This is a genomic window from Methylophilus sp. YYY-1, assembly GCF_029132825.1.
In the GTDB taxonomy this organism is placed as follows: domain Bacteria; phylum Pseudomonadota; class Gammaproteobacteria; order Burkholderiales; family Methylophilaceae; genus Methylophilus; species Methylophilus glucosoxydans.
This window is the reverse complement of record NZ_WOVG01000004.1, coordinates 1-57671: the sequence shown is the minus strand read 5'-3', so window position 1 is coordinate 57671 and position 57671 is coordinate 1. Positions and strand designations below refer to the sequence as shown.

The 57671-nt window shown below is 51.2% G+C and carries 50 protein-coding genes and 1 riboswitch (1 of these 51 running past the window's edge); of the genes, 31 read left to right on the top strand and 19 right to left on the bottom strand.

What is annotated here, in order from left to right; translation table 11 throughout:
* Positions 1-1012, top strand: the 3' portion of a protein-coding gene (mutY, locus tag GOC95_RS11835) for an A/G-specific adenine glycosylase (RefSeq protein WP_275357315.1). It extends 32 nt beyond the left edge of the window; the window shows 1012 of its 1044 coding nt (coding positions 33-1044); its start codon lies off the left edge, out of view; its stop codon occupies positions 1010-1012.
* 16 nt (positions 1013-1028) lie between these two features.
* On the opposite strand, the gene GOC95_RS11830 is transcribed toward mutY, so the two are convergent.
* Positions 1029-1511: a hypothetical protein gene (locus GOC95_RS11830; RefSeq protein ID WP_194749578.1), complete on the bottom strand. Its 483-nt coding sequence runs from the start codon at positions 1509-1511 to the stop codon at positions 1029-1031.
* 378 nt (positions 1512-1889) lie between these two features.
* Between GOC95_RS11830 and GOC95_RS11825 the strand changes: the two genes are divergently transcribed.
* The gene (locus tag GOC95_RS11825; RefSeq protein WP_275357313.1) at positions 1890-3146 is read left to right on the top strand and encodes a porin; all 1257 of its coding nucleotides are present in this window, start codon (positions 1890-1892) and stop codon (positions 3144-3146) included.
* A gap of 97 nt (positions 3147-3243) precedes the next feature.
* Positions 3244-3915: a DUF6445 family protein gene (locus GOC95_RS11820; RefSeq protein WP_275357311.1), complete on the top strand. Its 672-nt coding sequence runs from the start codon at positions 3244-3246 to the stop codon at positions 3913-3915.
* On the opposite strand, the gene ntrC is transcribed toward GOC95_RS11820, so the two are convergent.
* The 4 genes from ntrC to glnA all read right to left on the bottom strand — a co-directional run bounded on the left by ntrC (position 3912) and on the right by glnA (position 8560).
* Positions 3912-5303 carry a nitrogen regulation protein NR(I) gene (ntrC, locus tag GOC95_RS11815; RefSeq protein ID WP_194749576.1) on the bottom strand — a complete coding sequence of 464 codons (1392 nt, stop codon included), beginning with the start codon at positions 5301-5303 and terminating at the stop codon, positions 3912-3914. The genes GOC95_RS11820 and ntrC overlap by 4 nt on opposite strands.
* 16 nt (positions 5304-5319) lie before the next feature.
* Positions 5320-6423, bottom strand: a complete 1104-nt coding sequence (glnL, locus tag GOC95_RS11810) for a nitrogen regulation protein NR(II) (RefSeq protein WP_194749575.1) — start codon at positions 6421-6423, stop codon at positions 5320-5322.
* 109 nt (positions 6424-6532) lie between these two features.
* Complete coding sequence (locus GOC95_RS11805) at positions 6533-7024, bottom strand: DUF4124 domain-containing protein (protein WP_275357303.1); 492 nt, start codon at positions 7022-7024, stop codon at positions 6533-6535.
* 126 nt (positions 7025-7150) lie between these two features.
* Entirely contained in the window at positions 7151-8560 is a 1410-nt protein-coding gene (gene glnA, locus GOC95_RS11800) for a type I glutamate--ammonia ligase (RefSeq protein ID WP_194749573.1), read from the bottom strand.
* 366 nt (positions 8561-8926) lie between these two features.
* On the opposite strand from glnA, the gene GOC95_RS11795 reads away from it, so the two are divergent.
* From GOC95_RS11795 to mtgA, 3 genes are read left to right on the top strand one after another with little or no spacing between them, the layout of a single operon-like run.
* On the top strand, positions 8927-9376 hold the full coding sequence (locus tag GOC95_RS11795) for a rhodanese-like domain-containing protein (RefSeq protein ID WP_275357300.1): 450 nt from the start codon (positions 8927-8929) through the stop codon (positions 9374-9376).
* An 11-nt stretch (positions 9377-9387) separates the two neighbouring features.
* Positions 9388-10206 carry a shikimate dehydrogenase gene (aroE, locus tag GOC95_RS11790; protein ID WP_275357299.1) on the top strand — a complete coding sequence of 273 codons (819 nt, stop codon included), beginning with the start codon at positions 9388-9390 and terminating at the stop codon, positions 10204-10206.
* 13 nt (positions 10207-10219) lie between these two features.
* Positions 10220-10906 carry a monofunctional biosynthetic peptidoglycan transglycosylase gene (mtgA, locus tag GOC95_RS11785; RefSeq protein WP_275357297.1) on the top strand — a complete coding sequence of 229 codons (687 nt, stop codon included), beginning with the start codon at positions 10220-10222 and terminating at the stop codon, positions 10904-10906.
* Positions 10907-11203: 297 nt separating this feature from the next.
* Here the strand turns inward: mtgA and uvrA are convergent, their stop codons facing one another.
* The gene (uvrA, locus tag GOC95_RS11780) at positions 11204-14044 is read right to left on the bottom strand and encodes an excinuclease ABC subunit UvrA (protein WP_275357295.1); all 2841 of its coding nucleotides are present in this window, start codon (positions 14042-14044) and stop codon (positions 11204-11206) included.
* Positions 14045-14122: 78 nt separating this feature from the next.
* On the opposite strand from uvrA, the gene GOC95_RS11775 reads away from it, so the two are divergent.
* Positions 14123-15520 (top strand): MFS transporter, encoded by a 1398-nt coding sequence (locus tag GOC95_RS11775; protein ID WP_275357293.1) that lies wholly within the window; start codon positions 14123-14125, stop codon positions 15518-15520.
* Between the two features lie 4 nt (positions 15521-15524).
* Entirely contained in the window at positions 15525-16055 is a 531-nt protein-coding gene (gene ssb / locus GOC95_RS11770) for a single-stranded DNA-binding protein (RefSeq protein ID WP_275357292.1), read from the top strand.
* 111 nt (positions 16056-16166) lie between these two features.
* Here ssb and GOC95_RS11765 read toward each other — a convergent pair whose 3' ends face one another.
* The 7 genes from GOC95_RS11765 to GOC95_RS11735 form a co-directional block, all read right to left on the bottom strand.
* On the bottom strand, positions 16167-17105 hold the full coding sequence (locus tag GOC95_RS11765; RefSeq protein WP_275357290.1) for a helix-turn-helix domain-containing protein: 939 nt from the start codon (positions 17103-17105) through the stop codon (positions 16167-16169).
* A gap of 359 nt (positions 17106-17464) precedes the next feature.
* Positions 17465-18682 carry a GTP-binding protein gene (locus GOC95_RS11760; protein ID WP_275357288.1) on the bottom strand — a complete coding sequence of 406 codons (1218 nt, stop codon included), beginning with the start codon at positions 18680-18682 and terminating at the stop codon, positions 17465-17467.
* 49 nt (positions 18683-18731) lie between these two features.
* Positions 18732-19367, bottom strand: a complete 636-nt coding sequence (gene nthB / locus GOC95_RS11755; protein WP_275357286.1) for a nitrile hydratase subunit beta — start codon at positions 19365-19367, stop codon at positions 18732-18734.
* A gap of 20 nt (positions 19368-19387) precedes the next feature.
* On the bottom strand, positions 19388-19999 hold the full coding sequence (gene nthA, locus GOC95_RS11750; protein WP_275357284.1) for a nitrile hydratase subunit alpha: 612 nt from the start codon (positions 19997-19999) through the stop codon (positions 19388-19390).
* A gap of 53 nt (positions 20000-20052) precedes the next feature.
* On the bottom strand, positions 20053-21567 hold the full coding sequence (locus tag GOC95_RS11745; protein ID WP_275357282.1) for an amidase: 1515 nt from the start codon (positions 21565-21567) through the stop codon (positions 20053-20055).
* 55 nt (positions 21568-21622) lie between these two features.
* Complete coding sequence (locus tag GOC95_RS11740) at positions 21623-22489, bottom strand: transporter (protein WP_275357281.1); 867 nt, start codon at positions 22487-22489, stop codon at positions 21623-21625.
* 44 nt (positions 22490-22533) lie between these two features.
* The gene (locus tag GOC95_RS11735; protein WP_275357279.1) at positions 22534-23586 is read right to left on the bottom strand and encodes a phenylacetaldoxime dehydratase family protein; all 1053 of its coding nucleotides are present in this window, start codon (positions 23584-23586) and stop codon (positions 22534-22536) included.
* A gap of 751 nt (positions 23587-24337) precedes the next feature.
* Between GOC95_RS11735 and GOC95_RS11730 the strand changes: the two genes are divergently transcribed.
* The 5 genes from GOC95_RS11730 (at position 24338) to GOC95_RS11710 (ending at position 30930) form a co-directional block, all read left to right on the top strand.
* Positions 24338-24796, top strand: a complete 459-nt coding sequence (locus tag GOC95_RS11730; RefSeq protein WP_275357277.1) for a (2Fe-2S)-binding protein — start codon at positions 24338-24340, stop codon at positions 24794-24796.
* Between the two features lie 2 nt (positions 24797-24798).
* Positions 24799-27015 (top strand): xanthine dehydrogenase family protein molybdopterin-binding subunit, encoded by a 2217-nt coding sequence (locus GOC95_RS11725; RefSeq protein ID WP_275357276.1) that lies wholly within the window; start codon positions 24799-24801, stop codon positions 27013-27015.
* 9 nt (positions 27016-27024) lie between these two features.
* Positions 27025-28305 carry a cytochrome c gene (locus tag GOC95_RS11720; protein WP_275357274.1) on the top strand — a complete coding sequence of 427 codons (1281 nt, stop codon included), beginning with the start codon at positions 27025-27027 and terminating at the stop codon, positions 28303-28305.
* A gap of 178 nt (positions 28306-28483) precedes the next feature.
* A riboswitch (cyclic di-GMP riboswitch) is annotated at positions 28484-28568 on the top strand.
* Positions 28569-28791: 223 nt separating this feature from the next.
* Entirely contained in the window at positions 28792-30201 is a 1410-nt protein-coding gene (locus tag GOC95_RS11715; RefSeq protein WP_275357273.1) for an EAL domain-containing protein, read from the top strand.
* Between the two features lie 114 nt (positions 30202-30315).
* Complete coding sequence (locus GOC95_RS11710; RefSeq protein WP_275357271.1) at positions 30316-30930, top strand: hypothetical protein; 615 nt, start codon at positions 30316-30318, stop codon at positions 30928-30930.
* A gap of 1 nt (position 30931) precedes the next feature.
* On the opposite strand, the gene ribA is transcribed toward GOC95_RS11710, so the two are convergent.
* Both ribA and GOC95_RS11700 read right to left on the bottom strand, forming a co-directional pair.
* A complete protein-coding gene (gene ribA, locus GOC95_RS11705) occupies positions 30932-31540 on the bottom strand; it encodes a GTP cyclohydrolase II (RefSeq protein ID WP_275357614.1) in 609 nt (202 codons plus the stop codon).
* Positions 31541-31565: 25 nt separating this feature from the next.
* Positions 31566-32606: a sigma-54 dependent transcriptional regulator gene (locus GOC95_RS11700; RefSeq protein ID WP_228518946.1), complete on the bottom strand. Its 1041-nt coding sequence runs from the start codon at positions 32604-32606 to the stop codon at positions 31566-31568.
* Positions 32607-33171: 565 nt separating this feature from the next.
* Here GOC95_RS11700 and ssuD point away from each other — a divergent pair.
* The 7 genes from ssuD (at position 33172) to GOC95_RS11665 (ending at position 41539) form a co-directional block, all read left to right on the top strand.
* A complete protein-coding gene (gene ssuD, locus GOC95_RS11695; protein ID WP_275357270.1) occupies positions 33172-34305 on the top strand; it encodes an FMNH2-dependent alkanesulfonate monooxygenase in 1134 nt (377 codons plus the stop codon).
* Positions 34306-34313: 8 nt separating this feature from the next.
* Positions 34314-35534: an acyl-CoA dehydrogenase family protein gene (locus GOC95_RS11690; RefSeq protein ID WP_275357268.1), complete on the top strand. Its 1221-nt coding sequence runs from the start codon at positions 34314-34316 to the stop codon at positions 35532-35534.
* Between the two features lie 158 nt (positions 35535-35692).
* The gene (locus GOC95_RS11685) at positions 35693-36553 is read left to right on the top strand and encodes an amidohydrolase family protein (protein ID WP_275357267.1); all 861 of its coding nucleotides are present in this window, start codon (positions 35693-35695) and stop codon (positions 36551-36553) included.
* A gap of 15 nt (positions 36554-36568) precedes the next feature.
* Positions 36569-37273, top strand: coding sequence for a 3,4-dihydroxy-2-butanone-4-phosphate synthase (gene ribB / locus GOC95_RS11680; RefSeq protein ID WP_275357265.1), 705 nt, complete (start codon positions 36569-36571; stop codon positions 37271-37273).
* Positions 37274-37460: 187 nt separating this feature from the next.
* On the top strand, positions 37461-37985 hold the full coding sequence (locus GOC95_RS11675; protein WP_275357263.1) for a sigma-70 family RNA polymerase sigma factor: 525 nt from the start codon (positions 37461-37463) through the stop codon (positions 37983-37985).
* Positions 37982-38980, top strand: coding sequence for a FecR domain-containing protein (locus tag GOC95_RS11670; RefSeq protein WP_275357262.1), 999 nt, complete (start codon positions 37982-37984; stop codon positions 38978-38980). The genes GOC95_RS11675 and GOC95_RS11670 overlap by 4 nt, the downstream gene beginning before the upstream one ends.
* A gap of 132 nt (positions 38981-39112) precedes the next feature.
* Positions 39113-41539, top strand: a complete 2427-nt coding sequence (locus tag GOC95_RS11665; RefSeq protein ID WP_275357260.1) for a TonB-dependent siderophore receptor — start codon at positions 39113-39115, stop codon at positions 41537-41539.
* Positions 41540-41673: 134 nt separating this feature from the next.
* Here the strand turns inward: GOC95_RS11665 and GOC95_RS11660 are convergent, their stop codons facing one another.
* Positions 41674-42906 carry an SfnB family sulfur acquisition oxidoreductase gene (locus GOC95_RS11660; RefSeq protein WP_275357258.1) on the bottom strand — a complete coding sequence of 411 codons (1233 nt, stop codon included), beginning with the start codon at positions 42904-42906 and terminating at the stop codon, positions 41674-41676.
* 429 nt (positions 42907-43335) lie between these two features.
* Here GOC95_RS11660 and msuE point away from each other — a divergent pair, with 429 nt between their 5' ends.
* The 10 genes from msuE to GOC95_RS11610 all read left to right on the top strand — a co-directional run bounded on the left by msuE (position 43336) and on the right by GOC95_RS11610 (position 53870).
* Positions 43336-43911 (top strand): FMN reductase, encoded by a 576-nt coding sequence (gene msuE / locus GOC95_RS11655; RefSeq protein WP_275357256.1) that lies wholly within the window; start codon positions 43336-43338, stop codon positions 43909-43911.
* A gap of 13 nt (positions 43912-43924) precedes the next feature.
* The gene (gene sfnG / locus GOC95_RS11650) at positions 43925-45049 is read left to right on the top strand and encodes a dimethylsulfone monooxygenase SfnG (protein ID WP_275357254.1); all 1125 of its coding nucleotides are present in this window, start codon (positions 43925-43927) and stop codon (positions 45047-45049) included.
* 31 nt (positions 45050-45080) lie between these two features.
* Complete coding sequence (locus GOC95_RS11645) at positions 45081-46391, top strand: ABC transporter substrate-binding protein (protein WP_275357252.1); 1311 nt, start codon at positions 45081-45083, stop codon at positions 46389-46391.
* Between the two features lie 57 nt (positions 46392-46448).
* The gene (gene sfnG / locus GOC95_RS11640) at positions 46449-47543 is read left to right on the top strand and encodes a dimethylsulfone monooxygenase SfnG (protein WP_275357250.1); all 1095 of its coding nucleotides are present in this window, start codon (positions 46449-46451) and stop codon (positions 47541-47543) included.
* A 23-nt stretch (positions 47544-47566) separates the two neighbouring features.
* Positions 47567-48721 (top strand): AMP-binding protein, encoded by a 1155-nt coding sequence (locus GOC95_RS11635; protein WP_275357248.1) that lies wholly within the window; start codon positions 47567-47569, stop codon positions 48719-48721.
* Entirely contained in the window at positions 48718-49506 is a 789-nt protein-coding gene (locus GOC95_RS11630; RefSeq protein ID WP_275357246.1) for an ABC transporter ATP-binding protein, read from the top strand. The genes GOC95_RS11635 and GOC95_RS11630 overlap by 4 nt, the downstream gene beginning before the upstream one ends.
* A gap of 22 nt (positions 49507-49528) precedes the next feature.
* Positions 49529-50410: a branched-chain amino acid ABC transporter permease gene (locus tag GOC95_RS11625; protein WP_275357244.1), complete on the top strand. Its 882-nt coding sequence runs from the start codon at positions 49529-49531 to the stop codon at positions 50408-50410.
* A gap of 25 nt (positions 50411-50435) precedes the next feature.
* Positions 50436-51503, top strand: coding sequence for a branched-chain amino acid ABC transporter permease (locus tag GOC95_RS11620; protein ID WP_275357242.1), 1068 nt, complete (start codon positions 50436-50438; stop codon positions 51501-51503).
* A gap of 117 nt (positions 51504-51620) precedes the next feature.
* On the top strand, positions 51621-52967 hold the full coding sequence (locus GOC95_RS11615; RefSeq protein WP_194749537.1) for an ABC transporter substrate-binding protein: 1347 nt from the start codon (positions 51621-51623) through the stop codon (positions 52965-52967).
* 114 nt (positions 52968-53081) lie between these two features.
* The gene (locus GOC95_RS11610; protein WP_275357241.1) at positions 53082-53870 is read left to right on the top strand and encodes an ABC transporter ATP-binding protein; all 789 of its coding nucleotides are present in this window, start codon (positions 53082-53084) and stop codon (positions 53868-53870) included.
* Positions 53871-53928: 58 nt separating this feature from the next.
* Here the strand turns inward: GOC95_RS11610 and GOC95_RS11605 are convergent, their stop codons facing one another.
* From GOC95_RS11605 to GOC95_RS11595, 3 genes are all read right to left on the bottom strand, one after another.
* Positions 53929-55032, bottom strand: coding sequence for a porin (locus GOC95_RS11605; RefSeq protein ID WP_194749535.1), 1104 nt, complete (start codon positions 55030-55032; stop codon positions 53929-53931).
* Positions 55033-55385: 353 nt separating this feature from the next.
* Positions 55386-55748, bottom strand: coding sequence for a hypothetical protein (locus GOC95_RS11600; RefSeq protein ID WP_275357237.1), 363 nt, complete (start codon positions 55746-55748; stop codon positions 55386-55388).
* A 74-nt stretch (positions 55749-55822) separates the two neighbouring features.
* Positions 55823-56779: an L-threonylcarbamoyladenylate synthase gene (locus GOC95_RS11595; RefSeq protein ID WP_275357235.1), complete on the bottom strand. Its 957-nt coding sequence runs from the start codon at positions 56777-56779 to the stop codon at positions 55823-55825.
* Positions 56780-56888: 109 nt separating this feature from the next.
* On the opposite strand from GOC95_RS11595, the gene GOC95_RS11590 reads away from it, so the two are divergent.
* Positions 56889-57212 carry a cupin domain-containing protein gene (locus GOC95_RS11590; protein WP_194749532.1) on the top strand — a complete coding sequence of 108 codons (324 nt, stop codon included), beginning with the start codon at positions 56889-56891 and terminating at the stop codon, positions 57210-57212.
* The last annotated feature ends 459 nt before the right edge of the window (positions 57213-57671 follow it).

Genomic DNA, 57671 nt, shown 5'->3' with positions numbered 1-57671 from the left:
GCAGCAGGCGCATGGCCGCCATGATTTGCCATGGCAGCAGACGCGTGACCCTTACGCTATTTGGGTCTCAGAAATCATGTTGCAGCAAACGCAGGTGTCGGCGGTCATTGCTTATTATGATCGCTTCATGCAGCGCTTTCCTACCATTGCCAGCCTAGCCGAAGCCGAACAAGATGAAGTCATGCGCTATTGGAGCGGGCTTGGCTACTATTCACGCGCGCGCAACCTGCATCAGGCCGCCCAAACAATTATGCGTGAGCATTGTGGTATTTTTCCAACAAATTTTGAGACCATTCAAACTTTAAAAGGCATAGGGCGCTCTACCGCCGCAGCGATCAGCGTGTTTGCATTTAACCAGCGGCAAACGATTCTTGATGGTAATGTGAAACGTGTATTGGCAAGGCTGTATGCTATTGAGGGTTGGCCAGGGTTACCAGAAGTAGAGAAGAAATTGTGGCAAATCGCCGAAAGTGTGTTGCCTAGCCAAGGCTTGCCCGCCTATGTGCAAGGGTTGATGGACTTTGGTGCGACCTTGTGTACGCGTAGCAAACCAAATTGTCATCGTTGCCCGATGCAGGCGAGTTGTCTGGCGTATCAGCAACAAATGGTCTATGTGCTGCCTGCCCCCAAGCCTCGTAAAGCCTTGCCAGAAAAACAGACCACGGTATTGATGATTTTAGATGCCGGGGAGATTTTGCTGGAGCGACGGCCGAACCATGGTATATGGGGCGGTTTGTGGAGTTTGCCTGAGTTGTCCCCCAGTGCGCTTGCCGTCCCCCATGTAAAAACTACCTTCGACATGGATGTGGAGCCACTGGAAACATTGCCCGTGCTCTGGCATACCTTTACACATTTCAAGCTTGAAATAACGCCACAGCCACTGCTATTGCAGGGGAAACGCCCGCCACCAGCGCCCAATCAGCAATGGCTCGCTTTGGCGGATGCTGTCGCCGCAGCCTTGCCAACGCCAATACGCACGCTGATCAAAGGACTTCAACAAGTACGTTTTTAAACGGTACGCCTGCAGCCTAGAGATTGGCTAGACGGAAAACATGGCTGGCCAATTCCCGCTGATTGTTTTTGAGATGTTGTAACAAGGCGTGCCCTCTGTCAGGCTTAACCAACGCTTTTTGGTAAATCAGCGGCAATTCAAAAATCGCGATTTCACGCTCTACGATATTCAATGTTTGATGCTTGGAGCTTTCAAGCACATCAAGCAGTTTTTCATACACGTCATCTTGCACACGCGTATAAGGAAACAAAATCCAGAAGTCTGTCCCTTCCCTGCCTACCAGGTCAGATCTTCTAAAAGAGTTTTGCAGATCATGGGTTAACGATGAGAGTTGACGCAAGGCCTCAGGCGCGCCGTAGGCCTCACCCAAACTATTGTCATCGCCATAAGCAATTTTAACCAGGGCAATATTGAAATCCTCAGAATGCCTGATCAGCACTTGGCATATCCAGTCCAAGGTCTCTACAAAGCGACTACATAACTGAATGTCCGAAATCATTCTCTCCCCCTGCGGATGCGCTTCACTTAAATAGAGGCGCACGTGTAAATTTAAATAAGCTGCAAATTGTTCCTATGCTAGCAGAAAGATATATTGATGTTGATGGGAAATCAGCTAAAAAACGGTAGCAATTCAAAAAAACATCCTAGTCCGGCAGGTGTTAGATTGTTGCAAATCTGCAACAACGTTAACTAGGACTAAGCAATTTGACGTATTCACTTGCGCCACCTAGGCCGCTTTTGCAAAAATTGCTCTGACCTTGCAGGAAATGCTTTAAGTGATTCCGCAGGAGTTATTACGAAGAGCTATTTATACAGCTCTTTTCTTGAAAGCAATATCCTTACACAAGTTGTGAAAACAACATTTTTGGAGATTCGTATGAATACAAAATTGAACGTTGCAGTTGCAGCAGCTCTGTTCGCTGCCGCTACTGGCGCACAAGCTGGCATCACTATCCCAGCTGGTGACTGGACTCTGGACATCGGTGGCGTTGTTAACGCTTACTACACAAATACTCGTGTATCTGGTGAGAAAACTGCTGGTTACGGTGCTTTTGCTGCTGGCCGTGGTTCACAAGATTCATTGAACGGTGGCGGTGATTTCAACCGTACCCAATCAAATATCACTACTGGTCTGTTACCAAACTACCTGAGCGTTTCTGGTAAAACACGTCAAAACGATCTGGACGTTGCTTTCACTATTAGCTTAAACCCAGGTGCTTCTACAACTTCTGCTGGTAAACAATCTTCCCAACAAGAAAACCGTCAAGCATTCTTGACATTCGGTGATGCTTCTTGGGGTTCTGTCAAGCTGGGTAAAGATCTGGGCATTTTCGCTTCAGACGCTATCTTGAACGATATGACATTGTTGGGCGTTGGCGGTGGTGCAGGCGGTTTGGCTGGCAACACAACAACTTTGGGCCGTATCGGCACAGGTTACACTTATGCTGACTGGAAATCTCAAGTTGCTTACACTTCACCAAACTGGAATGGTTTCCAATTCACAGCTGGTGTTACACAGGCATTTGATGCTGTCACTGTTAATGGCTTGAGTGGCGCTACTTCTAAAAACCGTGGTGGTAGCCAACCTGCTTTTGAAGGTAAAGCTTCTTACGAGTGGACTGGTGACGTAGCTGGTAAAGTTTGGGTATCTGCAATCAGCCAAAAAGTTGAAGAGCTGACAAGTGGTGGTGTAAATGTTGGTGGCGATCGCGTAAGCGCTTTTGACATCGGTACAACAGTCAAAGTGGCTGACTTCGGCTTGACAGGTTACTACTATGACGGTCGTGGTCTGGGTCAAACTGTTCAATTGAATGGTGGCTTTGATGCAACTGGTAAGCGTCGTGACTCTAAAGGTGGTTACGTACAAGGTACATACACTGTTCCAGGTGTTGGTACTAAATTGGGCGTAAGCTGGGGTCAGAGCAAACTGGAAGCTAATTCCGGTGACTCTCTGAACGGTGTTGCTGCACAAGCTGGCAAAGACCTGAAAGACTCCATGTGGACTGTTGGTGCTTACCATCCTCTGACCAAGCATTTGAACTTGGTTGCTGAATACAGCGATGTTAAATCTGAGCTGGGTTCACTGGAAGGCAAAGCTAAGACAGTTTCCTTCGGCGGCATCCTGTTCTTCTAATTTAATTGCAGTTTAACTGCTTAAATTTAAAGTCAGAAAAAACGGCAACTTCGGTTGCCGTTTTTTTATTGAGTATATTGTTTGAAAGTTTTGCGAAATGAAGCTTTATCCTGTGACTGTGATTGCTGATTTCTATGAAAATCCTGATGACATCAGAAAATATGCTCTGGCACAGAAATATACCTACTGTCATGAGTTAAAAGAGATTGACTATGTCTTCCCTGGTAGTCGTACCAAAGACTTGCGTGAGTTGAGTCAGTCGCTATACGAGAAGATTTGTAAAAAGTTAATCAGCGTATTTCATCTGCCTGAGCATGATGTAATGCGTTGGCAGATCAATACAAGCTTTCAAATTGTTGAGGGTGAATATGGTCACGGGCTGATCCATCAGGATCAAAATACCATATTTGCAGGTGTGCTTTATTTAACACCCGATGCTCCATTAGATTCAGGGACTTCATTATTCAGAAAGAATGCTAGTTATGATGAGGATCTCTACTGGAAGCTGATTAAAGAGAATGATGAGCGTTTTAAGCGTAAAGAGCCGATTGATTTCACTTATCACAATATGTTTGACGAAGTTGTTCGAGTCAATAACGTCTATAACTCATTGATTCTGTTTGAGGGGGATATCCATCATTGTGCTAATCAATTCTTTGGCAAAACAAAACAAGACTCGCGACTGGCACAGGTGTTTTTTATTACCAAGATTGATGCTAACAAAGAAAGCTCTTTCCCGCTTTTGCGAGTGAAGAATCAAGCTCTTTAATCATCAATCCCCAACTCTTGTATCTTGCGGGTAAGTGTATTTCTCCCCATGCCCAACTGATTGGCAGCTTCAATCCGGCGGCCATCGGTGTGGGCCAGGGCACGGGTGATCAGGATACGCTCAAACTCTTTGGTTTTGGCGTCAAGGATATTGGTTTCTCCGCGGTTGAGCGCGTCGGTGACTTCTTGTGCCAGCGCTTCTTGCCAGGAGCCTCCGCTACTGTGTTTGCCAGTATCTTCTTTAAGCTCTGGGGGTAAGTCATTGACATCCACGTTTTGACCTGGCGCCATCACGGTGAGCCAGTGGCAGACGTTTTCGAGCTGGCGAACGTTACCGCTCCAGTTGACCGACATCAGGTATTTGATGGCTGCCTGTGACAGTTGCTTGGGCTCAACCCCCAGTTGCTGAGCACTGTGGGCGAGAAAATGCTTGGTCAGTAAGGGGATATCTTCTCTACGTTCACGCAAGGGCGGCAAGCGCAGACGAATGACGTTCAGGCGGTGAAACAAGTCTTCACGGAACAGACCTTGTTTTACGCGCTCTTCAAGGTCCTGGTGAGTGGCGGCAATCACGCGTACATTGACTTTGATTGGTTGGTGTCCGCCTACGCGGTAAAACTGGCCGTCGGACAAGACACGCAATAATCTTGTTTGCAAGTCGGCAGGCATGTCTCCGATTTCATCCAGAAACAAAGTGCCGTTATCTGCTTGTTCAAAGCGGCCACGTCTGGCTGCAGCGGCCCCAGTAAAAGCGCCGCGTTCATGACCAAACAATTCAGATTCTAATAAGTCTTTGGGAATCGCTGCGGTATTAATGGCGATAAATGGCTTGTCAGCCCGTGGACTGTGTCTATGCAGGGCGCTCGCGACCAGTTCTTTACCGCTGCCGGATTCGCCGTTAATGAGCACGGTGGAGTGCGAGCGGCTCAGGCGGCCAATGGCACGGAAAACCTCTTGCATGGCGGGGGCCTGGCCGATGATTTCTGGCGAGGGGCCGGTGTCTTCTACGGCCTCGACAGATTGACGCATGCTTTCTTCAACGGCACGTTTGATGATTTCGATGGCCTGGTCTACATCAAACGGTTTGGCCAGATACTCAAACGCGCCACCCTGAAAGGCGGCGACAGCACTTTCGAGGTCTGAGTAGGCGGTCATGATAATGACGGGAATCTCGGGAAAGCGCTGCTTTACCTCGGATAAAAAGTCCAGGCCCGAGCCATTCGGCATGCGGATGTCACTGACAATGACTTGGGGTTGTTCACGATTTAAAGCGTTGAGGGCTTCTGCCGGGGATGAAAATGTTTTGAAATCAAAGTCCGTGCGGGCAAGTGCTTTTTCAAACACCCAGCGGATGGATTTGTCGTCGTCTAGGATCCAGATTGGCTTCATAGCTGTTTCTCGTGAATTATTGTACTGATGATTTTAATTGCGTACTTTCAATAGGTAGCAATATATGGAAGATGGTTTTACCCGGCTGTGAATCACAGTCGATCATGCCATGGTGTTGGGTGATAAAGGTTTGCGCCAGCGCAAGGCCCAAGCCTGTGCCGCCTTCGCGACCGGATACCAGCGGGTAGAAAATGCGTTCTTTGATGCCGGCAGGGATGCCTGGGCCGTTATCAATAATCTCTAAATGAATCCCGACACGGTAACGTTTTCTGGCTAGCGTAATTTGGCGCTCCGCACGCGTGCGGAAAGTAATACTCGCACCTTCGGTCTGATGCTGTTGCATCGCTTGTGCCGCATTACGCGCAATATTGAGCACGGCTTGTATCAGTTTCTCGCGATCGCCAATGAGCTCCGGCAAGCTGGTATCGTAGTCGCGGATCACGCGGATATGGTTAGGCGATTCTGCCAGTAACAGACTGCGTACGCGCTCCAGCACTTCATGAATGTTGGTGGGCTCATATTTTGGCACGCGGTGTGGTGCCAGCAGTCTGTCCATGAGGCTATGTAGTCTGTCAGCCTCTTTGATAATCACTTGGGTATATTCTTTTAGGCTGGGTTGTGGCAACTCAAACTCAAGCAATTGTGCCGCACCACGCAAGCCGCCTAGCGGGTTGCGGATTTCATGCGCCAGATTCCTGAGTAATTCAGAGTTGGCTTGCTGCTGTATCAACATGCGCTCTTCACGCGCAATACGCAATTGCTGATCCATTTGCACAAACTCCAGAATCAGCATGTCTTCCGGCGTTTGGTTGAACGCGGCTGAAATAGGGGTGGCTGTGCAGGTCACGGCCGTTGTATGGCCGCGTTGGGTGGTCAGTGCAAACTCATGCTCACGATATGGGCTCTGTGTTTCTATGGCGTTGGTCACGGCCATTTGCAAAATTTCGCAATTCACAAACACGTCATGGATATGCGCCCCTTGAATCTGGTTGGCACTAAATGCAAACAGAATCTCGGCGCTGGAGTTTGCGTAAGTAACTTCTAGTTGGTTATTAAGCAAAATGACTGCCGTGGCAATATGCTCTAAACCACTAAAGCCGTTGGGAGATTTCTGTACCATGTCCTGAGCTTGTTAAAAAGAGTGAATCACGCCCTGTTTTAAAGCAAAACCCAAGCCAATTCTTGTGCACAACGCAAAAATGATTGAGAAAACTCCCAAAATGGTGCATTTAAAGATTGAGCTCTTTATTTAACAGCTCGATATTACGCTCATGCGCCTGAATTTCGGCCTCAATGACGCGCAGCTTCTCCTCATATTTGGCGACGTTTCTAAACGTTTTGCCATTCGCGCCTCTGTAGACTTCTGGCGTGTTCTGGGCTTCTTCATATAACAGGCGAGCATTCTCAAGTGCTTGTTTTTCTTGAGAAAGCTCGTTCATTAATAGCTCTCGCCGCTTTTGGTCGCGTTGATTTTGTGTCTGATTATCGACTTTGGGAAAATCGGCCGGAGAGGGTGTTCTGACATTGGCTTTTTTCTCCCTGGCAGGGGGTGGAGGCTCTGCGGTTCTGGGCCCACTAATAATGAGCTCTGCCTTGCTTTTGCCTTCGGGTTTGATATTGGTATAGGTGGTGACGCCGTTACTGTCGGTATATTTGTAAATATCTGCCCAGCTTTGGTTGCACATGAGCGCGAAGGTGCAAATGTAAAAAAGTCTTTTCATGGCAATAGTTTAGAGTAGATCGTTGAGGGTATCAACGTCTGCTCGCCTAAAAACGTTGACGGAACAGCGCGCACATAAAAAAACAGGGCAGCCTGGGCTGCCCTGTTTTAGTGCGTGCTCTTGTGATTAGCAAGAGTAGTACAGACCAAATTCCACTGGGTGTGGTGTTTGGCGCAGTTTAGTGACTTCTTCCATTTTCAATGCAATGTATGCATCAATCCAGTCGTCTGAGAAAACGCCGCCGCGTGTTAAGAACTCGCGGTCTTTATCCAGATACTCCAATGCTTGTTCCAGAGATGAACATACCGTTGGGATCAATGCATCTTCTTCTGGTGGCAGATGGTACAAGTCTTTAGTCGCTGGTTCACCTGGGTGAATCTTGTTCTGAACGCCATCCAGACCAGCCATCAACAGGGCTGAGAAAGCCAAGTATGGGTTAGCAATCGGGTCTGGGAAGCGCGCTTCAACACGGCGTGCTTTGTCTGAATGCACAAATGGAATACGAATCGCAGCAGAACGGTTTTTAGCAGAGTAAGCCAATTTCACTGGTGCTTCGTAGTGTGGAACCAAGCGCTTGTAGGAGTTAGTACCTGGGTTGGTAATCGCGTTCAAAGCACGTGCATGCTTGATGATGCCGCCGATGTAGTACAGAGCGAAATCGCTCAGGCCAGCATAACCATTGCCTGCAAACAGGTTTTTACCATCTTTCCAAACGGATTGGTGAACGTGCATACCAGAGCCGTTATCGCCAAACATTGGTTTTGGCATAAATGTGGCTGTTTTACCATAAGCATGGGCTGTGTTAGTCACTACGTATTTCAGGATTTGTGTCCAGTCAGCACGTTGTACCAAGGTCGCAAACTTAGTACCGATTTCACATTGACCGGCTGTTGCCACTTCGTGGTGGTGCACTTCAACAGGCACGCCCAGTTCTTCTAAGGTCATGACCATGGCAGAGCGGATGTCGTGCAATGAATCGACAGGAGGCACTGGGAAGTAGCCGCCTTTAACGCCTGGACGGTGACCAGTGTTGCCACCCTCGAATTTTTCACCTGAGGACCAAGCGGCCTCTTCGGAGTTGATTTTCACAAAGCTACCACCCATGGTGGCATCCCATTGTACGCTGTCAAAAATGAAGAACTCTGGCTCTGGACCAAAATAAGCAGTGTCACCCAGGCCGCTGGATTTCAGATAAGCCTCTGCGCGCTTAGCCAGGCTACGTGGGTCACGGTCATAGCCTTTGCCATCGGTAGGGTCTACCACGTCACAGGTCAGAACCAGGGTTGGTTCGTCAAAAAATGGATCGATGAATGCGGTGCTTGCATCAGGCATCAATTGCATGTCAGAGGCTTGAATGCCTTTCCAGCCAGCAATGGAAGAACCATCAAAGGCGTGACCTTCGGTAAATTTATCTTCGTCGAAGGCAGACACTGGCACGGTCACGTGCTGCTCTTTACCTCTGGTGTCGGTAAAACGGAAATCAACAAATTTGATGTCGTTTTCCGCAACCAGTTTCATTACGTTTGCAACGGACATTACATTCTCCTCAGTGATCAAGATCTAAAATGATTCAACTTGCGCACGCAAAAAAGGGACATGTTGCGGATGTCCCGGAACGTGAGCAAATATAAAAACACAAACTAGCAAAACAAATAGATATGTGGAATTTTTGGTTTACGAATTCCATTGAATCTTAGGATGTAATAGTAGCAGGAAGCATGCCACCCAAAAACAGGCATTTTGCATGGATATGAGATATCTGACATAAAAAAGCAAAATCAATACGCACCAAAAAGGTGCTCAACAACAAATTGAGCACAAAAATGGTGCTCCATGCGCTTGCGTGACTTTCACAGGTATACTCGCGGTTTGACTAGCTTATTAAAAGAACGAAGGTGTCCTTTGGAAAGTGTTGAAAAAATCTTGCAACAAGCCGCTCAGCGCGCGCAACAGAATGGCTTGCCGTACGCAGGTGCCGTCACGCCGCAGGAGGCGTATGCCCTGGTCAGTCAGGATCAGAACGTGGTGCTGGTGGATGTGCGCTCACGTGCCGAGTTGGAGTTGGTTGGGCGCGTGCCGATGGCGGCCCATCTGGAATGGGCGTTTTATCCAGGCATGATTGCCAATCCTGAGTTTGCCGATCAGCTACAGGCGCTGGTTGATCCTGCGCGCACCGTTGTATTTATGTGCCGCACGGGTGGCCGCAGCCATAATGCCGCATTACTGGCACAAAAACTTGGATATGCCAATGCCTATAACATGCTTGAAGGCTTTGAAGGCGAAGCGAATGAAGCCAAGCAAAGAACCCTGATCAATGGCTGGAAACATGCAGGCTTGCCCTGGTCCAACTAGGTGATCTTGCTATGTCGGTTGAAAAATACGCAGTCATTGGCCACCCGATAGCACATAGCAAATCGCCGTTGATTCACCAGGCATTTGCGCTGCAATTTGGCAAGACGATTGTTTACGAAAAGGTGTTGGCACCTCTGGATGGCTTTGCGTCCACGGTGCAGCAATTGCAGCAGCAAGGGTATGTGGGTGCAAATGTCACGGTACCATTCAAATTTGAAGCCTATGACTTAAGCCAGACTTTATCTGAACGCGCGCAGGCGGCTGGGGCAGTGAACACCCTCAGTTTTGGCCAAACGCAAATTCAGGGCGACAATACCGATGGCTGTGGGCTGGTCAATGACATTCTCAAACATCACCAGACGGCCCTGGCCGCAAAAAAAATCTTGTTGCTGGGCGCAGGCGGCGCTGCGCAAGGCGTGATGCTGCCGTTGATTGCACAAGGCCCGGCGCAATTGACCATTGCTAACCGCACACAGGACAAGGCGCAAGCCATGCTGGATAAGTTTGCGGACGCGGGGGGGCAATGTGGCGTCTTGCTGGCCGTGACCACGTTTGCAGCACTCACCGAGACCTATGATGTGGTCATTAATGCCACTTCTGCGGGATTGTCTGAGACACCGTTACAGCTTCCATCGCATGTCTTTGGCACGCATACCCTGGCTTACGACATGATGTACGGCCGGGAGACGCCGTTTATGCAGCAGGCGCGTACCGCAGGCGCACAGGTGGCAGATGGCTTGGGTATGCTCATCGAGCAGGCGGCGGAAGCGTTTTTTATCTGGCATGGCTTGCGTCCTGACACGGCCCCAGTGATTCAGACATTCCGCTAATCTTCTTTCAGTCATGAAACAAAGCATCAAGCTGTTTTTTGCCCTGTTTTTACTCTGGGCCTTGTTATATCAGGTCTGGATACTCGGCCATATTTTGTGGTGGGTAGATCACAATCCGGACGCCACTGCCTTCATGCAGGCGCGGCTGGAAGTGATGCAAGAAAGCCATCCCGAAGCCACCATACAGCAGCAGTGGGTGCCTTACGCCAAGATTAGCAACCATTTAAAACGCGCAGTGATTGCGGCGGAAGATAGCAAATTCGTTGACCATGAAGGCTTTGACTGGGTCGGGATCGAAACCGCTTTTGAGAAAAACCTCAAGAAGGGCAAAATCGTCGCTGGCGGCTCCACCATTAGCCAGCAACTGGCCAAGAATTTGTTTTTATCCGGGCATCGCACGCCCTGGCGCAAAGCACAAGAAGCGGTGATTACCTTTATGCTGGAAAAGCTCATGACCAAGCGCCGGATTCTGGAAGTCTACCTGAACGTGATTGAGTGGGGCGAGGGCGTGTTCGGTGCTCAAGCGGCGGCCAAGCATTACTTTCACGCTTCGGCTGCCAGTCTGGCACCCGCCCAAGCGGCGCGTTTAGCGGCCATGATTCCTAACCCGCGTTTTTATGATCTGCACCGCAGTACCCGCTATTTAAATCGTCACACCGCCACCATTCAGGCGCGTATGCGATTGGTCAAAATACCCTGATTTTACGGGCCTGATTTAGGCATGAACGTGAAACACTTCTGCATACAATGTTTGCTATCAATGGATTTGGTAAATCATTTCCATCGGCGGTGTATGCATATGCATCGTCAGGCAGGTTGCATGTTGACCTTAGCCTTTGACAGCGAGATGTTTTACAAGGGTGTGAGGTAACGGCCAGGTAACTGGCCGTATTTTTTGCTGCGCACACAAGCGCAGAGCGGAAACCCTGCGGCGCAATCCGGAATCTACACTCCGGATTGAGTTTCATCTCTCAAGAAAAATGCTGACTGGGTAAACCTATGCGTTCGCCTTTTGATTGAGCTGTTTTAACAGCGGAATCAGATAGCGACCCGTGTAGCTGGCGCTGTTTTCTGCCAGCGTTTCCGGCGTACCGACACCAACTACGACGCCACCGCCATCGCCGCCTTCAGGGCCCATGTCGATCAGCCAGTCGGCGGTTTTAATCACGTCCAGATTGTGTTCGATGATGACCAGGGTATTGCCCGCGTCACGCAAACGGTGAATCACGTCCAGCAGCAACTGGATATCCGCAAAGTGCAAACCGGTGGTCGGTTCATCGAGGATATACAGTGTGCGGCCGGTGTCGCGTTTGCTGAGTTCCAGTGCCAGCTTCACCCGTTGTGCTTCACCGCCAGACAGCGTGGTGGCTGATTGCCCCAGCGTGATATAGCCCAGGCCCACGTCCAGCAAGGTTTTCAGTTTGCGTTCAATCACCGGCTGAGCATTAAAGAACTGGTGCGCTTGTTCAACCGTCATGGCCAGTACTTCGTGGATGTTTTTGCCCTTGAACTGGATTTCCAGCGTTTCGCGGTTATAGCGCTGGCCTTTGCAGACGTCGCAAGGCACATACACATCTGGCAAAAAGTGCATTTCCACGCGGATCACGCCATCGCCCTGGCAGGCTTCGCAACGGCCGCCCTTGACGTTAAATGAGTAGCGGCCTGGACCATAGCCGCGCGCGCGGCTTTCCGGCACGCTGGCAAACAAGTCACGGATCGGCGTAAACAAGCCGGTATACGTCGCCGGGTTAGAGCGCGGTGTGCGGCCAATCGGGCTTTGGTCAACATCGACCACCTTGTCAAAAAACTCCAGGCCTTCAATGCTCTGGTGCGCTGCAGGTTCGGTGCTGCTGCCATACAAGTGCGCGGCGACCACGCGGTAAAGCGTGTCGTTGATCAGCGTCGATTTGCCGCTGCCGGAAACGCCAGTGACGCAAGTCAGCAGGCCGACCGGAATCTCAATGCTGACGTCTTTGAGGTTGTTCCCGCTGGCGCCATTAAGTTTGATCATGCGCTTGGGGTCTGGCTGTGTGCGTGGCAACTTGAAGGTAATCTGTTTTTTGCCGCTGATGTATTGCCCGGTCAATGAGTTGGGGTCGGCTTCAATCTGGGCCGGGGTGCCAAACGACACAATATTGCCGCCATGCTCGCCCGCGCCTGGGCCAATGTCGACAATAAAATCTGCCAGTTGGATGGCATCCTGGTCATGTTCGACCACAATTACACTGTTTCCAATGTCGCGCAGGCGCTTGAGTGTTTCCAGCAGGCGGTCATTGTCGCGCTGGTGCAGGCCGATGGAAGGCTCATCCAGCACATACATGACGCCAGTCAGACCGCTGCCGATTTGCGAGGCCAGGCGGATACGCTGCGCTTCGCCGCCAGACAGGGTTTCTGCCGAGCGCGACAGCGACAAGTAGTCCAGACCGACATTGGTTAAAAACTTGAGGCGGCTTTCGATCTCCTTGACGATCTTGTCGGCAATCGCCAGCTTTTGCCCGCTCAGTTGCAGTGTTTCAAAGAAATTGAGCGCCTGTTTGAGCGGCACTTCGCAGATCTGGTGAATGTTTCTGTCGCCGACCTTGACGTGGCGTGCCTCTTTGCGCAAACGCGTGCCGCCACAATCCGGGCAGGCAGTCGCATTGATATATTTTGCCAGCTCATCGCGCACCGCAGTCGAGTCACTCTCTCGATAACGGCGTTGCAGGTTATTGATAATGCCTTCAAAGGTATGCGACTTGCTAAAGAAGGTGCCTCGCTCATTGAGGTATTTAAAGGCTATTTGCTCGCGGCCAGAACCATACAGCAGAATTTGCTGGGTCTCTTCCGGTAGCGTCTCAAACGGTGCTTCCAGGTCAAAGTCATAATGCTGGCTCAGGCTGGCCAGCATCTGAAAGTAAAACTGGTTACGCTTGTCCCAGCCTTTAATCGCGCCACTGGCCAGCGATAAATGCGGGAAAGCCACCACGCGCTTGGGATCAAAAAACGTGACCTGACCCAGGCCATCGCATTTTGGGCAAGCGCCCATCGGGTTGTTAAAGCTGAATAAACGCGGCTCGAGTTCGGCCAGTGAGTAGTCACACACCGGGCAAGAGAACTTGGCGGAGAACAGGTGTTCTTTTTCGCTATCCATCTCCAGCGCGACCGCTTTGCCATCTGCCAGCCGCAGTGCGGTTTCAAAGGATTCAGCAATCCGTTGCTTCATGTCTTCGCGCACTTTAAGGCGGTCGACGACCACGTCTACACTGTGCTTGGTGGTTTTCGCCAGTTGCGGCAGGCTATCCATTTCGTAGATCTTGCCATCAATGCGCAAGCGCACAAAACCTTGGGCCTTGAGCGTATCAAACAGATCAAGCTGCTCGCCTTTACGGTTAGAGACTACCGGCGCCAAAATCATCAGCTTGGTGTCTTCCGGCAACTTGAGCACACTGTCCACCATCTGGCTCACGGTTTGCGCCTCAAGCTTGATGCCATGCTCTGGGCACTCCGGGTCTCCGGCACGTGCATACAGCAAACGCAGATAGTCGTGGATTTCAGTGACGGTGCCGACCGTGGAACGCGGGTTGTGTGAGGTCGATTTTTGCTCGATGGAGATGGCCGGTGACAAGCCTTCAATCAGGTCCACATCCGGTTTGTCCATGCGCGCCAAAAACTGGCGGGCATACGCAGATAAACTTTCGACGTAGCGGCGCTGTCCTTCTGCATACAAGGTATCAAAAGCAAGCGAAGACTTTCCTGAGCCTGACAGGCCGGTGACCACAACCAGTTGGTTGCGCGGAATATCCAGATTGATGTTCTTGAGGTTATGGGTGCGCGCCCCGCGAATTTTGATAAATTCCATGATACTTTCACGAACAGACAGCCAACCTGATAATATACGCAATTATTTGAAATTAAGCCAAGTTTTCTTAAAGGATTCATGCAGTTCTCCGAAAAAATGACCCAGCTGGAAACCCGTGCCACTGCGGCATTGGCCTCCATCTACGGGCTACGTATGTTGGGCATGTTTTTAATTCTGCCTATTTTTGCCATTTATGCCGAAACCCTGCGCGGCGGCAATAACCATACCCTGATTGGCCTCGCCCTGGGCGCCTATGGCTTCATGCAAGTCATTTTCCAGTTGCCGTTTGGCATGGCGTCTGACCGCTTCGGCCGTAAAAAGCTGATTTATCTGGGCTTGATCATGTTTGCGCTGGGCAGTGTCTGCGCCGCAATGGCTCAAGATATTTACATGGTGATTGTCGGGCGGGCGATTCAGGGTGCGGGTGCCATTTCTGCCGTGGTCACTGCGCTGGTGGCCGATTCCACCCGCGAAGAGCACCGTACCCAGGCCATGGCCATGATAGGCGCCACGATAGGCGTGACCTTTGCCGTGTCACTGGTCGCGGGGCCCATCCTCAACCAATGGATAGGCGTGCCAGGCATTTTCTGGCTCACCGCCGTGCTGGCCATTCTCGCCATCGGCGTGGTTAAGTTTGCCGTGCCAGAGCCCTTGCATGCGCACTTTCACTCCGATGCCCAGGCGGTGCCCGCCAAAATCGGCGAGGTATTACGCGATAAGCAATTGCTGCGCTTGAACTTTGGCACGTTTTGCTTACATGGGGCGCAAATGGCCATGTTTATGGTGGTGCCGTTTGCCATCAAGCACAGCACCGGCATGAACGAAAATACCCACTGGAAAATTTATTTACCAGTGCTGCTGATTTCATTCGTCTTAATGGTGCCCGCCATCATTTATGCCGAGAAAAAAGCCAAGCTTAAACCAGTGTTTATCAGCGCCGTCGGCCTCATGCTGTTCACGCAAATCGCCTTCATGTTCAGCCTCAACAGCCTGTGGGGCATTGTCGCCACCCTGTTTTCCTATTTTGTGGCGTTTAATATCCTTGAGGCCTCGCTGCCGTCACTCATCTCAAAAATGGCGCCGGTTGCCGCAAAAGGCACCGCCATGGGCGTACACAACACCGCGCAGTCCTTTGGCATGTTTTTAGGTGCAGCCCTCGGTGGCTGGCTCTCGCACACCTATGGCAGCAGCACGGTGTTTGTCTTCTGCGCTGTGCTCATGCTGATCTGGTTTGGCCTGGCGCTCGGCATGCAGGCACCGCCCAGCGTCAAAACCAAAATGTTCCATTTGCAAGCAGGGTATAATGACGCGCAGGCCGCCAAACTGGTGCAAGATATCCGCGCGATGGAAGGCGTCTATGAAGTCGTCGCCATTCCCTCAGAAACCATGCTCATGGTAAAGTTGGAAAATCAGCGCAGCAAAGCATTTCAGGCGGCATTGTCGCAAGCAATCATGAATCGAATAGGGGAGTCGTAACACCATGGCATCAGTCAACAAAGTGATTTTGATGGGCAATCTCGGGCGTGACCCTGAAGTGCGCTACATGCCAAACGGTGAGGCAGTGGCTAACTTCAGTATCGCCACCACCGAAAACTGGAAAGACAAATCCGGCGTACGCCAGGAAAAAACCGAATGGCACAACATCGTCATGTACCGCCGTTTGGCCGAAATCGCCGGCGAATACCTGAAAAAAGGCCGCCCGGTGTATATTGAGGGCCGTCTGCAAACCCGTAAATGGGAAAAAGATGGCGTCACCCGCTACAGCACCGAAATCGTCGCCGACCAGATGCAAATGCTAGGCACTGGCCGTGAAGGCGGCAGCGCCTCCTATGACGGCGGTGAGATGGATCAAGGCGGCGGCATGGACGACTACAACCAGGCCCCACCGCGCCAGCAGCAACCTGCTATGGGCAGCGGTAACGCCGCTGGCGGCGCAAACCGCAATGCCTTCCAGCCTGCTAGCAAACCAGCTGGCAATTTTGACGATTTTGATGACGATATTCCATTCTAGAGTCGACTAAAAGCTATTATGAAATAACTATTTGGAGCCGAGTGATTCGGCTCCGTTTTTTTGTTTACATGGCTCTGAGATTGCCATAGGCCTTGACCAAATGCCTGGAAGTTATGTTAATTCTTTGGTGTCGATCAAGTAGCGTTGAGGCGGTACGCCAAAACGTTTCTTAAATGCTCTGCTGAAGTGGGAGAAGTCAGAAAACCCCGATTCTAGTGCAATTTCGGATATCGAATTTGCACAGTTATTAGCTATTAGATCTCTACTCGCAATTAGTCTTTCATTCCATAATTCTGAAATGGGTGATTTATCATACCGGGCAAATGCTCTTGTGATTGTTCTTGAAGAAACGTGATGCGCCGATGCGATTTTCTCAAGACTCAGTTCCGGATCCCTTAAATTTCGCTTAATGTAAGTTAATACTTTAGAGTAAATATCTTTTTCTTTACTTTCGATCGTAAGATTCTGAAGCTCCAAACTAATCGTCAACAGATCTAAAATCGTTTGGGTGAGTCTGTGTGAAATATTGTCACCTTGAATGAGGATTGAATCATCATCAATTTGTGAGATCAGTGCTTTCAGCGGTAATATACCAGGCCGTGCTTGATCAAGAATAATTGCTGTTTGATCTTCAAGGTTTTTAACCTTGGTTGATAAATAATGTCTTGGAATTCTGACCAGCTTATTCTTTCCGCTCAGGCTAAATTTGAAGGTCTGAGCTGCATCGTATAAGAATAGATCCCCAGGCTTGATATTAGCTCTGCGATCCCCTTGCTCTAGGTGGCTGTTCCCCTCTAGACAATACCCCAACCAGAAGTCATCATCTGGACCCGTTCTGAGGTGTTTTGCGGTTCTTTCCCAATAGTGATCAGGGGCTTTAACTGAACAAATGTCGATCAGACCGATTTCTTTTACTTTTAAGCTTCCATCAAAACTTGTATCAGATAATGGATTGCTAGCAGCGGGAATGCAGTGTTTACAAACCACTTCTTTCCAATATTCAAATCGCTCTGGCGCAGAAACATGCGCTGTGGAGTAAGTATAAATCATCCCTTTTGCCTGTTGTAATCGAAACTATTAGGTTATTAGCAATTGCTGTGCCAGTTAAGTTATAGTTTTAGAAAATTGTAGAGCAAATTTGGTATGTTCTAAGTGTTTGATTTTTTTGTTAAATAATGGGGTTTAATCTGCGAAAACTCCTTTGGGTTATTAAAATTAAGGTACTAAGAGTGCTCAACTTTTGGGAGTCACGCGTCTGGTGAGAGTTTTGCACCATTTTGTAAAAAATCGCACATAAAATGTGCAAGAGATTGATTTAATTGGTATAAATTTCTAGCATCGCCTCATGCAAAAAAATAGATAATTTGCGAAACGTGAGCTTTGCAGAGCTCCAGAAGGAGCAAGTCACTTTATTGAGGATTTGTTGCATCATCAAACTCCTGCGCGCCACTGAAATTTAGCCAAGTGTCAGGTCCAAGCTCAATCTCCTCCAGAGTGAGAAGGCATTGATTGAGTTTTGACTCCAACAGGGGCCAATCGATAGATTGACCAATAAACACTATTTGTTGACGGCAATCACCTGAGAGAGGGTCCCAGTTTTGTTTTATTGCTTGTAACTTCTCGGGATCAGCAGGCCAATCTTTATCATGCACAAACCTCCACCATCGTCCTGTGTATTGCCATTTAAAATTTCCAGCAGTCTGAACCAGCAGGCCTGTACTCTGATAATTGTGAGCCATCCAGAAATAGCCTTTGCACCTCAATAACCTACCATTGGCCCAAGGAGTATTGAGAAATGCCAGTAGTCTTTGGGGATGAAATGGGAGGCGCTGCTGATATACCCACGTATCAATACCGTAGCTTTCTGACTCTGGATTTTTCTCGAAAGTATGGTCGAGTTGCTTCATCCAAGCGGGGGACTTTACAAGCTCGTAAAGATTGAATGAATGAGTATTCAAAATCTCTTTTGGATTGATAGCCCCATTGATGATTGGGCGTATTTTAGCGTTGGGGTTTAGAGCCGCAAGCATGATCTTCAGTTTATCAAAGTCATCTGCACTAATAACATCAGTGTGGCTTACCAGGATGACATTTGCATACTCAACCTGCTCTATTAACAAGTCTGAAAGACTTTTATAAACGGGCTCAGGGGCATCTGTGTCTCGGTAAACCATTTCCCTTGAGCCTAATAACTGCTCAAAGGTTAGCCCATTTACTACAGTAACTAGCGTATCCAGTCTTGCGAGTTCACTGAGGCTGAATCCATCGCTATTTAGAAAGGCAAATGTTTCAGCCACGGGTAAAGGTTCAGAAATGCCTGTAGACTCCACTAAGATGTAATCAAATGCTTTTGATTTTGCCAAGGCGCTGATTGTTTCTAGTAGGTCTGCGCGCAGGGTGCAACAGATACACCCGTTGCTCATTTCCATTAAGGTATCAACGCCTCGGTGAAGCTCAGTCGTTCGAGCAATTTCCTCAGCGTCAATATTTACTTCACTCATGTCATTCACAATCACCGCGACTTTCATACCGCTTCGGTTATTGAGAATGTAATTTAGCAGTGTAGACTTGCCAGCACCGAGAAAGCCTGACAAGACTGTCACAGGAATGCGCTCATGACTTTTCAAGTGATTACTCTTTAAATCCATTGGTATTCAATCCTGTGTCAAATGAATATCAAGCTTTATCCAAGTAGCTTTCAAACAAATCTACTACTACAAACCCTTCTTCTGAATCGCTCCACAAGTCTTTAGTGGAAAATTGGACGTGATAGGTCGGTTGTAAAACTGCATTCACATGCCCATGGCCGATGGAGTCAGGAAATGGCCATTTTTCTGTCGTCTTATGCAGTACAGTGCCTTTTTTACCACGCACATATCCAGGCATCCGAATGTGGCCTGTAACGTACTCATCTCTCACCATTACAGTGTCGCCAATTTCAAACCCCTTTCTGCCAATGATCGCAGCTCTTCCTTCAGAGATGCTTGGTAGCGCCAATTTAAAATCCCCACCTAAAGCATCATCGAGTTCTTGTTTAGTGATGACACCGGTTTCTACTAACAAGGTGGCAGCTGCAATCACATAGCGTTCGTAATACTGAGTATTGGCATGTTGACGGAACTCTATACGCTCAACCGCGTGCCTTACCTCATCAAGGCTGAATTTTTTCAGCTGGTCTACGCCAAGAAAAACCAGGCTGTAGGCTAGGTGTTCCCAGTCCTGTTTGAACACAGGCTTGTAAGTGAGGGAGTTAATCGTATGAGGCACTTTACCAAAGCCTTGTGTGCCGCCGAGATCGTGAAATCCATCCATATGTAATGTTCCTTTAATAGTTAGCGTGCCGGTGTCGAGGTTGGGAGCGCCACACCAATTAATACATCTTTGGTAATGAGCTTTTCCAGCTGTTCCTGCGTCAGGTTCTCAGTCCCCTCAGGCCGTTGTGGAAGTACCAGGTAACGTGTTTCAGCGGTGGTATCCCAGACTTTTACCATGGTTCCGCTAGGCAGATCCGTGCCAAGTTCTTTCAACACAGTTCTGCCTTCTCTAACCAAGCGAGCTCTGAATTCAAATCCTTTGTACCATTCTGGAGGAAGGCCTAACACAGGCCAGTTTGTACATGAGCAGAGCGAGCATACGATGACATTTTTTACTTCTGCTGTATCTTCAAGAGCAACGATGTATTCACCTTGAGGGCCGGTATAACCATATTCTTCACAAGCTGCCGTGCCATTTGTGAGTAAACGCTTTTTAAATTCAGGATCAACCCAAGCGCGGGCTACGAGCTTGGCACCGTTGGCAGGGTCAAATTTATTTGCAAACATATCTGTCAGTGTTTCAATGTATCCCTCGGGAATCAGGTTCTTGCCCTTTAATACATTAAATAGAGCCCACGCTCTCTCTCCAGGGCTGGAGCCTTGCGATTGGCTAGGTGTTTGATCTTTCATGTTCTTCTCCTATTTGATAAGTTTGTCCATCAATCAAATTTCAGTATGATGGCCTACAGCTGTTTCCAATTACAGGCGGATTCAAATGCTGACGCAGCCTGATAAATGACCTTTTCATCATAGTGTTTAGCAGCAAACATCATGCCTACAGGTAAACCATCAATCAAACCACATGGGATGGACATGGCCGGGTGGCCAGTCACATCCATGGGGGAAGTATTTCCGATCATTTCCAGCGCGCGGCTGATTGACTCGGTGATAGAGCAATCAGCCGCAGGCAATGCTTGTGCAGTAATGGGTACCGTAGGCATCACCAGCAAATCGACACTCCCCAGCGCATTGTCATAAGCATGACCAACTCGTCTGGCAATATTTTGGGATTTGGCATATAGGGTGCCATTGAAGTGATTCAAGCCGTATTGGCCGACCAATAAACAAAGCTTTAATGAGGCTGACAAAGAGTCTGCCTGTTGACGCCATTCAGAATGTTTTGTCATGAGGCCCACGTCATATTGGCCTTTCCAGTTAAACCCCATGCCATTACCTTGCATCATCTGCATGAGCAAACCTTCACAGCCAATCGGATGCCATAGCATGGCTGCCAGGCTATGTTCAGGGACACTGACCTCTGTAATAATTGCTCCCAGGTTTTCCAGTATCTTGATAGCGCTGTTTACCTTACGAGCAACATTGGGGTCCATGTTAGGAAGTGAAAAGCCTTCTTTCAGGACACCGATACGCAGGCCTTTTATTCCTTTACCCAATGCCTCTGTATATTTATGCGTGCTGATGTTGGATTGCCTAGGGTCAAAGCCATCGAAACCCGCAATGGCTTCTAGCATTAATGCGTTATCTTCCACATTTGAAGTGATTGGCCCCAGATGATCTACGGTCGCCTCTATAGCCATTGCCCCTGTATACGGAACAAGACCATGGGTAGCTTTCATGCCATAAACGCCACAGAATGCAGCGGGTATTCTTACTGACCCCCCTTGGTCGCTCCCAATCGCCATGTGCACCTCCCCGTTAGCCACCAGTACAGCGCTACCGGATGATGAGCCACCGGCGGAAAAACCATGTCTGAGAGGGTTATGAACTGGACCGGGGAACGATGTATGACTTCCCCCTGATAAACAGAAATGCTCGCAGGTGGCCTTGCCCAAAATTGTTGCTCCTGCATCAAGCAGCCTTGAAACGACAGTGGCATCAAATTTGGGAACAAAGCCTTGCATTGTATGCGAGCCATTGATCATAGGCAGGCCAGCAACTGCAACGTTGTCTTTGATCGCTACTGTCTTGCCAACAAGACTTCCGGTTGAAGCGCCTTTGATTTCTGCCTTAACTGCCCAGGCATTCAATGGATTTTCTTCTGCAGATAGTTCCTTTATTGGCCCACGCGCATATTTAACGGGAGGATACTCATCCTCTAAGTCGCTAATGGCATCGTATGCAGCGAAGCTAGGTTGCATGAGCTGGAGATACTCTTCCGCGTCTGCTTGAGACAACGTCATCGAAAGTGATGATGCAATCTTGATCAATTCGTCTGTGGTTGGTTGGTGCAAACTCATACGATTTCCTTAATTAATCTCTGTCAGTACGACCGACAATAGGTACTTGGTAAACTTAAAAAATATGAGCTATACGCAAGTTCAAACGGAAATCTTCTGCAGCACCATTCTCCACAGATAAATCTTTACCAAGCTGAATCTGCAGTTGATCTTTAGGCGCAATAAATGTAGTGGCCGTTAAACGGAAATTGGTAGTCTCTTGTCTGTTATGTTGACTTACGCCATCAATCTCCGTGTTCCCACCCCAGTTGTGCCCGAAACCAACCGCAATATTGGTTTGTGGTGTAAGGATGTAACGTCCCATCAATTGCAGGCTGTAAGAAGTATCCTGTTCCAATCGACTCGACTTAGAACCGTAAGAGTTGTTGTCGCCATACCAGATAACATCTCCAACCATATCCAAAGCATATTTATCGCCAAAGTGGGTCACATATGCAGCTTGATAGTCAACCTTCCATCTATTCTCACCCAGGTTCAATGCATCATCTTTATCATAGCTACCAATAGGCACATACAAATAGGCATTAATACTGGCCGTATCTTTTTCTTCATTGAGCCGATATTTCAATGGGGCAGTAAGAATCAAATCCCCTACGCCGCTGGCACTCCCTAAAACTGAAGCATCGGCACTTGTAGAGACTTTGCCAAAAGGTAACAGGAATTGCGGATCGACAACTAAGTGATCGGTGATTTGATATACATGTAGCAGCCTCGCAATTCCTACATTTGAAGTAACGTTGAAGTCACTTGAAACTGTATGGCCGCCTGAATACAGCTTGTCTGTAGTGGCATGGTTATAGTAAACAACGCCTATAGTCGCGCCTGCCGGAAACTGTTCATAGTCTCCAGGCGCCACTTCTGCGGCCTGCACATTAGAGACTGCAAGAAATGCAGTGACAGAAAATAGTTTATTTTTGAACATAATTATCATCCTTAAAGTGAGTCATTTTTAAATCGGAAATAAGCTTAAGAAGCTGTTACAACAGCAAGCATCCCGGTTTTAGGATGACAGTTTATGTACTCAAAACATTGGCTCTCACCATCGGAGACTGACACCTCATGGTAAAGGCGCAGTTTTGACAAACCGGCGGCTACTTTGAAAAATGTAGTGAAAATGCGCAAGTGGGAAGGGTGAGATTCAGCCCATCTTTCGAGCTTATCCAGTGAGCGCCAGTGACCAATGTTGTAGCTCATATCCAGAAAATTACCTTCTCTGTCGATATTTCTGACGAATCTGTTGCTATAACAACCGAGTGGTAAGCCTTCGTCTCTAAGGAAATCCATCCCTGATTGAAGCGTTGGCAGAATTTCATCTAGGTACAGCGATCTCTCGTCTGCTTCTGCCTCTGCCCAATCTTGACCAGATCTGATGAGCGCAATATTGTCGTGACCTTTAATAACTACGCGTCCACCCTTTATCGGATCGCCAAAGATTACCTCCAAATCTTCTGTGGCCATCATGCGGTCCGTTTGAGAAAGTGGGAAGCGGTCACGCATCGAGCCCCAATACCCATGCTCCTCAACCTCACCGCTGATCCCATCCATCACACCGCCTACACCAGGTAGTTGCTCTTTGAATGCATACAGCGTTTCGAATTGCTCAGCTCTTGGTGCGATAATCTCACGGAAAAAACCCAAGCCATCAGACAGGCGATCCGGAGAGTTCCACCACGTTTTAACTTGTTCGGAGTTTAACCAGCGGTCGTAACCCGCCCGATCTCGCCAATATCCAACGATCATGAAGTTTTCATAACCTTGGTTATCTTCATGATGAGTTAAGTCGAAATTAAGAGGCCCATCACTAAAACCTAAGCTGTCGATGATCGAATTCATCGCTGTTAATGCAGCGGTACGATTTTCTTCCCCTTTGAATTGAACGCCAAAGTAGGCCATGACCACTTGTTTCAATGTTTCATCTGCGCGTGCTACCCACATTGGGAACGGTGGTTGATAAGAGTCATCAACTCTTCTGGATAATGAGCGAGGGCACTGCAAGTGTTTATCAATAGCTGATTCCATGTTGACTCCTTAAATTCATTGATAGGTTGGTTAAATCACTTCACGTAACTAATTTCGTCACGTAAGAAGAGGTGTAGCTATCATGAGATTTTTAGATGGCATCTGCTTGATTTAAATGGACAAGCGATATGCTCAACAGGACAACTTATTAGCGAGCACTAAGGGTGCTCAAAAAGATAGTAACCGTTGCTATTTGAGCGCCTGGTTTTGGAAACTGTGATGAATTAAGGATGGCGTTTTATTTACGCAAGGCATACTGTTAATCTAAAGTGAGGTTAGCCAAGATGTCGTAAATCTCAGCCATGAATTATGCGAATTGAGTTGATTGACAGCACAATTAACCGGCTTCTGGTTGGCAACCACTTACTAACCCCACCTTCTACAACCGGGTGATCTTGCCAGTCAAGAGGTTGAATTCACACTTGGTTGAGCTACATGCAAAGATTAAGCGATTGATCGCTGAGGCAGAAATGAAGCAGTCAAGCCCCAACGGTCGCTACACAACTTAATCAGTTTGGGGGCGTATTTAACGTCTTGATAGAGGCTCGCCAAATTTCTCCATAGAGCGTAATAGGCGATTTACAGCAAAAGGTAAAATTGTTTTAGGCAAGAATTTCATAAATTTATACTTGATTCGGGGTTTAAATTAATTCACTCTTGAGTTATTCGTGAATTAATTTATTTCAATGAATAATCGTATTTCATAATAAAAATCACAAGTAGTCGTACGTTTTCAAGGAAGGAGCCATAGATGGCAACCCTGAATATTAATGGCACCACCCACCAAGTGGATGCACCCGCTGATATGCCTCTTCTTTGGGTGATCAGAGACATCATCGGCTTGACCGGAACCAAGTTTGGATGTGGCATTGCGCAGTGCGGCGCGTGTACGGTGCATGTGGATGGGCAGGCAACGCGTTCCTGTGTATTACCCATTTCGGCCGTGGCCGGTAAAAAGGTCACCACCATAGAGGCGGTAGGGGAAACTCCCGCTGGTCAGGCTGTGCAAAAGGCCTGGCTAGATCTGGAGGTGATGCAGTGTGGTTATTGTCAGTCGGGCCAGATCATGTCTGCCTGTGCGCTGCTTGACCAGCACCCTCACCCGAATGACGCGCAAATTGATGCCGCCATGGCCGGTAATATTTGCCGCTGCGGCACTTATCCACGTATACGCGCAGCTATCAAGGTGGCTGCTAAGGAAGGGGTCTAGTTATGTCACAAGGGCTTATCCAGGGCTTGGCCGACAAATATACGGTTTCCAATCCTCCGCGACGTGATTTTCTTAAAATTGCCGCGACGGTAAGTGCGACGACTGCTGGCGGGATGCTGCTGAGTATCAGTTTGCCTGCATTGAGTCAAAGCAAGCAAACCCAACCTTATAGCGAGCTGGAAACCGGTAAGGATGTGCTCGCCCCGAATGGATTCATCAAAATTGATACCAAGGGCGAGGTCACCATGATCATGCCCAAGGTGGAAATGGGGCAGGGGGTTTATACGTCTATTCCCATGTTGTTAGCAGAAGAGTTGGAGGTTGATCTCCCATCTGTGAAACTGGAACATGCCCCCCCGAATGAAAAGCTGTATGCCGATGCGCTGCTCGGAGCGCAGGTGACGGGCGGATCAACTTCCATCCGTGCCTTGTGGGAGCCCATGCGCCAGGCTGGTGCTGTGTGCCGGTCATTGCTGATTGCTGCGGCTGCACAGCAATGGAAAGTGGCCGAATCTGCCTGTTATGCAAAATCTGGCGTGGTTTACCACGATGCCTCCGGACGAACACTGCGTTATGGGGAATTAGTCAAAGTGGCCAGCACCTTGCCTGTGCCCAAGCAAGTCGCTCTCAAAGACCCTAAAGACTTTAAACTCATTGGCACCGCTGCCAAGCGATTAGATACGCCTGATAAAGTAAATGGCCAGGCGAAGTTTGGGATTGATGCACACCCTGACAATGTGAAGTTTGCAGTGATCGCTACCAGTCCTGTGTTCGGCGGGACGCTGGCCAGTGTAGATGATAGCCGCGCCTTGAAAATGCCCGGTGTGCTGCAAGTGGTCAAAGTGGATAATGCGGTTGCCGTGATAGCCACGAATACTTGGGCCGCCAAACGCGGCTTGGGCGCACTGGATATTCAATGGAATGAAGGGAAAAGCACTGCGGTAAAAACCAGTGATTTGGTGAATGATCTGCGTGAGGCATCCAAGAAACCGGGGGCCGTGGCTAAAAAGCAAGGCAATGCCACCAGTGCCTACAAAAAAGCGGATAAAACGCTGACTGTGGAGTATGAGCAACCCTTTTTAGCACATGCAACGATGGAGCCCATGAATTGCACTGTGGAGGTAAGCGCTTCTGGCTGCGATCTCTGGGTAGGGACGCAAATTCCGACGTTTGCCCAGGGCATGGCCGCCAAAACGCTCAACATTCCGGTTGAAAAAGTCAGGTTGCATAATTTCCTCATCGGCGGTGGTTTCGGCAGACGACTAGAGTTTGATGGTGTCGTGCAGGCGGTCAAAATTGCCAAGCAGGTAAAGGGCCCGGTCAAGGTCATTTGGACGCGGGAAGAGGATATTCAACATGACATGTTCCGCCCCTATTACTTTGATCGTATCTCTGCAGGATTGGATGCTCATGGCAAGCCGGTCGCTTGGTCACACCGTATCGTTGGTTCCTCCATCATGGCCCGCTTTGCGCCCCCGTTAGTCAAAAACGGGGTAGACCCGGATGCAGTGGAAGTGTCGGCAGAGCCTCCGTATGATTTGCCGAATCTGTATGTGGATTATGTACGGGTAGAGCCGCGGGATGTACCCACCGCGTTTTGGCGGGGGGTTGGGCCCACACGCGGTACTTTTGTCGTCGAGAGTTTTATCGATGAACTGGCGCATTTGGCGAAAGTGGATCCGGTGAAATACCGTTTGGATCTGCTCGGTAAAACGCCTAGATTGAAAAATGCCTTGCAACTTGCGGTCAGCAAGAGTGACTGGGGCAAGCCATTAGCAAAAGGCCAAGGTCGCGGCGTCTCTGTGATGCATGCTTTCGGCAGTTTCTTGGCCATGGTGGTCGATGTCACCGTGAATGATCAGGGAGAGGTTAAAGTCGACCGCGTCGTGTCTGCTGTCGATTGTGGCATGACCGTGAATCCAGATACCGTGATTGCGCAAATTCAAGGGGGCGTTATTTTTGGCCTGACGGCCGTGCTATATAACGAAATCACCATTGAGCATGGTCGTGTACAGCAAACTAACTTTAATGATTACCGTATGCTGCGTATCAATGAAGCACCGGCTATTGACGTCCACCTGATTAAAAGCGCTGAGGCACCGGGGGGGATTGGTGAGCCTGGTACTGCGGCGATTGGCGCTGCGTTGGCAAATGCCGTGTTCTCAGCGACTGGCAAACGTATTCGCAAGCTACCTATCGGGCATCAACTAAAAGCATAAGGAGTCACCATGAACATGGCCTCAGGTTTGATGAAAATAGGTTTCGCAGTCGTCACCTTTACATTTTCATTGAGTGTGTTTGCCGTCAATCCGGCAGAGATCAAAAAAGGGGAGTATCTTGCGCGGGTAGGCGATTGCATCTCTTGTCACACAGCGCCACATGGCAAAGCCTTTGCCGGCGGGTTGCCCATGCTGACGCCAGTGGGCGCGATTTATACCACGAACATTACGCCTGATGCTGAGACAGGTATCGGCAAATATACCGAGTCCGACTTTGCCAAAGCACTACGGCGCGGGGTGGCAAAAGATGGTCATCATCTTTATCCGGCCATGCCATATCCTTCTTATGCCAAAGTCAGTGATGCCGACATTCACGCCCTTTATGTGTATTTCATGCACGGCGTGAAACCGGTGCGCCAAGCAAACCGGGCGAATGAGATTCCTTGGCCATTGAATTACAGGTTCCCTTTGGCCATCTGGAATAGCCTGTTTTTAGATAAGCATGGTTATCAACCTGATGCATCAAAAGATGCCAGCTGGAATCGTGGCGCTTATTTGGTTCAGGGGCTGGGGCATTGTGGTGCTTGCCATACGCCACGCGGCCTTGCCTATCAGGAAAAAGGGCTGACACATGCATCGGATCAATTTTTAAGCGGAGAAACCCTGGAAGGATGGTCTGCCACCAACTTGCGTGGGGACCATAATACCGGGTTGGGCAGATGGTCTGAGGCGGATATTCTGGTGTATCTCAAATCAGGCGCTAATCAGCATAGCTCCGCTTTCGGCACCATGACTACGGTCATTAATAACAGTACAGAAGGCATGACTATCCAGGATTTAACGGGCATCGCTAGCTACTTGAAAACAATCAAAGGGACAAACGATAAAGGTCAAACGACGTATAAATACAATTCTGGTGCGACATTGGCTCAGTTCAAATCATTGACAACCTATCCTGGCGCCCGGCTTTATCAGCAATATTGTGCAGCTTGTCATGGACAAGAGGGTCAAGGCGTTGCCCCTTATTTATCACCGCTTGCGGGCAACCCGGCTGTGATGGATCCAGACCCCTCATCACTCATTAATGTCATTTTGAATGGCTCGCCTCAGCTAAAACCGCAAGGGGTGGCGGCACCCTTCAATATGCCAAAGTTCAGACATACCTTGAATGATACTGAGGTGGCGCAGTTAGTCAGTTTTATACAATCCGCCTGGAATCATCCTCTTGAACCGACGAGTGTGAAGGCTGTTGCAAACATTCGAAAACTGCCCCCGCTGGCACATGAGTGACAGTGAAATCTATCCATCGTTTTATTGCCAATCGAGCCTTTTGTCAGAGATAAAATGCATGATTGTTGCTGAGAAAAATGTGTGTGCGGTTTTTTAATGATAAACATACAGTATTGCATGTCGAGAGGATTGACAACCGTTACAAAGTTTGATGAACTTGTCACCTATTGTTAAGTACCATTATAAAAGGCAAACCTGCTGAAAAGCAGGGACGCAAAGCTTCCGGTCTAAAAGCAGTTGCTGATGACAGCGGGGCTACCATTTACCGCAAGGGTTAATGTATCAAGTTCTTTCAAGTAGTGTGTTGTGTGGGCTGGGCTTATGCCGTCTCGGCAAAGCCTGAGTGCTGTTTCGCCAATTGAGGGTATCCGCCGCTGAGGGCTTTATGATCGACCACTTACTAAAGAGAAATGACTTGCTTGCACTGCGCTGTCGCAGTCGTTTGTGGTGGATTGGCAATGGTCAATTGGATGACAGGCGCGCCTAATGCCACACTTTAAAAACACTCCTCTACAACTGAGACTGGTTGCCAAACTTTTTAAAGGCGAGCTTTTTCAGTTTGCCCAAGACCCGCATCAACTGCGGGTGAAACTGTTACTGGCGATTGCTGCCTGTGCCTCCATCATTCTGGGCGGTGCTTGGAGTGTTTACTATTTATGGCAGGCCAAATGGCTGTTAATGGCCTTTAACTTTTCCCTGGTGATATTGAGCATGCTTGTGGTGACCATGATCAATGCGGGCCGGGATCGCCTGGCGGCCATTTTTATGGCGCATGGCTTGGCGCTGATTATTTCTGTGATTTCTGTGTTTGATGTGCCTCTGCACGGGGTGGTTCGCTCGGTGCATATGTACTATCTGCCGATTGCCGCAGGATCATCGCTGGTGTTCCGTAAAGAAGGCATTTATCTGCGCGTGATTTTTCCGTTGCTCATGCTGTTGGGATGTTTGATTTTTGGTTCGTCCGACATTGGCATTACCCAGGCATATTTGATTGCGAATCCTGAAATTCGGGCGGTTGGGTCATGGATGAATAATCTGGCCGCCTTAGGCGTTTTAGGGATTGCCTTGATTGTGATGCAGTCTGATATCACCTTGCGTAGCGGGCTTTACGCAGATATGCGCGAAGCGCTCGCCAAAGGGCATTTCTGTTTGCATTACCAGCCGCAGGTCGATGCCCAGGGGCATATTTTTGGCGCTGAAGCGTTGCTACGCTGGCAGCATCCTGAGCGGGGCTTGATCCCGCCTGGTGTTTTCATCACTGCCGCGGAAGAAACCGGCCTGATTTTGCCGATTGGTAATTGGGTATTAAAAGAAGCCTGTGCGCAGTTGGTGAAATGGTCTGATCATCCGCACTTGTCCCACTTGAGTATTGCGGTGAATGTGAGCACTTCGCAGCTGCGCCAGCCCGATTTTGTGCAAGAGGTGCAGGAGATTGTAACGCGCAGCGGCGCCAATCCCGGCCAGATTAAACTGGAGCTCACAGAGAGCATGCTGGCAAACGAAGTAGACGATACGATCCAGAAAATGCGCGCATTGCAGGTATTTGGCATGAGTTGGTCGCTGGATGATTTTGGCACCGGATACTCGTCATTAAACTACTTGAAGCACCTGCCATTTGAGCAATTAAAAATTGATCAATCCTTTGTGCGCGACTTGCTGAATAATGAAAGTGACCAGGCGATTGTCGATACGCTGGTGAATCTGGGTAAGCATCTCAAAATGACCCTGATTGCTGAGGGGGTGGAAACGATAGAGCAGCTCGAATACCTGCATAGCAAGGGCTGTATGAAATACCAGGGGTATTTTTTTAGCAAACCTTTAACTGTGCATGCCTTTGAACAATTGCCTTCGCCGCTGCTTTCGCCAGTTGCGCATTCAACCTCGGGCCTGTTCTGACGAGCATATTCCGAACCCTTGCCTGGCGGTGACTGTAAAAAGGAAAATCTCCCAAGACCCACGCAACTGCGGCTGATTACACTGTGCGCTTTGATTGACGGTGAAAGGGCGTGCATGTTGGTGAATTCTGCAGTCTTAAGGGCGTGTGCTTGCTTCAAGGGGGGTGTTTGGGTGATCGGCCTGTGGGCAATGCTGTCTCTGCCACAGGCGGAAGCGCGCACCGTAAAAAAAGCGGCGCCCTCTTCGGCGCAGCGCGCAGAGATCAGCCCCAAGCAAGCCATGAGTGAGCATACCGATGACTTGCGGGCATTGATGTTGCAGCTCTATACCGAACATCCAGAGGAATTGGCGAAAAGCACGCAGGTCGGGCCGCGCGAAATGACGGAATGGGTGTTTGATGGCAAGGCCAACTGGAAGTTTGAGGCGATCCGCCGTTTGCAGGGCATGGCCGCGATAGACCTGGCATTCGACGAAGCGTTTGGTGGTGACCGTATTCTGGCTTTGGTGGTGGGGATAGAAACCTTGCTGTTTGAAGGCTATGGCAGCCAAAATGAGTTTGAAATCCCGCCACAACGCGATCCCCAAAAACTGCAGCAGTTGCAGCAACAGCTTAAGGATTTGCAGGCACGCCTGCAACGGGCACCGCTGCCGTCTTTGCTAGAACAACCCGCCGTGCGCCAGCCCATTGAGGCCACACTCAAACAGCTGTTGCAACGCTTGAGCGTCTAGCCTAAGGCACCAAACTCAGGTGATGCCCCAGTCTGTGCTTTTTGGTCGCCAGATAGTCGGCATTGGCTGGATTACTTGCGATTTCTAACGGCGTCACGGCCTCCACTACGATGCCCAGCCGGGTGAGCGCGCGCGACTTATCCGGGTTGTTACTCAGTAACTCAATCGACTTCACCTCAAAATGCTGCAGCATACTGGCGGCATCATCATATGCTCGCTGGTCTACAGGCAGGCCCAGGGCGAGGTTTGCCGCCACCGTATCCAAGCCGGTGTCTTGCAAATCATAGGCCTGCACCTTGTTGCTGATGCCGATGCCGCGCCCTTCATGTCCGCGCAGATACAGAATAATGCCATTGCCACGCGCCTGAATCAGTTGCTGCGAGCGTTTGAACTGTTCGCCGCAATCGCAGCGCTGTGAGCCAAACACATCCCCGGTCAGGCATTCAGAGTGCACGCGGGTCAGCACTCTGGCTTGACCGCTGACCTCGCCGAGCACCAGTGCGATCTGCTCCTGCCCGCTGTGCATATCAACAAACGCGTGTAAACGATATTGCCCATACTCTGTCGGTAAGTGAGCACTGGCTTTCCAGCGCAGGCTGCCACTTTCCATGGCTGCTGTTTGCACCGAGGCAAGCTTATTTAAGCGCATTGATCGCTCCCATTTTAATCAGTTTGGCACGCAACACATTGCGGCTCAAGCCCAGCAGCTTGGCGGTTTGCACCTGATTATGGTGGCAATGCTGATAGGCGGCACGTACCAGCGTGTCTTCCACATAGTCATAAAGCTGCGCTTTGCCCGTTTCAAACAACTGCTGCAGCGACGCCTCCAGCGAGTCAGTATCTGCTTCGCTGGGCAAGGCCTGCAGTGTCGCTTTGGGTCGGTGTAGCGAGATTGAGGACAAATGTAAATCCTCACTGCGCACGACATTGTTGCGGCAAATTAGCAAGGAGTGATGAATCACATTTTCAAGTTCGCGGATATTGCCTGGCCAGCTATGTTGCAATAATTTTTGCTTGGCCGAGTCATCGAGGCGGATGGTGGCGTAGCCCAACCGGCGTGTATATTCGCCAACAAAATAATCTGCCAGTGGCAAAATATCGCCGGGCCGGTTGCGCAGGGTTGGCAGCTCCAGGTGCGCAACGCGTAAACGGTAGAATAAATCCTCCCTGAAGTTACCAGCCAGCACGGCCTCTTCCAGGCGTACGTTGGTCGCTGCAATCAGCCGCACATCAATCGGGGTTGGTTTGCGCGCGCCTAGCCGTACGACCTCCCGCTCTTGTAGTACACGTAACAGCTTCACCTGGAGACTCAGCGGCAAATCACCGATCTCATCCAGAAACAGCGTGCCGCCATTGGCCTCTTCAAACCAGCCGGCTTTGGCGGTGACCGCCCCGGTAAACGCGCCTTTTTCATGGCCGAACAATTCACTTTCGACCAGTGTTTCCGAGAACGCCCCGCAATTCACCGCGACAAATGGTTTGGATTTTCGGTAACTCAAGGCATGCACATGGCGAGCAATGAGCTCCTTACCGGTGCCGGTTTCGCCAATAATCAAGACATTGGCGTCACTAGGGGCAATTTGCTTAATGCGATTAAGCAAGGCGATCGACTTCGGATCTTCAAACACCTGCGCGGTCGCTCGAATCGATGTCGACATGGCCCGCGAGTTCGGCATGGTTAACAGACGCTGTTGCTCAAACTGCGTGTCGTGTTCAGTCGTATAAAAATCGTTTGCTAATAGATTTGCCATCGTGAGGATCTCACTGTCTTTCCATAGAGTTAAGCCCAGATACAGTAATCCAGGCTGCAATTTCGTGCCAATAAGTAATGGCGCTATTCATATTCTTTAAAGTTATAAATAAATCTCTCATTAGAAATAATGATTTAATTACCCGTCTGAATTAGCAGAATGCATGCCAATCAGGCCGAGGTCGTGCTACCGCAGGCATGAGATGACGGGTTAAAACAATAAATGCCATCAAATCATGGGGTTAAGAAAAGGAGGACTTGTGGTTGCTTATTGCTGCGTGAGGTATGCAAATGGCACTGCTCTACATCCGCCTGCTGAAATCGATGCAGGGTGCTGCAAACGCAGCAGCACTGCTGAACAAGTTGCTGATTTTGCAGCAATCAAAAAAATAATTTTTTTAAGTGATTGAATTAAAAGTATTTTATTTGTGGCATGGACTTTGCACTTTTCAAGCTGTTATTTCTTTTGAATGGGTTGTAAAGGGTAGTCGATGCAAATATTCTGGTTTTTACCCACGCATGGCGATCAACGGTATCTTGGCAGCAGCCAGGGCGCCAGACCGGCCACGTTTTCTTATCTGAAACAGATTGCCCAGGCGGCTGACCGGCTGGGCTATGGCGGTGTGCTGGTGCCGTCTGGCCGCTCTTGCGAAGATGCCTGGGTCATTTCTTCGGCACTGATCAATGAAACCAGCCAGCTCAAGTTTTTAGTCGCCACACGGCCTGGGTTTATTTCACCGGTGGTGTCAGCGCGCATGGCCTCGACGCTGGACCGTATCTCGGGCGGGCGGCTGCTGATTAATGTGGTGGCGGGCGGTGATCCGGCCGAACAGCAAGCCGAGGGTAGCTTTCTCGATCATGATGCGCGGTATGCGGAGGCTGAGGAGTTCTTGTCTATCTGGCGCTCGGTACTGAGCGAGCAGCGCGTGGATTTTGAAGGCGATTATTTACGCGTCAAAGGCGCCAGCCTGCCAACCGGTAGCTTGCAGAAACCTTATCCGCCACTGTTTATCGGCGGCGCTTCCGAGGCCGCCATCAAACTCAGCAGTGAGCATATTGATGTGCATTTAACCTGGGGTGAACCGCCCGCAGCGGTGGCCGAAAAAATCAAGGTGATCCGCGCGGCGGCGGCAGCCAAAGGTCGGCAGATCCGGTTTGGTATCCGCTTGCACGTGATTGTGCGTGAAACCAGCGAGCAAGCCTGGCAGGCCGCCGACACGCTGATTTCGCAGGTCACCGATGACACGATCGCAGCAGCACAGGCCGCAGTGGCCAATTTTGATTCTGTCGCACAAAAACGCATGACGGCTTTGCATCATGGCCGTCGTGACCAGCTCGAAGTCTCGCCTAATCTGTGGGCTGGTGTCGGCCTGGTGCGCGGCGGTGCCGGCACTGCGCTGGTGGGCAATCCGCAAGAAGTGGCTGACCGCATTAAAGAGTATCAGGCGCTGGGCATTGATTATTTTATTTTCTCAGGCTACCCACATCTGGAGGAGGCTTACCGTGTCGCTGAATTATTGTTCCCCCTTTTGCCGCTACAGCAACAGGCCCCGCAGGAGGTCAGCATTACGACCAATCTCACCGGCCCGTTTGGCGCAGCCCAATCTGTTAAGCATGCTGCGTAGGGAGGAAGATGACATTGGCTCTGAATTTACGCCCGCCCGCCGCTGAAGCGGAGCATGGCATTTTGTTTCACGGCACACCGCAACAGCGTGCCGATCAACTTTGTGACTATTTGGCACTCACTGCGGTTGAGCGTGATGTCGCAGGAGGGACGCCCTATCAGCAGCGGCAGGCGGTAAGGGATAGCAGCTTGCTCAGCTTGTGGATTCCACAACAAGCCGGTGGCTTGGGGGCCAATTGGGCGCAGACCTACCGCATCATCCGCCAGATTGCACGCGTTGACAGTTCGATTGCACAGGTGTTTGCGTTCCAGTTTTTGATGCTGGCGTCTATCCGTTTATATGGCAGCGAGACGCAGTGGCAGCATTATTTCAAGCTCACTGCGCACCAGAACCTGTGGTGGGGCAATGCCTTGAATCCGCTGGATCAGCGCACCGTGGCAAGCAAGGTGGCCGGTGGTTATGTGTTCAGCGGGCAAAAAAGTTTTTGCTCCGGCTCCATGGATTCTGACTTCTTGATTGTCTCCGCCATTGAAGAAGGCAGCGGCAAATTTCTGGTGGCCGCGGTGCCGACCAGTCGCGCAGGGATCACGCTCAAGGGTGATTGGGACAACATCGGCCAGCGCCAGACCGACAGTGGCAGTGCAGAATTTAACCAGCTCAATGTGGAAGACCATGAGTTGCTCATGCAGCCTGGTCCGCTCAGTTCGTCGTTTGCCAGTCTGCGTTCGTTGGTGGCCCAGCTGATTTTTACCAATATCTACCTGGGTATTGCCGAAGGGGCGCTGGCCGAGGGTGCCAAATATACCCGTGGCAGCAGCCGGGTCTGGTCTGCTTCGTTGGCAAACAGCGTGTATGAGGATCCTTATACCTTGCTGCATTACGGCGAGTTTTGGGCAGGATTACATGCATCATCGGTGCTGGCCGACCATGCTGCCGAATTGCTCGATGCGGCCTGGCAGCAAGGACTGTCACTCGATGACGCACAACGCGGAGAAGTGGCGCTGGCGGTGTTTTCGGCCAAAGTGCAGGCGACCCGTGCCGGGCTGGATGTGACCACGCGTATTTTTGAGGTGGCGGGCGCCCGTGCGACCACAGCCAAGCTGCGCATGGACCGTTTCTGGCGGAATTTGCGTGTGTATACCTTGCATGACCCGGTGGATTACAAATTCAAGGAGTTAGGCGAGTGGGCGCTGAATGGGCAGTATCCCACCCCTAGCTTTTACTCATAGGAAACACATGATCCATAGCTACGCGGGCGAATAACGGCGTTGCGCGGTACTCAAAATCCCCATGTACGACATGTACATTCCGGTTTCTGCGTGCCGTGCGCCTTGGTCTTCATCCCGCTCGCGCATTGCTTAAGTGTTTCCATCACTAAAGAATAGATATGAAACAAAAAATTATTGATTTACGTAACCGTCCTGCGTTTTTGCATGACTTTTTTGGCGCCACGCCCAACACGCCTGCCTATGAGACGGCCAAATGGCTGAATCAGCGCGTGGGTTCGCTGGAGCCCGAGCATTTCCGCCGCTCGTACACCGTTGAGGGCTATTTGCAGGAAATAGACGACGCTGGCATTGATATTGCAGTGGTGGTCGGCCGTGAAACGCCAGACCTGACCATTGATGACCAGCAGATTGCCGATCTGGTCAAACACAGCGCCAAGCTGGTGGGGTTGGGCTCGGTGGATATTGAAAGTCGCGGCGTGGACAGTACCTTGGCCGCGATTGAAAAAGCCATACACCATTATGGCTTTAAAGCCATCAATATCGAGCCGGGCTTTGGCAAGCCTGCGCGGCAGGTGGATGATCCGCTGTTTGACCCGGTGTATGACGCGTGCCAGCAGTATGGCGTGCCGGTCTGCGTGATGTCGGGCCCGACCACGCCGGATCTTGATTATGCGCACCCGAATGCGGTGGCACGGCTGGCGCGCAAATATCCCCAATTGAACATTATTTGTTTTCACGGCTATTACCCGTTTGTGAACGAGATTGTCGGTGCCGCCTTCCGCTACCCCAATCTGTACCTGGTGCCGGATATGTACATTTTCCAGCCCGGCGCCGAGCTGTATGTGCAGGCCGCCAACCAGTTTCTGGGCGACCAGTTACTGTTTGGCACCTCTTATCCGTTCCGCCCCATGAAACAAACCATCGCTGATTTTGCGGCACTGGGCTTCAAGGATGCCGTGCTCGAAAAGGTGTTTTATCAAAATGCGGCCAGGGTACTGAATCTCAGCCTGGCCGCGTGAGTAAAAGGACTGTGTATGTTAGAAAAAAACCAACCATTTGATTCGGTCGCTAGCGCCATTCAAGCCATCGCCAACGGCGAATTCGTGATTGTGGTCGATGATACCGACCGCGAAAACGAAGGTGACCTGATTATCGCCGCCGAAAAAATCACCACCGAAAAAATGGCCTTCCTGGTCAAACACAGCAGTGGTCTGGTCTGCGTCGGTATGCCCGCACAACGTTTGCAAGCACTGGACTTGCCACAAATGGTGACACACAACGCCGACCCGTTCCGTACTGCGTTTACGGTCAGCGTCGATTACAAATATGGCACCACCAGTGGCATTTCAGCAGCGGATCGTGCCCTAACCCTGCGCAAGCTGGCGGATCCCACCACTCAGGCCGATGATTTTCACCGCCCCGGCCATATCTTTCCGCTACGTGCCCGCCGTGGTGGCGTGCTCGAGCGGCCTGGCCATACCGAAGCCGCGCATGACCTCGCCGCCATGGCTGGCCTGCAGCCAGTCGGCGTGTTATGCGAAATCGTCAATGACGATGGCAGCATGGCCAGACGACCCGACTTATTCAAGTTTGCCAGCGTACACGGCCTTAAAATCATCAGCATTGCCGATATGAAAGCCTATCGTGCGCGCGACCTCAACTACGCGTTGCCGGGCTTGCAGTCGATTCCACGCCAGCAAAGCCGACTGCTGGATGCAGCCATGGTCTACAGCGGTTAACTGCGGATACCGGCTAGCCTTGCGCCCAACCTTGTGTTGGGCTTTTTCATGGCCTGGCCGGGGGTGTAGCTTGACCGGAGATGAGGTGGCCGTATTGTTTGTGAGCGCCGCAGACGCGTTTTAGGCTTGTCGATTGTCTGGCTTAATATTAAAATGAGAATTATTATCATTTATGTATTAAGCAGTCATGGCAGACTCTTCACAGTTACCGGTCACGCATTGGTATCAGGCGCATCATCATTGGTTGTGTTGCTGGCTGAATAAAAAAGTCGGTTGTACACACCACGCCGCAGACCTGGCCCAGGATACCTTTGTCAAACTGTTGCTAAAACAGGAGGCGTTACAGCATGTCTATACGCCACGTATCTATCTGTTGCAGATCGCCAAAGGCTTGATGATAGACCAGTGGCGACGTCAGGCCCTGGAACAAAGTTACCTCAATGCGCTGAGTCAGGAGGAGCCTGCCTGCATCTCCCAGGAACAGCAGGCCATGATTACCGAAGCCCTGCTGGAAGTGGATGCGATGCTGAGCCGGTTAAACCCCAAGGCCAAAGCCGCATTTTTGCTGGCGCAGATCCACGGCTTCCAATACCAGGAAATTGCAGACAGGCTGGCAGTCTCTGAGCGCATGGTCAAAAAATATATGGCAACTGCCATGATGCATTGCTTGATGTTGCGCCGGCAATGGCAAGATGAAAGACAGGCCTCATGAAGTCATCAGCCGTTAAGGTGGCGATGTCGCCGGTAGAACAGTTGGCGCTGCAGCAAGCGGCAGAATGGTTTGCCGTACTCAGTGATGACGCCCCCGAGGCGTCTGAGCGGCAGGCCTGGCAAGCGTGGCTAACTGCGCACCCAGCCCACCAACGGGCTTGGACAGAGGTGGAGGCGATTAATGCCGCCTTCTCCAATCTCAATGCTGTGGCAAGCAAGTCGGCCTCGCATCAGGCCTTGTTGCATTCCAGTGGGCGCAGGCAGGCGTTAAAAATGCTCGGCCTGGCGGGCGTCACTTACTTGGGCGTGAGCCTGTTGCATCGCTACAGCCCCTGGCAAGATTGGCTGACAACGCTCACTGCCAGCGCCATCACCTACCGTACGCCAGCAGGCAGAACGCATCGCGTGCTATTGGCGGACCAAGGCAAACTTTGGCTCAATACCGACACCCAGGTGCGCGTCACCTATGGCTGGATGTTGCGGCGCATCACGCTGGAATACGGCGAGATACTGCTGCAATCTGGCCATGACCCGCAAGCTCGGCCCTTGGTCGTTGATACGCAGCATGGGCGCTTGACGGCCCTGGGGACGCGTTTTACCGTCTGCCAGAAGGACACGCGTAGCTTGCTCGCCGTGTATGAGGGGCGGGTGGCGATTACGCCATCACAAGGCACTGCCATCACGTTGAGTGCCGGTCAGCAGGCCTATTTTGACCGGTATGGCGTCGGTGCAATAGAGGCCGCACTTCCTGCCCGTGAAGCCTGGACCCGTGGCATCCTGATTGCGGACAATCAATCGCTCAAAGACTTTATTGCCGAGCTGGCACGCTATCATTCAACCAGGCTATCGGTGGCCCCCGATATTGCCCATTTACGCTTGATGGGCGCATACCCGTTTGCCAACGTGCCGCTGGTGCTGCAGGAAATTACCCATAGTTTGGGCATTCGCCAGCACACCGACGCGCAAGGCAATATTCAATTGCTCCCTGCTTCTTGAGCGCCTGTCATTGGCTTTGCTATCAGGCGCGCGCGAAATTTTTGTATTTTTTGCGCTGGAGGTTCCCTTTTTAACGGGCTGTTTCGGTTTAGAGATAACAACACGTTATTTTTAACCTAACAGGGAGCTTGAATGAAATCGCATCACACTTTGCTGCTTACGCGGCATGTCCGGGCGGCGTTACTGACACTGATGATCAGCAGCATCACGCCCATACCGGTATTGCATGCTGCTGAAAAAGAGGCGGTGGCACAGGAATACCAGATTCCTGCCGGACCATTGAGTCAGGTATTAAGCCGATTTGCCGCCGAAGCCGGCATTCTGCTGTCAGCCAATGCTGCGCTGGCAGATGGTAAAACTAGCACAGGGTTGCATGGCAAGTTTACTGTGCAGCAGGCGCTGGACACCTTACTCAAAGGCTCGGGTCTGGAAGTTGAGCATCGCGGGGATCACCGTTATGCCATTCTCCCGCAGTCGGCCAAGGCGAGTACTTTGCCCGAGGTGCAAGTGACAGCCGCGGCCAACAAGGAAACGGCCTGGAGCCCAATTAAAGGCTATATTGCCGAGCAATCAGCCACGGGGACCAAAACCGATACATCGCTGATGGAAACGCCGCAGTCGGTCTCGGTGGTGACGAAAGATTTTATTCAGGCCATTGGTGCACAAAGCTTGCGCGAAGGCATGGCCTATACGCCGGGGGTGAATGTGGCGCCTTACGGCCCGGATTCCCGCTATGACTGGATTGCCTTGCGTGGCATTGATGCGTATTCACCCGGTTTTTATCAAGATGGCTTGCCGTGGCGCAATGCCGGCACGTTTGCGACTGGCAGAATCGAAAATTATGGCATAGAGCGCCTAGAAATCCTGCGCGGGCCAGCCTCGGTGCTGTATGGGCAAAGTACCGCAGGCGGCTTGATTAATGTGGTCAGCAAACGCCCCACCGCGACCCCGCTCAAAGAAATCCAGATGCAACTGGGGAATTATTCGCGTGAGCAGCTCGCCGGTGATTTTTCGGGGCCGCTCAATGAAGACGGCACTGTGTTGTACCGCATTACCGGCCTGGTGCGTGACGCCGATTTGCCGCGTCAAGGCATGAAGGATGACCGGGTGTTTATTGCGCCGTCAATCACTTTTCTGCCTTCTGACAAAACCAGTTTGACGATCATGTCGCAGTATATGAACTCGGATGCCGGGATCGTGGCTGGTGCCTTGCCTGAGCAAGGCACCTTGCTGCGCACGCCATCGGGAGAAAAATTGCCTTACAAGACCTTTGTCGGCGATAGAAAATTTAACCGGTTTGAGCAAAAGCAATGGTATGTCGGCTATCTGTTTGAGCATAGCTTCAACGACCAGTGGACCTTCAGGCAGAATGCACGCTACAGCGAGGTAGATTTGGCTTACTGGCAGGTGTTCGGCATGGGGTACACGCAGGTCAACCAGGCGAATCCTGAGGATCCTAGCAACTTCCGCTATATCACCCGCGATATGAACGGTAGCCCGGATCACATCAAAGCGTTCACCATCGATAATCAGCTGCAATGGCGGATTCAGGCGGGGGATTGGCAACATACCTTGCTGGCGGGTCTGGATTACCAAAAGGTCAGGGACCGCAATCAATTCTATTCTGGCAGTGCGCCAGATCTGGATTTGTTGGCCCCGGATACGGCACAAACCATAGTGAGGGGTGACCCTGTGCAGGATAGCAGCATCAAACTGGCGCAAACAGGTTTTTATCTGCAAGACCAGATCAAATGGGGTGCGCATTGGATTGCGACCCTCGGTGGCCGCTACGACGATGCCACCACCCAGAACGCGGAGCGTGTGGCAGGCACCAATGATCGCTTTAATGACCACAAGTTTACCAGCCGTGCAGGCTTGCTCTATTTGGCAGACAATGGCATTGCCCCTTATTTCAGCTACTCAGAGTCTTTTATACCGACGGTCACGGTCAACACGCAAACAGGCAAAGGCTTTAAACCCGAAACCGGCAAGCAGTATGAGTTTGGCGTACGCTATCAGCCGCCAGGTAGCAAGAACCGTTACAGCGCTGCCTGGTTTAATCTGGAGCGTAACAACTTTATCAGTTATGACCCCAACAGCGGCAGTCCGAGCCAGACCGGGCAGATTCAGGTGCGTGGCCTGGAGGTCGAAATACAAGCGCAGCCAATAGAAAATATGAATCTGATTACGGCCTATACGTATACGCCCAAGGTTGAAGTCACTGCCAGCAGCAATCCTGCGTTGATTGGTACGCCTTTGCTGGCCACGCCGGAAAACACGCTCGCCGTGTGGAGTGATTACCGCTTTAACAATGGATTCAAGGTGGGCTTGGGTGCGCGCTATAACGGCTCAACCCATGGCAATTTTGATTCCGCATCCGAGCGGATCCCCTCATTTACTTTATGGGATGCATTGGTCGGGTATGACCTGCCGCACTGGACGCTGGCATTGAATGCACGCAACCTCACCAACAAAGAGTATGTCGCCAATTGCGCCTCTGGCAGTTGCTACTATGGGGAACCACGGCGTGCCATGCTAACGGCGACTTACCGCTGGTAAACCTCTTGCCTTCAGCGCGGTTAACGGCCTGAGCCAATGCAAACAGCCCGACATCATGTCGGGCTGTTTTTTAATCTATGCCGCATGACTTGCAGAAGGCGCCATCGCTTATGGCGCCTTCATGGCCTTGCCGTTTAAATCCAAGGATGGCGCGGCGGTTTGACCTTGTTCAGGCTGTAGTTGCCGACGGCATGGTATTTCCAGCGCACCGGATCGTGCAGGGTATGCGTACGTGCATTGCGCCAGTGGCGGTCCAGGTTGTATTCGCCCAGGGTTGAGCGTGTGCCGGCCAGTTCAAACAACTTGCTACCCGCCAGCAAGGCGGTTTCGGTACTCAGCACTTTGGCTTCAGCTACCGCAATCGAAGCTTCTGCCACGGTGTCCTCATTCGGGTTACGTTGTGCTTCGTCTATGTATTCACCGGCACGTGCCAACAAGGCCTCGGTGGCGTGGAGGCGAATTTGCAAGTCGCCGATGTCTTTGATGGTATGCGGGTCTTCATAGCCGTGTTCCAGATCGGTATCTATCCATGGCCGTGTGTAGTTGCGTACAAAGTGCAGGGTATCTTTAAACGCCGCGCGGGCGATGCCGGTATCGACTGCCGCCTGGATAATCTGTGCAATTGGCCCCATGGTGGTCGGGCGGTCAAACGCCAGATGGTGCGGCAAGACATATTCGCTAGGCACAAAAATATTTTCCAGGATGGTCGTCCCGCTGGCGGTGGTGCGTTGGCCAAAGCTGGACCAGTCATCAATAATGGTCAGGCCTTCTGCGCCAGCGGGTACAAATGCCACCACAGTATTGTCGTGCTCATCCTTGGCAACTACAGGCACCCAGTCCGCCAGCAAAGCGCCAGACGAATAGAATTTTTTGCCGTTTAAAAAGTAGCCGCTATTGGTGGGCGTGAGCTTGGTTTTCACGTCATTGACGCTCTTGGTGCCAATCTCGGAGAACGCATTGCCAAACCGCACCCCTTGCAGCACCAACTCAAAAAAGTATTTTTTCTGAAAGTCTGAGCCATCCAGGCGCAAGCCTTCCACCATATATAAATGATTCTGTGGAATCTGGCCGACACTGGGGTCTGCCTCGGCCACGGTGGCAATCACTTCTGCCAGGGTTTTGTTGGAGACGAAGGCACCGCCGTATTCTTTCGGCACGGTAATGCCCCACAAGCCACTGCTTGAAAACAGGTCTAGCTCTTTACGTGGCAGTCGGCGTTCCTGGTCGCGCAGGGCGGCTTCTTTGGCGATTTCGCTGGCAACCTGTTTGGCGACGGTCAGGGCTTCTGCGTCACTTTTAATCAAATGCGCCGCTTGTCGCGGCAGGTTTACAGGCAAATGTGCAATCTTATTTGCTTGTGCAGTCATAGTCAGTCCTTATTCAAAAAGAGATCAATAAAGGCATGGCGAGCAGGCACCATGCGTCTGCAGTCACTGTTGCATTTAGTGTGCCAATCAATAAAGCATTGAATTTAAAGGAAAATGTAAAAATCCATCTCTGCCTCCGCCTCTATAGAAACAGTTTGCTGCTGAATGGCTGCTGTAAAAGCAGCAGCCACTGGAGGGCGGGGCGGGAGCGGACTGCAGCGTGATCGCGCAAAACTGCTGCTTTTGCAGCAGTTGATCAGCAACTAGCGCTGGAATCTAGCACCATTTAAAAAGCAGGTTTTATATTAAGTCATTGAAAAATATAAACATTATTGCCTGGCATGGATGCTGCTAATACTACTGGCAAGCAAGGTCGTCTGCGAAGCATCGTAAGCAACGACCTCCGTCATTGTTATTTCAGGAGTCATGATGAGCCGTCCATTAAAAGTCACTGCCGTTTCCGGCAGCTATAAATTACCTTCCAGAACCGCTGCACTGGTGCAGGCGATCACACAGAAGTTGGGACAGCAAATCCCGATTGATCTGCACGTGGTGGAATTAAGCGAAATTGCGGGCAGCTTGGTCGCTTCCTACGATCCCAAAGCTTTGCCAATCAACGTACAGCAAGATATCCAGGCGATTGAAACCGCCGATTTACTGGTGGTGGCTACGCCTGTGTATCGCGCCTCTTATGGAGGGTTGTTCAAGCATTTGTTTGATCTGGTCAATCTCGAAGCATTGATTGATGTGCCCGTGCTGCTGGCAGCAACCGGCGGGACTGAGCGCCATGCCTTGATCATTGATCATGAGCTGCGTCCGTTGTTTAGCTTCTTCCAGGCAGTCACGTTGCCGATCGGCGTATATGCCGTTGAAGCGGATTTTGAAAATTATCAAATCAAGAGTGAGGCGGTGAAAGCGCGCGTAGCACTGGCTGTTGAGCGTGCCTTACCGCTCCTTAAACACCGTGAGCTGGCAGAAAACGCTTCAGTCTTGGTTAACGCCTAAACGGGAGCGCCTGATGAGCCAATCACCGATTCAATTTGCTTACTGGGTTTCCAACCTGAGTGGCGGCCAGGTCGTGAGCGAAATTGCCCAGCAAACTGGCTGGAGCACCGAGTACAACATTCAGCTTGCGCAAATCGCCGAGCGCGTTGGCTTTGACTATGCGCTGACCGCTACCCGCTTTTTGGGCGGCTACAAGGCGGATGGGCAACATGAGTCTGTCATTCTGACCTCGGCCCTGTTGCAGGCGACGCAGAAGCTCAAGGTGATTGCCGCGGTATTGCCCGGCGTCTGGCCCCCTGCGCTGTTGGCCAAGCTGGGCATTACCGCCGACCACCTTTCCGGTGGCCGCTGGGCGGTGAATGTGGTTAGTGGCTGGTTCAAGGACGAGTTTACCGCTTTGGGCGAGCCCTGGCTGGATCATGACGAGCGCTATCGCCGCTCTGAAGAGTTTATCCGCGTGCTCAAGGGCTTGTGGTCGGGCGAATCGTTGACCTTTAAAGGCGATTTTTACCGCATCAATCAATTGGCTTACCAGCCAACGCCGATTCAGCGGCCACATCCACCCATTTTCCAGGGCGGGAATTCGACCGCGGCCAGGCAGATGGCGGCCCGTGTGTCGGACTGGTATTTCATGAATGGCGGTTCACCTGAAGTGTTGAAAGCACAAATTGACGAGGTGTCGGCTGAAGCTGCGAAACATGGTCGCAAGCTCAAGTTTGCCGTGAATGCCTTTGTGATTGCGCGGGAGACCGAGGCCGAGGCGAAAGCCGTGCAGGAGGAGATTGTCCGCCTGGCCAACCCAGAAGCGCTGGAAGGCTTTGCCCAAGCCGTGAAGCAAGCGGGTTTGGCGACGCAGGACCAACTGGGCATGTGGGCAAATTCGCGCAAGCAGGATTTGGTGCAACCCAATGACGGCTTTAAAACCGGGCTCATCGGTACCCGCGAACAGATTGCCGAGCGCATTGTGCAATTGCGCGAGATTGGCATCGACCTGGTGCTGGTGGGCGTACTCAACTACGACTGGGAACTGGTCGCGTTTGGTGAGCAGATCATTCCGCAGGTGCGTGCTCTTGAGAAGCAAGTGCTCGAGACAACGTCTGCGTCGCAACAGAAGATTAAAGACAGCGTAGCTGCCTGAAGGCAGCATCAAGCGCATAGGGAGAAAAAGCGTGTTTAACCGAAGTATCTATCAACTTTCTGTCGCTCTGCTGACCGCATTGAGTGCAGCCGCATTACAGGCAGCCCCTGCAGAGCAGCAGTTCAGTATTGCCGGCTACCGCATTGGGCCTTATGCCGCCGGCGGTTCTGGTCAGGCCAGCGGGCTGGAAGATTATTTGCAGTTGATCAATCTGCGAGATGGCGGAGTCAATGGCGTCAAGCTGGCATGGACCGAGTGCGAGACCGAATATGTGGTTGAACGCGGTGTCGAGTGCTACGAGCGGACCAAAAAACAAGCCACGACCTTTAACCCGTTTAGTGTGGGCATTGCTTATGGCGTGATTGAGCGCGCCACCACGGACAAGATCCCGGTGATTACGCCCAATCATGGCCGCACAGACTCCACCGATGGCCGCGTGTTTCCGTTTGTGTTCCCGGTGATTTTGAATCCCTGGAGCGAAGCGTCGGCAATCATTAATTACATCGGCAGCAAATCGGGTGGGCTGGATCAGCTCAAGGGTAAAAAAATCGTCACGCTTTACCATGGCTCGCCCTATGGCAAAGAAACCATCCCGATTTTTGCGTTGCTGGCCAAAAAATATGGCTTTGAAAATACGCAGATTGAGGTGCCGCATCCGGGCAATGACCAACAGTCGCAGTGGCTGAACATTCGGCGGATCAAACCCGATTACGTGATTTTGCGTGGCTGGGGAGTGATGAACCCTGTGGCGATCAAAACCGCCCAAAAAACCGGTTTTCCAGTCGATCACATCATTGGCAATGTCTGGAGTAACTCCGAAGAGGATGCGCAACCAGCCGGTTCTGCGGCCAAGGGCTATATCTCGGCCACCACCCATCCGTCAGGCACCGCGTTCCCTGTGCTGCAGGACATCCAGAAGTATGTGTATGCCGCAGGCAAGGGCAAGATCGAGCCGCAACGCGTCGGCAGCATTTACTACAACATGGGCGTGCTTGATGGCACTTTGCATGTGGAAGCGGTGCGGGTGGCACAGGCCAAATTTGGTCACCGCCCCCTTTCTGGGGATGAGGTGCGTTGGGGCTTTGAGCACATTGATCTTGATAAAAGCCGCCTGGAAGCTCTGGGAGCGAACGGCTTGCTGCAACCGATCAAGCTCAGTTGCAGCGATCACGAGGGTGGCGGTGCGGTGAAGTTCCAGCAGTGGGATGGTAAGCGCTGGCAAGTTATCAGCGACTGGATACAGGCCGACAGACAGCTGTTGCGGCCATTGATTGAGAAATCTGCGGCCCAGTATGCCCAAGAGCGAAAAGTCCCGATCCGGGATTGCAGCAAAGAGCTTTAATGATTCATACATTCTGAAAACGTGGGAGGCTCAGCCTCCAAAAGGAAAGGAAAATAAATGTCTACACATCAAGCAGCGATTAAATTTGCCTATTGGGTGCCTAACGTCAGTGGTGGCCTGGTGGTCAGTAACATTGAGCAGCGTACCAGTTGGGATATCGATTACAACCGCAAGCTGGCACAAATTGCCGAAAAAGCCGGATTTGAATATGCATTGAGCCAAATCCGTTTTACAGCGGGGTATGGGGCCGAGTTTCAGCATGAGTCGGTATCTTTTTCACATGCTTTGCTGGCGGCGACCACCAAACTCAAAGTGATTGCCGCGATTTTGCCTGGTCCCTGGAATCCGGTGCTGGCTGCCAAACAATTAGCCACTATTGATATTCTTACCCAGGGACGGATTGCGGTGAATATCGTCTCTGGTTGGTTCCGTGGAGAGTTTACGGCGATTGGCGAGCATTGGCTGGATCACGACGAGCGCTACCGCCGTTCGCGCGAGTTTATTGAAGCGCTCAAAGGCATTTGGACCCAGGATAACTTTACTTATAGAGGTGATTTTTACCGCTTTAGTAACTACTCACTCAAACCTAAACCTTTGCAGCAGCCACATCCTGAAATTTTCCAGGGCGGCAGCTCTCGTGCTGCGCGCGATAACGCGGCCGCGGTCTCAGACTGGTACTTCACCAACGGTAACACCGTGGAAGGGATCAAGGCCCAGGTGGACGATATCCGCGCCAAGGCGGCGGCAAATAAGCATCAGGTCAAGATCGGGGTCAATGCCTTTGTGATTGCCCGCGATACCGAAGAAGAAGCCAAAGCCGTATTGAAGGAAATCATTGATAAAGCCAACCCTGAGGCGGTCAATGCCTTTGGCCATGAAGTGAAAAATGCCGGCGCTGCCAGCCCGGAGCGTGAAGGTAACTGGGCGAAATCGAGCTTTGAAGACCTGGTGCAATATAACGATGGCTTTAAAACCAATCTGATTGGTACACCACAGCAAATTGCCGAGCGCATTGTGGCTTTGAAGGCGGTGGGCGTAGATTTAGTGTTAGCGGGCTTTTTGCACTTTCAGGAAGAGGTCGCTTATTTTGGTGAAAAAGTACTGCCACTGGTGCGTGAGCTGGAAGCTAAAACCTTGGCCAAAGCGGCTTAACTCAACCCGGCAGGAAATTGGCAATGGCAGAGACTTTACCTCACTTGCTCGCTTTGCAGGCCTTGGAGCGCCCGCATCGTGTTGCAATTCGGCATAAACAGCTGGGCCTCTGGCAGCAGGCCTCCTGGCTTGCGGTGCAAGAGGACGTCACCCGCACAGCGCACTATTTGCAGCAACACGGCTTTCGCCAGGGCGATACCTTGTTCCTGCTCAGTGAACCACGGCCAGAAGCCTTGCTGTTGTCGCTAGCTGCCCATTGGCTGGGCGGCGTGGCGGCGCCACTGGATCCGGCCTTTGCGCAACCGCAGTTACTGGATTTATTGCATACCTTGCGGCCGCAATTTGTGTTTGCCGAGGCGCAGGCGCAGGTGGATCAAGTATTGGCTGCCAAGCCGGATAGCGCCGTGGTGATTTATGCCGATGCGCGCGGCTTGGCCGGGTATCAGCATCCTGCGCTGGTTGCTTATGCGCAGATTGTGGCCACGCCTGAGACCCAGAACATTTCACCGGTGGCTGAGACTGCGGAAATCGCCTTCCGCTTTTACCGCTTAAGTGACGCCTATGCGCTGGAGTACAGCGAATTAAGCCATGCCGAACTGCTTAGAAATGGCCGCCAACTGATCAGCCAAGAGGTGCTCACAGCGCATGAAGAGGCATTGGCGGCGCGTGCATTTGCCGCCAGCGGTCATGCCAAATATCTGCTTTCGCCGTGGCTATTGGCGGGCTTTACTCTGAATTTTCCAGAAAATCTGGCGACCCGGGATACCGACAGGCGCGAACTCGGCCCCACGCTGGTCGCTGGCACGGCAACCACTTATCAGCGCCTGTATGCGCTGACACAATCCCGTTGGCCCTTACCCGGCAGTTGGCAGCATAGGCTGGTGGGTTGGGCACTGCGTGCAGCCCGTGCCCGGTTGCCGCTGGTCGCAACGCTGGCGCGCTGGCTGGTGATTCTGCCCTTGCAGGATGTGTTGGGTCTACGGCGTACGCGCGTGCCATTACTGGTAGGCGAGCCCTTGTCGCCCGAGGCCACACAGTTTTTCAGTGACATTGGCATTGATGTGCGTGCCTGGCCAGAAGCTTCTGCCTGGCAGACCAGCCAGCTGCAAGTGATTCCACATCAGTCCAATGACTTGCACAGCTATTTGGGATTAGCGACATGGAAGGCCGCGATATGAGTACCACCCTTGCTGCACCTCAGCCATTACTGGCATTAGACGGGATTTCATTGTCGTTTAAGGGCGTGAAAGCCATTACCAATATCAGTTTTGCCGTCAATGAGGGCGAAATTTGTGCCTTGATCGGCCCCAATGGCGCCGGCAAAAGCTCATTGCTTAACGTGATTAATGGCGTCTACAAGCCTGATGAAGGCAGTATCCGCTACCAGGATGCGGTGCGTCGCGCCATGCATCCGCAATGGGCTGCCAGACGCGGCGTGGCGCGCACGTTTCAGAATATAGCCCTTTTTAAAGGCATGTCGGTGCTCGACAACGTACTGACCGGCACCAACCTCAAGGTCAAAAGCAGTTGGCTGGAGCAGGTATTTAATGTGGGCCGCGCGCCTGCGGATGCCTTGGCGCAACGGCAGAAAGCAGAGCGCGTGATTGCTTTTCTCAAACTGCAACCCTGGCGTAACAGCATTGTGGGCAGTTTGCCCTATGGCTTGCAAAAGCGCGTCGAGCTTGCCCGTGCGCTGGCCGCCGAGCCTCATCTGCTGCTGCTGGATGAACCGATGGCGGGCATGAACGCCGATGAAAAGGCAGAGCTGAGCCGGTTTATCCGTGAAACCAATCGCGAGTTTGGTACCACGATTGTGCTGATTGAGCATGATATCGGCGTGGTGATGACGCTGTCAGACCATGTGGTGGTACTGGATTATGGCAAGAAGATCGGCGATGGCACGCCAGATGAAGTGCGCGCCAACCCGGAGGTGATTGCCGCCTATCTGGGCACCAAACACTAAGGCAATACAAGGATCAATTGAGATGAGTTTCTTTTTCGAAGTCATGACCGGCGGCTTGCTGGCGGGCGTGATGTATTCGCTGGTCGCCATCGGCTTTGTGCTGATTTACAAGGCGTCAGGCGTGTTTAATTTTGCCCAGGGCTCCATGGTGCTATTTGCGGCATTGACTTTTGTCAGCCTGGTCGAACGCGGCGTACCTTTCTGGGGCGCCTTTGTGCTGACCTTGCTGACCATGGCCGTGCTGGCCTGGCTGATTGAATGGCTGGTGTTGCGGCCGCTGGTGAACCGTTCGCCAATTACCTTGTTCATGGCGACCCTGGGCCTGAGTTATATCGTTGAGGGGCTGGCACAAGCGGTGTGGGGTGCACAAGTGCATGCGCTGGAGATAGGCATCAATGACGAGCCGTATGAGGTGTTCGGTATTTTGCTGTCGCAATTTGATTTGTTTGCTGCGGCCATTGCGGGCGGCCTAGTCGCACTGCTCGGTGTCCTCTTCAATAAAACCCGCATTGGCATTGCCTTGCGCGCCGTGGCAGATGACCAACTGGCAGCGTTGGCGGTGGGCATCCATCTGCAACGCTTGTGGCTGATCGTCTGGGCGGTGGCCGGTTTTGTCGGCCTGGTCGCCGGCATGTTGTGGGGCGCACGCGTCGGCGTGCAGTTCTCGCTGTCGCTGATTGTGCTCAAGGCCTTGCCTGTGCTGATTATTGGCGGTTTTACCTCGATTGAAGGGGCGATCGTTGGTGGTCTGATCGTTGGCGCCAGCGAAAAACTGGCCGAGGTCTTCATTGGTCCGCTGATAGGCGGTGGCATTGAAAACTGGTTCCCTTACGTGTTGGCGATGTTGTTTCTGCTGGTCCGCCCCTATGGCTTGTTTGGTGACAAAGCGATTGAACGTGTTTGAAAAATAGAGAGCAGGCAGGGTTAGCATGTTATATAAAGAAGCAGGACAATTCATCACAGAGTATCGGCTAGACAAGCGCTTTTTCAGGCTCAAACAGGAGCGCTGGGCATTTGCGGCCTTACTGGCATTCGCCTACCTGGTCGTCCCTGCCATTGGCAACGATTACTGGTTTAGCGCCATCCTCATCCCGGTGCTGGTGCTGTCGCTGGCCGGCTTGGGCTTGAATTTGCTCACTGGCTATGCGGGTCAGCTCTCCTTGGGGTCTGCTGCCTTTATGGCGGTAGGTGCGTTTGCCACCTACAACTTTCACCTGCGGATAGAGGGCTTGCCATTGATTGCCAGCCTGATATTGGGCGGGTTGACGGCAGGTGGCGTCGGCCTGGTGTTTGGGCTGCCGAGTTTGCGCATCAAGGGCTTTTACCTGATTGTGGCAACACTGGCTGCACAGTTTTTTGTGCAATGGGTGTTCACCACATTCTCCTGGTTTTCAAACAACTCCTCTTCTGGCGTCATTACGGCGCCGCCCTTGCAGATCTTAGGCACGGATTTGAGTACACCGGCGGGCCGCTACCTGCTGACCTTAACCGTCGTCGTGGCGCTGGGGTGGCTGGCAAAAACCATTGTCAGTGGTGAGCTCGGACGCAAGTGGATGGCGGTACGCGACATGGACACTGCTGCCGCCGTGATCGGCATCTCGGTGCCAAAAACCAAATTGCTGGCCTTTGCCATCAGCTCGTTTTACCTGGGGATTGCCGGTGCGCTGTGGGCATTCACTTACTTGGGCACCGTTGAACCACATGGCTTTGATTTGTCACGCTCCTTCCAGATTCTGTTCATTATTATCATCGGCGGCATGGGTAGTATCCTCGGCAACTTTCTGGGCGCGGCTTTTATTGTGCTGTTCCCCATTTTGCTTTCCAACCTGACCAGCAGCCTGTTGGCCGGAGCGATTGATCCTGGCCAGCTGGAGAATTTTCAGAAAATGATTTTTGGTGCCTTGATCATCTTTTTCCTGATCAAAGAGCCCAACGGTTTGGCCAAGGTCTGGCAAACCGCCAAACAACGGCTGCGGGTCTGGCCGCTACGTTTCTAGGCCGTTCCTGACGAATTGATTGAAGGAGACTTCCATGTGTTAAACAGCCTCACACGGTCTTTTATATAACCAAGAACGATTAAGAGAGATTTTTATATTTTTATAAGGAGTATTTAAGTGAACTTTTTAAGTAAACATCGCTGGCTGTGGCTGGCATTGGGCTTGGGGGTTGCCAGCTTGTCTACGCAAGTGCAAGCCGCCAATGAGCAGTATTTCCCGCTGCAGAGTTACCGGATTGGCCCTTATGCGGCAGGCGGTTCCGGCTTTTTTGGTGGGTTTATCGACTATTTGCAATACATCAATGCCAAAGAGGGTGGCGTCAATGGCGTCAAGCTGACCTGGAGTGAGTGCGAAACCGAATACGTCGTGGAAAAAGGCGTTGAGTGCTACGAGCGCCTGAAAAAAGGCCTGAACGGCGCGCCTGCTGCAGCGACCAATCCGCTGTCCGTGGGCATTGCCTACGCGACCCTGGAGCGCTCGACCACAGACAAATTGCCGCTGATCACGATTAACCACGGCCGCACCGATTCGACCGATGGCAGCGTGTTCCCTTATGCCTTCCCGCTGCAATTAAACCCGTACAGCGAAGTGTCTGCGATTGTGAACTATATCGCCCAGCAATCTGGCGGTCTGGACAAGCTCAAAGGCAAAAAAATTGTCACCTTGTACCACGGCTCGCCTTACGGCAAGGAAACCAGTCCGATTCTGGAACTGCTGGCAAAGAAATACGGCTTTGAGCTGACCTTGCTCGAAGTGCCGCATCCGGGCAACGAGCAACAGTCGCAATGGCTGACGATACGTCGCATCAAGCCGGACTGGGTGATTTTGCGCGGCTGGGGTGTGATGAACCCGGTGGCCTTAAAAACTGCGCAAAAAACCGGTTTTCCGGCCGACCATATCATCGGCAATATCTGGAGCAACTCTGAAGATGACGCGGCACCTGCTGGCAATGCTGCCAAAGGCTTTATCTCGATCACTACCCATCCTTCCGGCACCAGCTTCCCGGTATTGCAAGGCATAGACAAATATGTGATCAAGGCCGGTAAAGGCAATTTGCAAGACGCTAAACGTTTTGGCAATGTGTATTACAACTTGGGCGTGGTCAATGGCATCCTCAACGTGGAAGCCGTGCGTGTGGCGCAAGCCAAATTTGGCAAACGTCCATTGACCGGTGAAGAGGTACGCTGGGGCTTTGAGAACCTCAAACTGGATGATGCGCGCCTTAAAGAGTTGGGCGCTCTGGGTCTGGTACAGCCGCTCAAACTGAGTTGCGCTGACCATGAGGGCGGCGGTGCCGTCCGCTTCCAGCAGTGGGATGGCAGCAAATGGAAAGTGATTTCTGACTGGGTGCAGGCAGACCGCCAGTTGTTGCGTCCGATTATTGAAAAATCTTCCCATGAGTATGCCAAGGAAAAAGGCATCACGCCACGGGATTGCAGTAAAGAAGTTGTTGCTGCCAACTAAAAACTCGTTGCACAACGATACACAGGGCACACCGCATGGCGGTGTGCCTTTACAGTTTGCTGCCGTGGGCAAGGCCCTGCACCTTGCCGACGACAGTCAATTGAGGAGTCAAACATGACACAAGCACAGTTAAATACGATCCCGGTGCAAGCGCTCACTGCGTTTGAGCCCTTGTTGCAGCTGGACAATGTTGAGGTGATCTATGAAAAGGTCATTTTTGCTATCAAGCATATTTCTTTAGAGGTTAAACCACAGTCTATTGTGGCTTTGCTCGGTGCGAATGGCGCTGGCAAAAGTACCATCCTGAAAGCGATTTCTGGCCTGGCCCCGGCACAACGCGGTGAGATTGTACAAGGTCGGATTGTCTATGCCGGTAAAGACGTGACCAAGGCCACACCGGGCCAACTGGTGGCACAGGGTCTGGTTCAGGTGCTTGAAGGTCGGCATTGCTTTGGCCATTTAACGGTTGAGGAAAACCTGCTGACCGGGGCCTTTATTCGCAGACCGTCGAGCAAAGGGCTGGCGCAAGACCTGGAAAAGGTCTATGCCTTTTTCCCACGCCTGAAGTTATTGCGTAAAAACTATGCCGGGTATACCTCCGGGGGCGAGCAGCAAATGGTGGCGATCGGCCGTGCGTTGATGGCGAATCCCCAACTGATTCTGCTCGACGAGCCTTCCATGGGGCTGGCGCCGCAAATTGTGGAAGAGATTTTTGAAATCGTGCACCAGTTACAGCAAACGCAAGGCTTGAGCTTTTTGCTGGCGGAGCAGAACGCCACCGTGGCCTTGCGTTACGCCAACCATGCTTATGTACTCGAAAGTGGCCATATCACGCAACAAGGCGATGCACAGACCATTGCCAATAGCCAGGCATTGAGTGACTCTTATCTGGGGAGCCGCTAATTAAAATGGCGGCTAATAAAAAACGGCCATCATGGCCGTTTTTTATTACAGGATACTTTTAGAAAAAGTGTGCCACATGGAAAATGGCTTTAATGCCATCAATATCAGGTAGCGTATTACGGGTTTCTCTAAAGTAAAACACATCAATGCGTTTGTTGCTGTCACCGTCAATTAAATACCCTACACCAATGTCTACGCGCTTGCGGTCCAAGCCGGTGGTGTCATTGTTAAATTCCTGGTAAATCACTTTGGGCTGGAATTTGCCTATGCCCACTTTTTCGGCAAAGGTATAGCTGCCATTCACAAAAAAGCCTTTGGCTTCTGGCAAGACGGTATCTCCGGTATTGTCATTGTCATAGTTGTAATAGGAGGCTTCTGCCCCCAGCACGGCGCCATCACTCAATGGTTTTTCCAGGCGTGCATCTAGGTTCCAGTATTTGGAATCGCCTTTATTCAGGATCGTCCCTGCGCCATCTTTTTGATAACGGTAAGAGCCGCCCACAGACAAAATCGATTTCTTGCCATCATAGCTGGCCAGGTTATAAAAGCCTGGCTCGGTATCCCAGAAGTTATATTGCAGACGGGTGGCATAAGACAAGTTATCAGCCTGATTGGAGCCGCCCTGACGACCGTTAGTGGCTGAAACGTAGTATTTGAAGGCCTCGCTCTTGTCTGTACCGAAGAAGACTGCACCATTATCCCGACCAGCAAACTGGTAAGAGCCTAACTCGGCAATCGGGAAGTCAAACGTGGTGGAATACATCGGTGCAGCAGCGGAGGCGCGGCTCGCTGCCGGTAAGAAGCGACCCACCCAAACATGCGCGTAGTTGTTAAACTCCAAGCCCAGATGACCATCCAGCAACTCAACTCTGTTGTCTGCTGAATTGCGTGCGAAGTTGAACTCAAAGGAGACGTTCTCATGCACCTTGCCGTTGGTATATAAACGTGCCTCTTCAACCTCAAAGTCATTCGAGCGGTCTTTGCCATTCGGCGCGGCATCTTTAATCGAGCTAAAGCTGACGCGAGAGGCAATGCCGATATTGATAAATTGGTTTTCGTTGCGTTGCAGCGTGGCCTCGGCAAAAGCTTGTGTACTCAGCAGGGCCAAGCTGGTGTAGAGAGAAATTTGTCGTAGTTTAGGATTAATGGTTTGTATATTCATGTGTTCACTCTGTGATAATCAGTTATCAATAAATGGAGATCAGGCAACCTGATGACGATGAAATGGTTGCTTTCCAGAGTGAGCTTTTGCAGAATCTGTGCCAGAAAATTATTTGATAAAAATCAATGGCTTATGTTTTATTTAACTGGTCGTGCTTGCTGGCGATGGCGCAAGCTGCTGTTCGCCTGTCTTTTAATCAGCAAAGGGCGAACGCAGCATGTGATTGGGTGGAATGACGCACGATGACAAAGCACGCGCGGCATGCGCAGAAGCGGGTGCGATACCCAATGGACTCGGCAAACAGGGGACATGACCACCGTAAACAGTGGCCATGGATAGATGAGAATCAGTGTTTATTTGGACGTATCGGCGGTCTTGCAACCTTTGAGGTGCAAGTGGTCACTGTCATCCAGCGTGGTTTGGTCGCCATTCAGGCGCAAATCCATGGTGCCATAATGGTAGTGTTGCTTATCGTCGGCATCACGTAACAGCCCCACCTCATGGTCAGGCAGCATGACCCATGCTTCATCGCCAGTGGCAGAGAGTTTGAGGCCAAACGACTGATAATTTTCGCATTGGTAATGCAAAGCTTCTTTGCCATAGCGTGGAACTTCCTTGGTCCCTTTGTCGAACACGCTCGGCAGTTCAACGCTTTTGCAGCCAAACAATAGACTGCTGGCGCCAACCAATAGGATGAAGGAGTAGATGTTTTTCATGATTTAAATCTGGGCTTTATTTAAGATAAGGGAATCGACGATGCACGCTATTGTGCCAGCCATGCTTGGCAGACTCAATCGTTTTGGCGCTTGGGTTGGTAGGCTGCCCGTTGCAGCCGGTCTCGCACGGCGTCCCAGGCCGCGGTGTTAGGCGGCGATTCTATTAAGATCACGTCAGCATGTGCGGCATCCAATATGTGCAGCGCCGCATAGAGCTGCTCGGCGGCTTGTGCAGGCGTGGCTGGCAAATGTGTATCTTTGGCCGTGACCGCCACACCGGCGCCAAACAACAAGGCGACAGCATGAGGGTACTGCTGTGCATAGTCTGCCATCGCTTGTCTGGAAGAAAAGAGCAGGCAGGGTGTTCGTGGCGAATAATGCAGCAAATGCTGCCCGGGGGCCTTGGGAATCTGCGCCGATGCATCTACAGACGCCGGCGTGCCTGCGACGGCTGCAATCGCCGCCTCATCTATCATGCCGGGTCTGAGCAATCGCCAGCCATCTTCATGCACGCTGACAATGGTCGACTCTATGCCTACCTGGCAATCGCCACCATCCAGCACCGGAATGTCTGCCCCCAGTCCTGCTTCGACATGTTCTGCCGTGGTGGGGCTCAGTTGCGTATACTTATTCGCTGAAGGGGCTGCCAGGCCCAGGCCACTTTCGTTGAGCAGCGCCAGCGCCACGGGGTGTGCCGGCACGCGTAAAGCCACCGTCGGCTCGCCAGCCCTCACCGCCGCTGAGACCTCCGCGCGCGCAGGCAATACCAATGTCAGCGGACCCGGCCAGAAGGCCGCGGCCAGCCTTTGTGCCAGTGGCGGAAAGCTGCTGGCCCAGTCGGCCACTTGTTCTGTGCGTCCAATATGGACGATCAATGGGTTATTGGCAGGTCGCTGTTTGGTGGCGTAGATGTTGGCAACAGCTAAGTCATTGCGTGCATCTGCCGCCAGGCCGTAGACGGTCTCGGTCGGGATGGCGACCACTTCGCCCCGTTGCAATCGTTCTATCGCCTCTGCCTGGTTGATCCGCATTGCGCACTCTATATATGTAAATCATCAAAAAATGTATTTTACTCTGTAAAACCCTGACGGCTAAAGCGGGCTTGCTATAAAATGCCCGCTTTGATTCAAGGAGCGACACATGCAAATTCAAGTTCAGCACAATCCTGCCGAAACACAACTAAAGGACTTGGGTGTGTCCAAGTGGCCTACCTGGAAAAAAGAAGTATCAACCTTTGATTGGATTTTTCACGAACAAGAGCAGGCTTATATATTAGAAGGTCAATGTGTAGTAACGCCTGTGGGTGGTGCGCCGGTCAGCTTTGGTAAAGGAGACTTTGTGGTCTTTCCTGCCGGCCTCAAGGTGAGTTGGGAAGTCAAGCAACCTTTGCACAAGCATTATCAGCTGGATGGCAATGTCTTGACGCAAACCTGGTTGCGCATTAAGGCCGCTTTCAAGAAATAATCATCAATTTGTAACAAAATTGTAAGAATGGCAAATAAGGGTTGACCGCAACGCTTATCGCTGTAAAATGCGCGGCTCTCTTCAACGAAACGGTTGTTTAGTTGGGTGAGAAGAAATAAAAAGCGCAGTATGTTTGAGCGTTAAGTTGGCAGCGGAATAAAAGTTGTTGACGAAGTAAATAAGCTCTGTATAATGCGCACCTCGTTACGAAATAACGGTAGCGAAACCAGCGAAAAGCTGACTGTTCTTTAAAAATTAGGATGACTGATAAGTGTGGGTGTTTGTAGTTGGGTGTGAGCGCATTTAATGCGTAAACTCAGAAAATACAAATGCTTACGCTTAGATTTATGACAAGTATGTACAGTGTAGTTTACACACATACCTTGAAATGAATTTGAGATATAGCGAAATCGAATACCGCCTCTTAATTGAGGTAAAAAGTAATAGTTAGGAATTAAA

What these genes read in the sequence shown, in the direction of transcription:
- GOC95_RS11635 (WP_275357248.1), top strand. Translation starts at nt 47,567, where the DNA reads ATGGCAGAGACTTTACCTCACTTGCTCGCTTTGCAGGCCTTGGAGCGC.
- ntrC (WP_194749576.1), bottom strand. Translation starts at nt 5,303, where the DNA reads ATGAAGCCAATCTGGATCCTAGACGACGACAAATCCATCCGCTGGGTG.
- GOC95_RS11765 (WP_275357290.1), bottom strand. Translation starts at nt 17,105, where the DNA reads ATGATTTATACTTACTCCACAGCGCATGTTTCTGCGCCAGAGCGATTT.
- GOC95_RS11710 (WP_275357271.1), top strand. Translation starts at nt 30,316, where the DNA reads ATGTTGGTGAATTCTGCAGTCTTAAGGGCGTGTGCTTGCTTCAAGGGG.
- GOC95_RS11775 (WP_275357293.1), top strand. Translation starts at nt 14,123, where the DNA reads ATGCAGTTCTCCGAAAAAATGACCCAGCTGGAAACCCGTGCCACTGCG.
- GOC95_RS11740 (WP_275357281.1), bottom strand. Translation starts at nt 22,489, where the DNA reads ATGTTCAAAAATAAACTATTTTCTGTCACTGCATTTCTTGCAGTCTCT.
- sfnG (WP_275357250.1), top strand. Translation starts at nt 46,449, where the DNA reads ATGTCTACACATCAAGCAGCGATTAAATTTGCCTATTGGGTGCCTAAC.
- GOC95_RS11625 (WP_275357244.1), top strand. Translation starts at nt 49,529, where the DNA reads ATGAGTTTCTTTTTCGAAGTCATGACCGGCGGCTTGCTGGCGGGCGTG.
- GOC95_RS11660 (WP_275357258.1), bottom strand. Translation starts at nt 42,906, where the DNA reads ATGACTGCACAAGCAAATAAGATTGCACATTTGCCTGTAAACCTGCCG.
- GOC95_RS11600 (WP_275357237.1), bottom strand. Translation starts at nt 55,748, where the DNA reads ATGAAAAACATCTACTCCTTCATCCTATTGGTTGGCGCCAGCAGTCTA.
- sfnG (WP_275357254.1), top strand. Translation starts at nt 43,925, where the DNA reads ATGAGCCAATCACCGATTCAATTTGCTTACTGGGTTTCCAACCTGAGT.
- GOC95_RS11820 (WP_275357311.1), top strand. Translation starts at nt 3,244, where the DNA reads ATGAAGCTTTATCCTGTGACTGTGATTGCTGATTTCTATGAAAATCCT.
- GOC95_RS11805 (WP_275357303.1), bottom strand. Translation starts at nt 7,024, where the DNA reads ATGAAAAGACTTTTTTACATTTGCACCTTCGCGCTCATGTGCAACCAA.
- GOC95_RS11675 (WP_275357263.1), top strand. Translation starts at nt 37,461, where the DNA reads ATGGCAGACTCTTCACAGTTACCGGTCACGCATTGGTATCAGGCGCAT.
- GOC95_RS11825 (WP_275357313.1), top strand. Translation starts at nt 1,890, where the DNA reads ATGAATACAAAATTGAACGTTGCAGTTGCAGCAGCTCTGTTCGCTGCC.
- GOC95_RS11745 (WP_275357282.1), bottom strand. Translation starts at nt 21,567, where the DNA reads ATGAGTTTGCACCAACCAACCACAGACGAATTGATCAAGATTGCATCA.
- ssuD (WP_275357270.1), top strand. Translation starts at nt 33,172, where the DNA reads ATGCAAATATTCTGGTTTTTACCCACGCATGGCGATCAACGGTATCTT.
- ribB (WP_275357265.1), top strand. Translation starts at nt 36,569, where the DNA reads ATGTTAGAAAAAAACCAACCATTTGATTCGGTCGCTAGCGCCATTCAA.
- GOC95_RS11620 (WP_275357242.1), top strand. Translation starts at nt 50,436, where the DNA reads ATGTTATATAAAGAAGCAGGACAATTCATCACAGAGTATCGGCTAGAC.
- GOC95_RS11690 (WP_275357268.1), top strand. Translation starts at nt 34,314, where the DNA reads ATGACATTGGCTCTGAATTTACGCCCGCCCGCCGCTGAAGCGGAGCAT.
- GOC95_RS11685 (WP_275357267.1), top strand. Translation starts at nt 35,693, where the DNA reads ATGAAACAAAAAATTATTGATTTACGTAACCGTCCTGCGTTTTTGCAT.
- glnA (WP_194749573.1), bottom strand. Translation starts at nt 8,560, where the DNA reads ATGTCCGTTGCAAACGTAATGAAACTGGTTGCGGAAAACGACATCAAA.
- GOC95_RS11715 (WP_275357273.1), top strand. Translation starts at nt 28,792, where the DNA reads ATGCCACACTTTAAAAACACTCCTCTACAACTGAGACTGGTTGCCAAA.
- GOC95_RS11590 (WP_194749532.1), top strand. Translation starts at nt 56,889, where the DNA reads ATGCAAATTCAAGTTCAGCACAATCCTGCCGAAACACAACTAAAGGAC.
- GOC95_RS11730 (WP_275357277.1), top strand. Translation starts at nt 24,338, where the DNA reads ATGGCAACCCTGAATATTAATGGCACCACCCACCAAGTGGATGCACCC.
- ssb (WP_275357292.1), top strand. Translation starts at nt 15,525, where the DNA reads ATGGCATCAGTCAACAAAGTGATTTTGATGGGCAATCTCGGGCGTGAC.
- GOC95_RS11630 (WP_275357246.1), top strand. Translation starts at nt 48,718, where the DNA reads ATGAGTACCACCCTTGCTGCACCTCAGCCATTACTGGCATTAGACGGG.
- glnL (WP_194749575.1), bottom strand. Translation starts at nt 6,423, where the DNA reads ATGGTACAGAAATCTCCCAACGGCTTTAGTGGTTTAGAGCATATTGCC.
- GOC95_RS11700 (WP_228518946.1), bottom strand. Translation starts at nt 32,606, where the DNA reads ATGCCGAACTCGCGGGCCATGTCGACATCGATTCGAGCGACCGCGCAG.
- GOC95_RS11735 (WP_275357279.1), bottom strand. Translation starts at nt 23,586, where the DNA reads ATGGAATCAGCTATTGATAAACACTTGCAGTGCCCTCGCTCATTATCC.
- nthA (WP_275357284.1), bottom strand. Translation starts at nt 19,999, where the DNA reads ATGAAAGATCAAACACCTAGCCAATCGCAAGGCTCCAGCCCTGGAGAG.
- GOC95_RS11595 (WP_275357235.1), bottom strand. Translation starts at nt 56,779, where the DNA reads ATGCGGATCAACCAGGCAGAGGCGATAGAACGATTGCAACGGGGCGAA.
- nthB (WP_275357286.1), bottom strand. Translation starts at nt 19,367, where the DNA reads ATGGATGGATTTCACGATCTCGGCGGCACACAAGGCTTTGGTAAAGTG.
- GOC95_RS11665 (WP_275357260.1), top strand. Translation starts at nt 39,113, where the DNA reads ATGAAATCGCATCACACTTTGCTGCTTACGCGGCATGTCCGGGCGGCG.
- GOC95_RS11725 (WP_275357276.1), top strand. Translation starts at nt 24,799, where the DNA reads ATGTCACAAGGGCTTATCCAGGGCTTGGCCGACAAATATACGGTTTCC.
- uvrA (WP_275357295.1), bottom strand. Translation starts at nt 14,044, where the DNA reads ATGGAATTTATCAAAATTCGCGGGGCGCGCACCCATAACCTCAAGAAC.
- GOC95_RS11605 (WP_194749535.1), bottom strand. Translation starts at nt 55,032, where the DNA reads ATGAATATACAAACCATTAATCCTAAACTACGACAAATTTCTCTCTAC.
- aroE (WP_275357299.1), top strand. Translation starts at nt 9,388, where the DNA reads ATGTCGGTTGAAAAATACGCAGTCATTGGCCACCCGATAGCACATAGC.
- msuE (WP_275357256.1), top strand. Translation starts at nt 43,336, where the DNA reads ATGAGCCGTCCATTAAAAGTCACTGCCGTTTCCGGCAGCTATAAATTA.
- GOC95_RS11830 (WP_194749578.1), bottom strand. Translation starts at nt 1,511, where the DNA reads ATGATTTCGGACATTCAGTTATGTAGTCGCTTTGTAGAGACCTTGGAC.
- ribA (WP_275357614.1), bottom strand. Translation starts at nt 31,540, where the DNA reads ATGGAAAGTGGCAGCCTGCGCTGGAAAGCCAGTGCTCACTTACCGACA.
- GOC95_RS11720 (WP_275357274.1), top strand. Translation starts at nt 27,025, where the DNA reads ATGAACATGGCCTCAGGTTTGATGAAAATAGGTTTCGCAGTCGTCACC.
- GOC95_RS11610 (WP_275357241.1), top strand. Translation starts at nt 53,082, where the DNA reads ATGACACAAGCACAGTTAAATACGATCCCGGTGCAAGCGCTCACTGCG.
- GOC95_RS11670 (WP_275357262.1), top strand. Translation starts at nt 37,982, where the DNA reads ATGAAGTCATCAGCCGTTAAGGTGGCGATGTCGCCGGTAGAACAGTTG.
- mtgA (WP_275357297.1), top strand. Translation starts at nt 10,220, where the DNA reads ATGAAACAAAGCATCAAGCTGTTTTTTGCCCTGTTTTTACTCTGGGCC.